The 47177-nt window shown below is 68.0% G+C and carries 48 protein-coding genes (1 of these 48 cut by a window edge); 35 read left to right on the forward strand and 13 right to left on the reverse strand.

Annotation, left to right across the window (positions count from 1 at the left end; genetic code table 11):
- The 3 genes in view from tkt to purT are tightly spaced (at most 25 nt apart) and all read left to right on the forward strand, a layout consistent with a single transcriptional unit that may run on beyond the window.
- Positions 1-1399 carry the 3' portion of a transketolase gene (gene tkt / locus IWC96_RS04135; RefSeq protein ID WP_045319281.1) on the forward strand. Its footprint begins 551 nt before the window's first position, so the window shows 1399 of its 1950 coding nt (coding positions 552-1950); its start codon lies beyond the left edge, outside the window; its stop codon occupies positions 1397-1399.
- A 25-nt stretch (positions 1400-1424) separates the two neighbouring features.
- Positions 1425-2282 (forward strand): alpha/beta hydrolase, encoded by an 858-nt coding sequence (locus IWC96_RS04140; protein ID WP_045319278.1) that lies wholly within the window; start codon positions 1425-1427, stop codon positions 2280-2282.
- Positions 2279-3478, forward strand: a complete 1200-nt coding sequence (gene purT, locus IWC96_RS04145) for a formate-dependent phosphoribosylglycinamide formyltransferase (RefSeq protein ID WP_200865123.1) — start codon at positions 2279-2281, stop codon at positions 3476-3478. The genes IWC96_RS04140 and purT overlap by 4 nt, the downstream gene beginning before the upstream one ends.
- Here purT and IWC96_RS04150 read toward each other — a convergent pair.
- Together IWC96_RS04150 and IWC96_RS04155 are read right to left on the reverse strand one after the other, a co-directional pair.
- Entirely contained in the window at positions 3468-4703 is a 1236-nt protein-coding gene (locus IWC96_RS04150) for a S41 family peptidase (RefSeq protein WP_231378844.1), read from the reverse strand. The genes purT and IWC96_RS04150 overlap by 11 nt on opposite strands.
- A gap of 58 nt (positions 4704-4761) precedes the next feature.
- The gene (locus IWC96_RS04155) at positions 4762-5601 is read right to left on the reverse strand and encodes an AraC family transcriptional regulator (RefSeq protein WP_021698221.1); all 840 of its coding nucleotides are present in this window, start codon (positions 5599-5601) and stop codon (positions 4762-4764) included.
- Positions 5602-5791: 190 nt separating this feature from the next.
- Here IWC96_RS04155 and IWC96_RS04160 point away from each other — a divergent pair, with 190 nt between their 5' ends.
- The gene (locus IWC96_RS04160; protein ID WP_021698220.1) at positions 5792-6526 is read left to right on the forward strand and encodes an SDR family oxidoreductase; all 735 of its coding nucleotides are present in this window, start codon (positions 5792-5794) and stop codon (positions 6524-6526) included.
- 48 nt (positions 6527-6574) lie between these two features.
- Here the strand turns inward: IWC96_RS04160 and IWC96_RS04165 are convergent, their stop codons facing one another.
- Positions 6575-7186, reverse strand: a complete 612-nt coding sequence (locus IWC96_RS04165) for an EF-hand domain-containing protein (RefSeq protein WP_196838393.1) — start codon at positions 7184-7186, stop codon at positions 6575-6577.
- Positions 7187-7330: 144 nt separating this feature from the next.
- Here IWC96_RS04165 and IWC96_RS04170 point away from each other — a divergent pair, with 144 nt between their 5' ends.
- The 20 genes from IWC96_RS04170 (at position 7331) to ftsH (ending at position 25412) form a co-directional block, all read left to right on the forward strand.
- Complete coding sequence (locus tag IWC96_RS04170) at positions 7331-8044, forward strand: response regulator (RefSeq protein WP_081703517.1); 714 nt, start codon at positions 7331-7333, stop codon at positions 8042-8044.
- A complete protein-coding gene (locus IWC96_RS04175; protein WP_196838394.1) occupies positions 8041-9564 on the forward strand; it encodes an ATP-binding protein in 1524 nt (507 codons plus the stop codon). The genes IWC96_RS04170 and IWC96_RS04175 overlap by 4 nt, the downstream gene beginning before the upstream one ends.
- Before the next feature lie 115 nt (positions 9565-9679).
- The gene (gap, locus tag IWC96_RS04180; protein ID WP_196838395.1) at positions 9680-10687 is read left to right on the forward strand and encodes a type I glyceraldehyde-3-phosphate dehydrogenase; all 1008 of its coding nucleotides are present in this window, start codon (positions 9680-9682) and stop codon (positions 10685-10687) included.
- Entirely contained in the window at positions 10687-10986 is a 300-nt protein-coding gene (locus tag IWC96_RS04185) for a hypothetical protein (protein WP_196838396.1), read from the forward strand. Before gap ends, IWC96_RS04185 begins: the two co-directional genes overlap by 1 nt.
- A gap of 2 nt (positions 10987-10988) precedes the next feature.
- A complete protein-coding gene (gene pgk / locus IWC96_RS04190; protein WP_196838409.1) occupies positions 10989-12188 on the forward strand; it encodes a phosphoglycerate kinase in 1200 nt (399 codons plus the stop codon).
- Positions 12189-12259: 71 nt separating this feature from the next.
- Positions 12260-12943, forward strand: coding sequence for an MgtC/SapB family protein (locus tag IWC96_RS04195; protein ID WP_196838397.1), 684 nt, complete (start codon positions 12260-12262; stop codon positions 12941-12943).
- A gap of 65 nt (positions 12944-13008) precedes the next feature.
- Entirely contained in the window at positions 13009-13509 is a 501-nt protein-coding gene (gene ruvC / locus IWC96_RS04200; protein WP_196838398.1) for a crossover junction endodeoxyribonuclease RuvC, read from the forward strand.
- On the forward strand, positions 13506-14123 hold the full coding sequence (ruvA, locus tag IWC96_RS04205; protein ID WP_196838399.1) for a Holliday junction branch migration protein RuvA: 618 nt from the start codon (positions 13506-13508) through the stop codon (positions 14121-14123). Before ruvC ends, ruvA begins: the two co-directional genes overlap by 4 nt.
- Positions 14124-14233: 110 nt before the next feature.
- A complete protein-coding gene (locus tag IWC96_RS04210; RefSeq protein ID WP_196838400.1) occupies positions 14234-14458 on the forward strand; it encodes a hypothetical protein in 225 nt (74 codons plus the stop codon).
- Entirely contained in the window at positions 14455-15495 is a 1041-nt protein-coding gene (gene ruvB / locus IWC96_RS04215) for a Holliday junction branch migration DNA helicase RuvB (RefSeq protein ID WP_196838401.1), read from the forward strand. The genes IWC96_RS04210 and ruvB overlap by 4 nt, the downstream gene beginning before the upstream one ends.
- Positions 15492-16334 carry an FtsW/RodA/SpoVE family cell cycle protein gene (locus tag IWC96_RS04220; protein WP_196838402.1) on the forward strand — a complete coding sequence of 281 codons (843 nt, stop codon included), beginning with the start codon at positions 15492-15494 and terminating at the stop codon, positions 16332-16334. The genes ruvB and IWC96_RS04220 overlap by 4 nt, the downstream gene beginning before the upstream one ends.
- Positions 16331-16774, forward strand: a complete 444-nt coding sequence (locus IWC96_RS04225; RefSeq protein ID WP_304502300.1) for a YbgC/FadM family acyl-CoA thioesterase — start codon at positions 16331-16333, stop codon at positions 16772-16774. Before IWC96_RS04220 ends, IWC96_RS04225 begins: the two co-directional genes overlap by 4 nt.
- Before the next feature lie 138 nt (positions 16775-16912).
- Positions 16913-17662, forward strand: a complete 750-nt coding sequence (tolQ, locus tag IWC96_RS04230) for a protein TolQ (RefSeq protein ID WP_196838403.1) — start codon at positions 16913-16915, stop codon at positions 17660-17662.
- Between the two features lie 3 nt (positions 17663-17665).
- The gene (locus tag IWC96_RS04235) at positions 17666-18160 is read left to right on the forward strand and encodes a biopolymer transporter ExbD (protein WP_196838404.1); all 495 of its coding nucleotides are present in this window, start codon (positions 17666-17668) and stop codon (positions 18158-18160) included.
- Positions 18161-18164: 4 nt separating this feature from the next.
- Complete coding sequence (locus tag IWC96_RS16070; RefSeq protein WP_196838405.1) at positions 18165-18965, forward strand: hypothetical protein; 801 nt, start codon at positions 18165-18167, stop codon at positions 18963-18965.
- A 130-nt stretch (positions 18966-19095) separates the two neighbouring features.
- On the forward strand, positions 19096-20463 hold the full coding sequence (gene tolB / locus IWC96_RS04245; protein WP_021697741.1) for a Tol-Pal system beta propeller repeat protein TolB: 1368 nt from the start codon (positions 19096-19098) through the stop codon (positions 20461-20463).
- Between the two features lie 160 nt (positions 20464-20623).
- The gene (gene pal / locus IWC96_RS04250) at positions 20624-21184 is read left to right on the forward strand and encodes a peptidoglycan-associated lipoprotein Pal (RefSeq protein ID WP_021697742.1); all 561 of its coding nucleotides are present in this window, start codon (positions 20624-20626) and stop codon (positions 21182-21184) included.
- Between the two features lie 119 nt (positions 21185-21303).
- Entirely contained in the window at positions 21304-22179 is an 876-nt protein-coding gene (locus tag IWC96_RS04255) for a hypothetical protein (RefSeq protein ID WP_021697743.1), read from the forward strand.
- Positions 22167-23456, forward strand: a complete 1290-nt coding sequence (tilS, locus tag IWC96_RS04260; protein ID WP_021697744.1) for a tRNA lysidine(34) synthetase TilS — start codon at positions 22167-22169, stop codon at positions 23454-23456. The genes IWC96_RS04255 and tilS overlap by 13 nt, the downstream gene beginning before the upstream one ends.
- A 30-nt stretch (positions 23457-23486) precedes the next feature.
- Positions 23487-25412 (forward strand): ATP-dependent zinc metalloprotease FtsH, encoded by a 1926-nt coding sequence (ftsH, locus tag IWC96_RS04265; protein WP_021697745.1) that lies wholly within the window; start codon positions 23487-23489, stop codon positions 25410-25412.
- A gap of 86 nt (positions 25413-25498) precedes the next feature.
- On the opposite strand, the gene IWC96_RS04270 is transcribed toward ftsH, so the two are convergent.
- Complete coding sequence (locus tag IWC96_RS04270; RefSeq protein ID WP_021697746.1) at positions 25499-26248, reverse strand: alpha/beta fold hydrolase; 750 nt, start codon at positions 26246-26248, stop codon at positions 25499-25501.
- A 151-nt stretch (positions 26249-26399) separates the two neighbouring features.
- On the opposite strand from IWC96_RS04270, the gene infC reads away from it, so the two are divergent.
- Complete coding sequence (infC, locus tag IWC96_RS04275; protein WP_045319145.1) at positions 26400-26921, forward strand: translation initiation factor IF-3; 522 nt, start codon at positions 26400-26402, stop codon at positions 26919-26921.
- A 58-nt stretch (positions 26922-26979) separates the two neighbouring features.
- Here infC and IWC96_RS04280 read toward each other — a convergent pair whose 3' ends face one another.
- Positions 26980-28245: a type VI secretion protein ImpB gene (locus tag IWC96_RS04280; RefSeq protein ID WP_231378846.1), complete on the reverse strand. Its 1266-nt coding sequence runs from the start codon at positions 28243-28245 to the stop codon at positions 26980-26982.
- Between the two features lie 237 nt (positions 28246-28482).
- On the opposite strand from IWC96_RS04280, the gene IWC96_RS04285 reads away from it, so the two are divergent.
- The 4 genes from IWC96_RS04285 to IWC96_RS04300 all read left to right on the forward strand — a co-directional run bounded on the left by IWC96_RS04285 (position 28483) and on the right by IWC96_RS04300 (position 31573).
- A complete protein-coding gene (locus IWC96_RS04285) occupies positions 28483-30438 on the forward strand; it encodes a S9 family peptidase (protein ID WP_231378847.1) in 1956 nt (651 codons plus the stop codon).
- Positions 30439-30612: 174 nt separating this feature from the next.
- Positions 30613-30810 carry a 50S ribosomal protein L35 gene (rpmI, locus tag IWC96_RS04290; RefSeq protein ID WP_021697750.1) on the forward strand — a complete coding sequence of 66 codons (198 nt, stop codon included), beginning with the start codon at positions 30613-30615 and terminating at the stop codon, positions 30808-30810.
- Positions 30811-30924: 114 nt separating this feature from the next.
- The gene (rplT, locus tag IWC96_RS04295) at positions 30925-31278 is read left to right on the forward strand and encodes a 50S ribosomal protein L20 (protein ID WP_021697751.1); all 354 of its coding nucleotides are present in this window, start codon (positions 30925-30927) and stop codon (positions 31276-31278) included.
- A 91-nt stretch (positions 31279-31369) separates the two neighbouring features.
- On the forward strand, positions 31370-31573 hold the full coding sequence (locus tag IWC96_RS04300; protein WP_021697752.1) for a dodecin family protein: 204 nt from the start codon (positions 31370-31372) through the stop codon (positions 31571-31573).
- A 20-nt stretch (positions 31574-31593) separates the two neighbouring features.
- Here IWC96_RS04300 and IWC96_RS04305 read toward each other — a convergent pair whose 3' ends face one another.
- Complete coding sequence (locus IWC96_RS04305) at positions 31594-33192, reverse strand: ATP-binding protein (protein ID WP_196838406.1); 1599 nt, start codon at positions 33190-33192, stop codon at positions 31594-31596.
- A gap of 210 nt (positions 33193-33402) precedes the next feature.
- Between IWC96_RS04305 and pheS the strand changes: the two genes are divergently transcribed.
- The 3 genes from pheS to pheT are packed head-to-tail and all read left to right on the forward strand — an operon-like array spanning position 33403 to position 37342.
- The gene (gene pheS, locus IWC96_RS04310) at positions 33403-34479 is read left to right on the forward strand and encodes a phenylalanine--tRNA ligase subunit alpha (RefSeq protein ID WP_021697754.1); all 1077 of its coding nucleotides are present in this window, start codon (positions 33403-33405) and stop codon (positions 34477-34479) included.
- Between the two features lie 14 nt (positions 34480-34493).
- Positions 34494-34928: a hypothetical protein gene (locus IWC96_RS04315; RefSeq protein ID WP_021697755.1), complete on the forward strand. Its 435-nt coding sequence runs from the start codon at positions 34494-34496 to the stop codon at positions 34926-34928.
- Positions 34925-37342 carry a phenylalanine--tRNA ligase subunit beta gene (gene pheT, locus IWC96_RS04320; RefSeq protein WP_021697756.1) on the forward strand — a complete coding sequence of 806 codons (2418 nt, stop codon included), beginning with the start codon at positions 34925-34927 and terminating at the stop codon, positions 37340-37342. The genes IWC96_RS04315 and pheT overlap by 4 nt, the downstream gene beginning before the upstream one ends.
- 71 nt (positions 37343-37413) lie before the next feature.
- Here the strand turns inward: pheT and IWC96_RS04325 are convergent, their stop codons facing one another.
- Positions 37414-38025: an SCO family protein gene (locus IWC96_RS04325; RefSeq protein WP_021697757.1), complete on the reverse strand. Its 612-nt coding sequence runs from the start codon at positions 38023-38025 to the stop codon at positions 37414-37416.
- Between the two features lie 48 nt (positions 38026-38073).
- Here IWC96_RS04325 and IWC96_RS04330 point away from each other — a divergent pair, with 48 nt between their 5' ends.
- Both IWC96_RS04330 and IWC96_RS04335 read left to right on the forward strand, forming a co-directional pair.
- Complete coding sequence (locus IWC96_RS04330) at positions 38074-39450, forward strand: ActS/PrrB/RegB family redox-sensitive histidine kinase (RefSeq protein ID WP_021697758.1); 1377 nt, start codon at positions 38074-38076, stop codon at positions 39448-39450.
- Between the two features lie 48 nt (positions 39451-39498).
- A complete protein-coding gene (locus IWC96_RS04335; RefSeq protein WP_021697759.1) occupies positions 39499-40056 on the forward strand; it encodes an ActR/PrrA/RegA family redox response regulator transcription factor in 558 nt (185 codons plus the stop codon).
- Positions 40057-40058: 2 nt separating this feature from the next.
- Here IWC96_RS04335 and mmcB read toward each other — a convergent pair whose 3' ends face one another.
- The 6 genes from mmcB to IWC96_RS04365 all read right to left on the reverse strand — a co-directional run bounded on the left by mmcB (position 40059) and on the right by IWC96_RS04365 (position 46086).
- Positions 40059-40505, reverse strand: coding sequence for a DNA repair putative endonuclease MmcB (mmcB, locus tag IWC96_RS04340; protein WP_021697760.1), 447 nt, complete (start codon positions 40503-40505; stop codon positions 40059-40061).
- A gap of 38 nt (positions 40506-40543) precedes the next feature.
- On the reverse strand, positions 40544-41068 hold the full coding sequence (locus IWC96_RS04345; protein WP_021697761.1) for a lipocalin family protein: 525 nt from the start codon (positions 41066-41068) through the stop codon (positions 40544-40546).
- A 67-nt stretch (positions 41069-41135) separates the two neighbouring features.
- The gene (locus tag IWC96_RS04350) at positions 41136-41909 is read right to left on the reverse strand and encodes a sulfite exporter TauE/SafE family protein (RefSeq protein WP_021697762.1); all 774 of its coding nucleotides are present in this window, start codon (positions 41907-41909) and stop codon (positions 41136-41138) included.
- Between the two features lie 27 nt (positions 41910-41936).
- Entirely contained in the window at positions 41937-43859 is a 1923-nt protein-coding gene (gene cysN, locus IWC96_RS04355) for a sulfate adenylyltransferase subunit CysN (RefSeq protein WP_196838407.1), read from the reverse strand.
- Positions 43859-44803: a sulfate adenylyltransferase subunit CysD gene (gene cysD / locus IWC96_RS04360; protein WP_196838412.1), complete on the reverse strand. Its 945-nt coding sequence runs from the start codon at positions 44801-44803 to the stop codon at positions 43859-43861. Before cysD ends, cysN begins: the two co-directional genes overlap by 1 nt.
- A 122-nt stretch (positions 44804-44925) precedes the next feature.
- Positions 44926-46086, reverse strand: a complete 1161-nt coding sequence (locus IWC96_RS04365) for a DegT/DnrJ/EryC1/StrS aminotransferase family protein (protein ID WP_021697765.1) — start codon at positions 46084-46086, stop codon at positions 44926-44928.
- A 272-nt stretch (positions 46087-46358) separates the two neighbouring features.
- Here IWC96_RS04365 and IWC96_RS04370 point away from each other — a divergent pair.
- Positions 46359-47177, forward strand: an 819-nt coding sequence (locus tag IWC96_RS04370; RefSeq protein WP_196838408.1) for an outer membrane protein, incomplete at its 3' end; no start/stop codon positions are given.

A 47177-nucleotide genomic window follows, 5' to 3' on the forward strand; every position in this document is an offset into this window, starting at 1 on the left:
GGTGCGCCTGTCCGACGCCACCGACCAGCTGGCGCGCTTCAAGGCCTCGGGCTGGGCGGTCAAGGCCATCGACGGCCATGACGAGGGCCAGATCCGCCGCGCCCTGCTGTGGGCCACGCGCCAGGATAAGCCGACCCTGATCGCCTGCAAGACCAAGATCGGGCGCGGCTCCGCCACCATGGAAGGCAGCCACAAGACCCACGGCGCGGCCCTTGGCGCCGCCGAGGTGGCCGCCACCCGTCTGGGTCTGAACTGGGATCACGCCCCGTTCGACCTGCCGGACACCATCGAGAAGGCCTGGCGCGCCGTGGGCCGCCGGGGGGGCAAGCTGCGCAAGGCCTGGGAAGGCCGTCTGGCCGCTCACCCACAGGCGGACCACTTCACCCGCGCCATGAAGGGCGATCTGCCCGCCGGCGCCTTCGACGCCCTCGACGCTAAGATCGCCGAACTGGTGGAGACGAAGCCGGCCCAGGCCACACGTCAGTCCTCGGGCGCCGCCTTGACCGAGCTGTTCGGCCGCATCCCCGAGATGATCGGCGGCTCGGCCGACCTGACCGGGTCCAACAACACCTACGTCAAGGACACGCCGATCCTCGACACGCCGGACTATTCCGGCCGCTATGTGAACTGGGGCATCCGCGAGCACGGCATGGCCGCGGCCATGAACGGCATGGCGCTGCACGGCGGCGTGATCCCCTACGGCGGCACCTTCATGGTGTTCTCCGACTATTCGCGCCCGTCCATCCGCCTGGCCGCCCTGATGGGCATCCGGGTGGTGCATGTGCTGACTCACGACTCCATCGGTCTGGGCGAGGACGGCCCCACCCACCAGCCGGTGGAGCATCTGGCCGCCCTGCGCGCCATTCCCAACCTGCTGGTGTTCCGCCCCGCCGACACGGTGGAGGCGTTCGAGTGCTGGAAGCTGGCGCTGGAGCACCGCACCGCCCCGTCGGCCCTGGCCCTGTCGCGCCAGAAGACCGACGCGGTGCGCGTCACCGCGTCAGACGAGAACCTGTGCGCCCGGGGCGCCTATGAGTTGCGCGCCGCTGACGGCGAGGCCAAGGCCACCCTGTTCGCCACCGGCACCGAGGTTCCGCTGGCGCTCAAGGCCCGCGACACCCTGCAGGCCCAGGGCGTGCCGACCCGGGTGGTCTCGGTGCCGTGTTTCGAACTGTTCGAGCAGCAGCCGAAGGCCTATCAGGACGCCGTAATCGGCCGCGGCACGGTCCGCGTCGCCGTCGAGGCCGCCATCAAGCAGGGCTGGGAGCGGTTCATCGGCGAAGACGGTGGCTTTGTGGGCATGTCGTCCTTCGGCGCCTCGGCCCCGGCCCCGCGCCTGTACGAAGGCTTCGGCATCACCGCCGATGCGGTGGTGGAACAGGTGAAGGCGCGGCTGTAAGGCCCGGCTTCAAGGGAGACCGACGATGAGGAGCCTGTTGGGGATGCTTGTCGTCGCCGCCTTCCTGACCGGGGCTGCGCCCGCTGCGCGCGCGCAGGAGACGACCCCTGAGGCGCCCCCCGAGACGCCCATCGTGATCGGGACCTCCTACGCCTTGGCCTCCTCGATCTATGGGACCGCGCGCGAGATCAACGTCTGGCTGCCGCCGGGCTATGACGACAGCGCGACCGCCTATCCCGTCCTCTACCTGCTGGACGGCGGGGTGACGTTTCAGGACTTCCACCACATTTCCGGCATCGCCCAGCTGGGCACCGTCAACGGCACGTCGCGCGATGTGATCGTCGTCGGGATCGCTTCGGCAGACCGGCGCAACGAGCTGGCGCTGCCGACCGAAGACCCGGCGCTGATCTCTCGCTATCCGACGCAGGGGCAGTCCGGTCGCTTCCGCAGGTTCATCGCGGAAGAGGTACAGCCCTTCATCGAGGGTCGCTTCCGGACGAATGGCGAGACCGCGCTCATGGGCGAGTCGCTGGGCGGCCTGTTCGTGGTGGAGACCTTCCTCAAGGAGCCGCAGATGTTCGACGCCTATGTGGCGGTCAGTCCAAGTCTGTGGTGGGACGGCGGGCGGCTGGCGCGGCAGGCGGGCGCGCATCTGAGGGATCACGCCAATGATCCGCGCACCCTGATCCTGACGTTGGGCGACGAGGGTGCTGAAATGCAGGCGCCCATGGACGTTCTACTGGCCAATCTGCGGGACCACGCCATACCCGGTGTGACCTGGGACTTCACGCCGCGCCCGACCGAAAGCCACGCCACCATCTATCACGGGGCCGCGCTGGAGGCGTTCCGACGCCTGTATCCGGCGCCGCAGACTGGAGACTGACCATGCGCATCGGCACCCCTCTATCCGACACCGCCGTGCGCGTGATGCTGCTGGGCGCGGGCGAACTGGGCAAGGAAGTGGCCATCGAGCTGCAGCGTCTGGGCGCCGAGGTGGTGGCGGTTGATCGCTATCCCAACGCCCCGGCCATGCAGGTGGCGCACCGCAGCCACGTCATCCCCATGACCGACCCGCAGGTGCTGAACGGGGTCATCATGGCCGAGGCGCCGCACATCATCGTGCCCGAGATCGAGGCCATCGCCACCGACGTGCTGGCCGCCATCGAGGCGGCGGGCATGGCCACGATCATCCCCACCGCCCGCGCCACGCAACTGACCATGAATCGCGAAGGCATCCGCCGTCTGGTCGCCGAAGAGCTTGGGCTGCTCACCAGCCCCTACGCCTTCGCCGGTTCGGCCATGGAGATTGCGGACGCGGCTCACCGCATCGGCCTGCCGGTCTTCGTGAAGCCGGTCATGTCCTCGTCCGGCAAGGGCCAGAGCTATGTGGAGGCGCTGGAGGACTGCGCCAACGCCTGGGCCTACGCCCAGTCCGGCGGCCGGGTCGAGACGACGCGGGTGATCGTCGAGGGGCGCATCGACTTCGATTTCGAGATCACCCTGCTGACCGTGCGCTCCCTGCGCGACGGACAGGTGGTCACCGATTTCTGCGACCCCATCGGCCATCGTCAGGTCAAGGGCGACTATGTGGAAAGCTGGCAGCCCCAGCCCATGAGCTCCGCCGCCCTGACCGCTGCGCAGGACATAGCCCGCGAGGTCACCGACGCGCTCGGCGGCCTCGGTCTGTTCGGCGTCGAGTTGTTCGTGAAGGACGATCAGGTCTGGTTCTCCGAGGTATCGCCCCGACCGCACGACACGGGGCTGGTGACGCTGGCCAGCCAGCGTTTCAGCGAGTTCGCCATCCACGCCCGCGCCATCCTGGGCCTGCCGGTGGACGTGAGCCGCACCGACATCGCCGCCAGCGCCGTGATTTATGGCGGCATGGACGCGCAGGGCATCGCCTTCGAGGGCGTCGACCACGCCCTGTCCGTGCCCACCGCCGACATCCGCCTGTTCGGCAAGCCCGAGAGCTTCGAGCATCGCCGCATGGGCGTGGCCCTTGCCCGGGGCGACACCACCGATCAGGCTCGCGACCGGGCGCGCGAAGCCGCCTCCAGGGTCAAGCCGGTCAGGGGTTAGCGGCCAGCCGCGCCACAGCCGCCGCAAGGATCACGTCCTCGTCCGCGCGCCGCTGGGCCAGAGTGGGGACGATCTCCACGTCGGGGATCACGCCGCGTCCCTCCAACACCACACGCGACGGCGTGCGCAATTCGTGGACGCCTACGCTGAGCCGCCCGCCGTCGGGCAGGTTCAGGGTGTTGGACAGAACCACAATGCCGGTGGTCTGCTCGCCCATCACCACCGCGCGCCCGGATTCTTGAAGCGCGGCGGCCAAGATCTCGGATGCGCTGGCCGAACCGCCGTCAGCCAGGATCACCAGCGGCCCCAGCCAGGGCGCCTCGGCGGGCTCGGCCTCATAGCGCAAATCGATCAGGCGTCCGGTGCGCAACGCCGCGGTCTGTTTCCGCTCAATCAGCCCGCCCATGATCCGCAGCATGGCGTTGATCTGGCCGCCGTCATTCTCGCGCAGGTCGATAATGACGCCGGACGGGTTCTCGGCCGCCGCCATGGCCAACTGCTCGAGCACCCAGTCGGCGGTGGGGCCGTCGAAATCCTCGAAGGCCACATAGATCACGCCGCCGTCCAGGCGCTCCACGGTGCGTCGCGGCTCGGCGGGCAGGATCTCCCCGGTCAGGGATCTGACCTGGCGTGCGCCATGCTCGTCGGTGAACACCGCCTCGTCCACGCGGCCGTCGGCGGGCGGGGCCGCACCTTCCAGCGGTCGTCCGTTGAGGGTCTCCAGCCGCCAGCCGATCTGGACCCCGGCCTCCACCGCCGAGCCGTCCCCGCGCACTGAATGGACGAACCAGCCGTCCGGCGACCAGCGCAGGGCCATGCCATAACTGGCGTGATGGTCGCCCCGCTCGATGGCTTCGTTTCGTTGGCGGCGGTGGGGCGCCATGGCGTTGGTGTGCCGGTCGTCCAGCACCTCCAGCACCTCGTTGAAGCTGTCATAAAAGGCGAACTCGTCGGCCTGGGCGACCACCGCCTCGCGCCGCTGGGCCGCCACGACGGGCCAGTCCACGCCGTTGAAGTCGGCACGGTAGAACAGCTGTTCCACCCAGGCCGTCGCTGCGTCATAGACCTGTTCGTTCACCGCCCGCCGCTCGGCCGACCCGTCCGCCACCACCACCGGCGCCGGCGTCGGCTCGCCCGACCGCACATAGGGCAGCGCACTCTGGCACGCGGCCAGCACCAGGGCGGTCAGGCCGATCAGGATCGGGGACAGGCGGATGCACGGCATCATGCGGTCAAGCTAGACACATCGTATATGGTCGGGAACTGCAAAGTTGAGGGGCGGATCAGACGACTGCGGCCGGCATCCCTTCCACGCGCAGCCGCGCCGCGTCCCGTGCGGGCGGCGCCCCGAACAGGCGGACGTATTCTCGCGAAAATTGGGAGGGGCTATCGTAACCGACCTGAAAGCCCGCGCCCTGGGCGTCGCAGGCCTCGCTCAGCATGAGGCGGCGGGCTTCCTGGAGACGGATCTGCTTCTGATACTGAAGGGGGCTCATGGCGGTCACCGCCTTGAAATGCTGGTGCAGGGCCGAGGGGCTCATGCCCACCTCGCGGGCCAGGGCCTCGATGCTGAACGGACGATCATAATTGTCGCGGATCCAGGCGATGGCGCGGGTCACATGGGACAGGCGGCTGTCGGGCGCGCCGATCTGACGGACGACGCCCGCCTGATCCCCGGTGAGCAGCCAGTAGTGGATTTCGCGTCGGATCAGGGGCGCCAGCACTGCGGCATGCCCGGGGTTGTCCAGAAGTCGCACCATGCGCACTGCCGCGTCCGCCAGTTCTGGCGTGGTGCGGCTGAGATGCACCCCACGCGAACCTTCGCCGCCCGGCGCGGGTGGGCGGGCCGCCATCAAGTCTATCAAGACCGCCGGCTCCAGGTCGATGCGCAGGCAGAGGTAGGGACGCTCGGTCGAGGCCTCGGTCACCTGGCCGGTCAGTGGAAGGTCGACGGACACCACAAGGTGGGATGCGGCGTCGTAGCGATAGGTCTCCTCGCCCAGCATGACCACCTTGGCGCCCTGGGCGATGATGCATACGGCCGGCTGATGCAGAACGGGAATCCGTTCTGTCGGCTGCCCCTGCCGAATGAGCGCCATGCCGGGAACAGCCGTATCGAACATGCCGTCTCCGGGCGTGTGTCGGGCGATCAGTGAGGCGAGTGGCTCCATGTTCCCTGCATTCCACCGCCAGATGCCGGGTGCAACGGGCCATGCCGCACAGTGGAGGATCGTGCAAGAATCCGAAAGGACCATTCTAACGCGTCCGCATGTCCACGCCCTATCCCGGTCTCGTCAGACCAAGGAGGCAAACATGACGGAAGCAATGAATAAGGTGGTGCTCGTGTCCGGGGCCAGCAGCGGCATCGGCGAAGCGATCGCCCGCGAGTTGGCCGGGGCCGGCGCCCGGTTGGTGATCGGCGCGCGGCGGCTGGACCGGCTCGAAGCCCTGAAGGCCGACATCGAGGCGGCGGGTGGCGAGGCCATGGCCCGCACCCTGGACGTGACCTCGCGCGAGGATGTGCAGGCCTTCGTGGAGGCGGCCCGCGAGCGCTTCGGCCGGGTGGACGTGATCGTCAACAACGCCGGCGTCATGCCGCTGTCGCCGCTGGCCGCCCTGAAGGTCGACGAGTGGGACCGCATGATCGACGTCAACATCCGCGGCGTCTTGCACGGCATCGCGGCGGCGCTGCCGATCATGGAGGCGCAGGGCGAGGGCCAGATCATCAACATCGCCTCGACCGCCGGGCACCAGATCCTGCCGACCGCGTCGGTCTATTGCGCCACCAAGTTCGCGGTGCGGGTGATCTCGGAGTCCCTGCGTCAGGAGACGGACAAGGTGCGGGTGTCGGTGGTGTCGCCGGGCGTGACCGTGTCGGAGCTGGCCGAGACCATCACCCACGCCGACACCGCCGCCTTCATCGACGAATACCGCAAGAAGGCGATCCCGGCTGAGGCCATCGCCCGCGCGGTGCGCTTCGCCATTGAACAGCCGCCCGAGGTGGACGTGAGCGAGATCATCGTCCGCCCGACCGCGACCACGGTCTGATCCCGTCTAGGGCGAGGACGCCATATCCTCGCCCTCGACGTACGTCGCCTAGTCCTCCCTGCGTTCCCGGCGGAGCATCCTGTGCTGCCCGTGTTCCCCGTCTTCCAGATAGCCGGAGCCGTCGGCGTCCATGCGGCGGAAGGTTTCGCCCATGCGGGCCAGGAACTCGGCCTCCGACACGCGGCCGTCGCCATCCGTGTCCATGGCGTCCGACCCCTCGCCCAGCATCATGATGCGCGGGCCGTGCTCGCCGCCGCTCGCGCCGCCGCGTACGATGCGGCGCACCTCCACGCGGGTCTCGCCGTCCGAGCGTTCGATGATCACCGGCCCGCCCTCGCCATGCCACTCCATCGGGCCGTCTTCGCCAGAGCGGAACATGAAGACGTGACGGTCGCCGCCCTCGCCCCCGCGAACGCCCTGCGCCAGGGCCTCGGTGGACACGCGCCCGGCGCCCTCGGCGTCGATGCGCGTCCAGGCGGTCATCATGGGCATGAGGAACTCCTCGCGCGTGACATAGCCGTCGCCGTCGCGGTCCAGCCCGCCTTCACTGCCCGCTCCGTTCAGGACCATGACGCGGGTTTCGGTGCGGTTCTCGGCTTCCTGCGCCCCGGCGGCGGGGGCGATAAGCATGAGGGCGGCGATGGCGGCGGCTGTGCGCATGAGAGGTCTCCCGTTGAATGCGCCTTCGAAAGGGCGCGGATACGACCTGATGAACCACGCGCCTTGCGGGGATATTTCACTCGACCCCGCCTTTGTTTCAGCCTTGAAATACGGTCGCCGCGACCGCCTTTCACAATGAGGGCCATGACTGACACCCAAGCCCGCCCCCGCCTTCTGGTCGTGGATGACGACCCCGGCATCCGCGAGGTGCTGTGCGACTATCTGGACCGACACGGCTATGCGGCCGAGCCCGCCGCCTCGGCGGCCGAGATGGACCGGGCGCTGCAGGCGCGGCCCGCCGACCTGGTGGTGCTGGATGTAATGATGCCCGGCGAGGACGGCCTTTCCGCCTGCCGCCGCCTGGCCTCTCGGGGGCAGGCGGTGGTCATGCTCTCGGCCATGGGCGAGGAGACGGATCGCATCGTGGGGCTGGAGCTGGGCGCCGACGACTACCTGGCCAAGCCTTGCAATCCCCGCGAACTGCTGGCGCGGGTGCGGGCGGTGCTGCGGCGGCGCGACGGCTCGGCCCCCGTGGGCGAAGCGCCGGTGCTGGCCTTCGCGGGCTGGCGGCTGGATCTGACCCGCCATGAACTCACGGCACCGGACGGACGCGCCGTGACCCTGACGGCGGGCGAGTTCGCCCTGCTGCACGCCTTGGTGCGACGGCCCGGCCGGGTCATGAGCCGCGATCAGCTGCTGGACGCCGCCTTCGGCCAGACAACAGACAGCTTTGACCGCGCCGTGGACGTGCAGATCAGCCGCCTGAGGAAAAAGCTGGACGACGGCTCGGGCCGGTCGCTGATCGTCACCCGGCGCGGCGAGGGCTATCTGTTCGACACCCCGGTGACGCAACGATGAGGCGCCGGTTCTCCCGATGGGCCGCGCCGCCGGTGCTTGTCCAGGTGGCGGCTTTGGCGGCGGTGGCGGTGATCGCGGCCCAGGCCGTGACCTTCACTTTGATCGTCCTGGCGCCCGAGCCGCGCCCGGCCGGCTTCGGCGTGCCCGCCGCCGCCGAGGCCCTTAGGGGAGGCGAGAGTGAAACCTCGGACGGCCGCCGCCTGCGCCGTCGCATCGCTGCGGAACCGCCCGCTGCGCCCCAGACCTCGCCCCTCGAAGTCGCGCTGGCCGCGGCCCTCGCCGAACGTCTTGAAGTGGAGCCTGAGGCCGTTCGTGTGCGGCTGGAGCCGCCGCGCCGCGATCGTTTCGCACCGACCTTGCGGGGCCCCGCCCCGGGTGGCCCGGGCCGGCAACGCAGCGAAAGCTTCGTTTTCGTCCAGCGCGACGAGCAAGACAGACCGCCTGTCCCCGCTCCGCCGTCCGCCGTGGCCCAAGGCGAAATCCATACCGAGGTTCGGGTCATTCGTCAGGGAGAAGCGGGGGCGCCGATCCGCATCGAGCGGGGTGGGACCGGGTTCACCTTGCTGGCCGAGCATCTGACCTTCGCGCCCTTCACGGCGGCGCTTCAGCTTGAGGACGGGCGATGGGCCGTGGTGGCGCCGCCGCGCGGCCTGCTCAGCCCGTGGCAGGCGCGCATCCTGATGGGGCTTCTGATCACCCTGGCCCTGCTGGCGCCGCTGGTCTGGATCATGGCCCGGCGTCTGACCCGGCCCATCCGCCTGTTCGCGGAAGCCGCCCAGCGCCTGGGCGCAGATCCCGAGGCCGAGCCCCTGACCCCGTCCGGCCCGCGCGAGGTGCGCACCGCCATGGCCGCCTTCAATGACATGCAGGACCGAATCCGCCGTCACGTGGCCGAGCGGACCCAGACCATCGCCGCCATCGCCCACGACCTGCGCACGCCCCTGACCCGCCTTCGTTTCCGCGCTGAACAGGCCGAGCCCGCTGTACGCGACCGCATGGCCGCCGACATCGAGGAGATGGACGCCCTGATCGCCCACGCCCTGGCCTATGCGCGGGGAGAGGACGGGGGGCAGCTGCGCTCCCGACTGAACCTGACCCGGCTGGCGCGCGAAACCGTCCGCGACTTCGCCGAGACGGGCGCCGGGGTGACCATGACCGGGCGCAAGGCGGTGGCGGTCACGGGCGATCCCGCCGCCTTGCGCCGCGCCTTGGCCAACCTCATCGACAACGCCGTCAAGTTCGCCGGGGCCGCGCGGCTGCGAATGGAGACAGGCGACGGCGTCGTATCTGTCCTGATCGAGGACGATGGCTCCGGTGTGCCGCCGGACCAGGTCGAGGCCCTGTTCGAGCCGTTCAGCCGGGGGGAACGATCCCGCAATCGCCAAACCGGCGGCGCCGGCCTCGGCCTCGCCGTCGCGCGCCAGATCGCCCGGGCCCACGGTGGGGAAGTGATGCTGGAAAACCGCCCCGGCGGCGGCCTGACCGCCCGGCTGACGCTGCCTGCGGCGCGCGAAACCTGACGCCGTAACCCTCGCTTGCCCAGCGTGACCGTACGCGCCCTTGAATCCTCGGCCCGTCGGCGTCACTAAGACGCCAAACAAACATCGCCGTCAGGCCCTTCAGGAGGTTCCACCCATGACCGTTCGCGTCGCCATCAATGGTTTCGGCCGTATCGGCCGTCTGGTCCTGCGCTCCATCGTCGAACACGGGCGCCGCGACATCGAGGTGGTGGCGATCAACGATCTGGGCCCGGTGGCCACCAACGCCCACCTGCTGAAATACGACTCCGTCCACGGCCGCTTCCCCGGCCCGGTGGAGTCCGGCGACGACTGGATCGACGTGGGTCTCGGCAAGATCAAGGTCACGGCCGAGCGCGACCCGGCCAACCTGCCGCACAAGGACCTGAACGTGGACATCGCGTTCGAGTGCACCGGCCTCTTCACCTCCAAGGAAAAGGCCTCGGCCCACCTGAAGGCCGGCGCCAAGCGCGTGCTGATCTCGGCGCCCGGCGACGGCGCGGACAAGACCATCGTCTACGGCGTCAACCACGACACCCTGACGGCGGACGACATCATCGTGTCGAACGCCAGCTGCACCACCAACTGCCTGGCCCCAATCGCCAAGGTTCTGCACGATCTGGTGGGCATCGAGCGCGGCTACATGACCACCATCCACGCCTACACCGGCGACCAGCCGACGCTGGATACCATGCACAAGGACCTGTATCGCGGCCGCGCCGCCAGCCTGTCCATGATCCCCACCTCCACCGGCGCGGCCAAGGCCGTGGGTCTGGTGCTGCCGGAGCTCAAGGGCAAGCTGGACGGCTCGTCCATCCGCGTGCCGACCCCCAACGTCTCGGTGGTGGACCTGAAGGTGGTCGCCGGCCGCGACACCTCGGTGGACGAGGTCAACAAGGCGCTGCAGGCCGCCGCCGACGGCGCCATGAAGGGCGTGCTGTTCACCACCACCGATCCGGTGGTGTCCAGCGACATGAACCACATCGCCGCGTCCTCCACCGCCGCCCTGCCGCAGACCCAGGTCATCGACGGCTCGCTGGTGCGCGTCCTCAGCTGGTATGACAACGAATGGGGCTTCGCGACGCGGATGTCTGACACGGCGCTGGCGATGAGCAAGCTGATCTGATGGAGCCGGGGGCGGATATCCTCCTCCGGCTGTCCGCCCAGCGTGCCCTGCTCGGCGCCGTCACCCCGAATCTGAGATCGTTCTCGGTCGAGATGAATGGTGGAACAGTCGCCTGTCAGGCTGTCTTTGAAGAAGCGCCTGCGGCCGAAGAGATCGATCTGATCCAGTCTGCGGGCGCTGAAATCATCGCTGATTTCGTGGACGCGACGATCGACGAGCGATTTATCGTCAGCGCCGATCAGGCGACGCCCAAGGCTCTCATCTATCTGATTTATCAGCGGCATGAGCCGCAGGAATGACCATGACATCCTTCCGCACCCTCTCCGACCTCACCGATCTGTCCGGCAAGACCGCCCTGGTCCGCGTGGACTTCAATGTGCCCATGGAGGGCGGCAAGGTCAGCGATGACACCCGCCTGCGCGCCGCCCTGCCCACCATCAATGCGCTGCGGGATCTGGGCGCGAAGGTGGTGCTGATGGCGCACTTCGGGCGGCCCAAGGGCCAGCCGGTCCCCGAGATGAGCCTGAGGCCGGTGGTGGAGCCGCTGGAACTGTTGCTGAGCGCCCCGGTCTGGTTCGCCGAGGACTGCATCGGCGAGGCGCCCCGCGCGGTGATCGCCGACGACCTGGCGCCCGGCGGCGTGGCCCTGCTGGAGAACGTGCGCTTCCACGCGGGCGAGGAGGCCAACGATCCCGCCTTCGCCGCCGAGCTGGCGAAGCTGGGCGATATCTATGTGAACGACGCCTTCTCGGCCGCGCACCGCGCTCACGCCTCCACCGAAGGCCTCGCGCGCCTGCTGCCCGCCTACGCCGGCGAGTCCATGCGCCGCGAGCTGGACGCGCTGGACAAGGCGCTGGGCACGCCCGTCAAGCCGGTGCTGGGCATCGTCGGCGGGGCCAAGGTCTCGTCCAAGCTGGACCTGCTGAAGAATCTGGTGGCTCAGCTGGACCACCTGGCCATCGGCGGCGGCATGGCCAACACCTTCCTGTTCGCGCAGGGCGTCGATATCGGCGGCTCCCTCTGTGAAAAGGAGATGGCCGACACCGCCCGCGAGATCACCGAGGAGGCCCGCCGTCAGGGCTGCGAACTGCTGCTGCCCGTGGACGTGGTGGTGGCCAAGGCGGTCAAGCCGGGCGTGGAGTCCGGCGTCCGCGCGCTGGACCGCATCGCCGCCGACGACCTGATTCTTGACGCCGGACCCGAGACCGTCGCGCGGCTCAAGCGCGCCATGGATCTGTCGAAGACCCTGATCTGGAACGGACCGCTGGGCGTGTTCGAGGTGCCGCCCTTCGACAAGGCCACGGTGGACGCCGCGCGCCACGCCGCGGGGCTGGCCAAGGCCGGAAAGATCACCGCCGTCGCAGGCGGCGGCGACACGGTCTCAGCCCTGAACCACGCGGGGGTTGTGGACGACATGACCTTCGTCTCCACCGCCGGCGGCGCCTTCCTGGAATGGATGGAGGGCAAGCCCCTGCCGGGCGTCGAGGCGCTGCGCGTCTAGATATTCCCTTTCCGCTCATCCCCGGATGGTGGCAAACCGAACCGTTCCGCTTCCCCCGGCGTTGAGCCCTCATGCTCGATGACCTGACGCAATACGCCGGCCCCATCCTCGGCGCCCTGATCGCCGGGGCCATGATCGGGTTCGAGCGGGAATATCGCGGCCGGCCGGCGGGTTTCCGCACCCACATCCTCGTCAGCCTGTCCTCGGCCCTGCTGATGCTGGCCGCCGTGCATCAGGCCCAGTGGACCTTTGACCTGAGGGATGACGTCAATCTGGTCATGGACCCGACGCGGATGGCCCACGGCATCCTGACGGGCATCGGCTTCCTGTGCGCCGGGGTGATCTTCCGCACCGGCTTCTCCATCCACGGCCTGACCACGGCGGCGTCCCTGTGGATCACCTCCGCCATCGGCATTCTGTTCGGCGTCGGCATGTTCACCCTCGGCGGTCTGGCCACGGTGGTCACCGCCATCATCCTGATCGTGCTGCGGGTGGTGTCCAAGGGGTTGCCCCAGAACACGGTGGTGGATGTGGAGGTCTGCTGGAGCGTCGGCGCCGCGCCCTCCGGGGCGGTGGAGGCTATCCTGTCGGAGCACGGCGGCGCCCTGAAGCGCACTGGCTACACCCGCGACGGCGATCAGGTGCGCCGCCTCTATCGGCTGCGGGCCAGCGACGCACACCTGGCCGAGCTGGGCGACCGGCTGGGCGCCTTGCCCGGCGTCACCGGCTTTCGTCTTGACCCCAGAGACGACTGACCAGAGACGACTGACCGGGCGCTGGTCATTGTTCGCTAACCCTCTTTGGGGCATGACTGGAACGAATGACGAACAGCGCGATTCGAGTCCTCGGCCTGGATCCGGGCCTGCGACGCACCGGATGGGGCGTCATCGCCTGCGAGGGCGCGCGCCTGTCGTGGGTGGCCCACGGCGTGGTGGCCCCGCCCGAGACGGCGCCCTTCTCCGAACGCTTGCTGCATCTGCTGGAGGCCGTCGGCGCCGTGTGCGCCGAGCACCGCTGCGACGAGGCGGCCATCGAGGAGGTGTTCGTCAATATGAACCCGTCCTCGACCCTGAAGCTGGGCCACGCCCGCGCCGCGGTCATGCTGGCCCCGGCCCGCTGCGGCCTTTCGGTGGCTGAATACGCACCGAACCAGATCAAGAAGGCCGTGGTCGGCGCCGGCCACGCCGACAAGGCCCAGATCGCCTTCATGATCCGCCGCCTGCTGCCCACCGCCGGGGACGTGAAGGCCGACGCCGCCGACGCGCTGGCCGTCGCCATCACCCACGCCCACCTGCGCCGCGTCCGGACGCTGGCCGCATGATCGGGCGGCTGCGGGGAACCCTGGTCGAGACGGGCGAGCACGACTGCCTGATCGACTGCGCCGGGGTCGGCTATGTGGCTGCTTGCGGCGCGCGCACCCTGCAGCGCCTGCCCGCGCCCGGCGCCGAAGCCATCCTGCATGTGGAGACCCAGTGGAGTCAGGAGAACGGCCCGCGCCTGTATGGCTTCCTGACCCGGGACGAGCGCCGCGCCTTCACCACCCTGCTGGCCATCCAGGGCGTGGGCCCCAAGGCGGCGCTGGCCGTGCTGGACGTGCTGCCGCCGGGCGAGCTGGCCGCCGCCGTGGCCCGCGAGGACAAGGCCGCCGTCGCCCGCGCCAACGGGGTCGGGCCGAAACTGGCCCTGCGCATCGTCACCGAGCTGAAGGGCAAGCCGCTGGGCGACGTCACCTTCGCTCCGTCCGCGCCCGGCGTTCACAGCGCGCCGTCCGCGCCTGTCCCCTCCATAACCGGCGAGGCCGTCTCGGCCCTGCTGGGTCTCGGCGTGGCCGAGGTCAACGCCCGCCGCGCCGTGGATCACGCGATCATCAAGCTGGGTGAGGGCACCGACCTCTCCGCCGTCATCCGCGCCGCCCTGCAGGAGCTGGGGCGGTGAGGCGGCGTCTGGTCGCAGCGGGTTTGGCAATGCTTTGCAGCGGGGTTTCCGGATGCACGTCCGGGGCATTTCAGGTCCGAAATCAGACAGGTGAATCGCTCTGGATCACGATGCACCTCTCCAACGACATGGTGGAAGAGACAGGCATGATCGGCGATGGCGAGACGATCTTGATGCGACCTCCGTTCGTCGACCTCGACCGAATCGAGTATCGCTCGGGCGGCGTCGATTGCCGCCTGGACCGCGAAGCCATTCAGGACGTTCTGGGAGCTCATGGGAGCCGGAGGCGAACCGTCGTGCTGAGGCCGTGCGGATCGACGGCGGGCCCAGAATGACCGACGATCGCATCATTTCCGCTGATCCGGCCCCCGGCGAAACCCACGACCGCGCCCTGCGGCCCCAGACCCTGTCCGAATTCGTCGGTCAGGAGCAGGCCAAGGGCAATCTGAAGGTTTTCATCGACGCCGCGCGGGGCCGGGCCGAGTCCCTGGATCACGTCCTGCTGTTCGGGCCGCCGGGGCTGGGCAAGACCACACTAGCCCAGATCGTCGCGCGCGAGCTGGGCGTCGGGTTTCGCGCCACCTCCGGCCCCATCCTGGCCAAGGCCGGCGATCTGGCGGCGATCCTGACGAACCTCGAGCCCCGCGACGTCCTGTTCATCGACGAGATCCACCGCCTCAATCCGGCGGTGGAGGAGATCCTCTATCCCGCCATGGAGGATCATGTGCTGGACCTGATCATCGGCGAGGGCCCCTCGGCGCGCAGCGTGCGCATCGATCTGGCGCCCTTCACCCTGGTCGGCGCCACCACCCGCGCGGGCCTGCTGGCCACGCCGCTGCGGGACCGGTTCGGCATTCCGCTGCGGCTCGAGTTCTACACCCCGGCCGAACTGGTCCGGGTCATCACCGGCGCGGCCCGCAAGATGGGCGCGCCCATCGACGACGAGGGCGCGCTGGAAATCGCCAGCCGCGCGCGCGGCACCCCCCGCGTCGCCGGCCGCCTGCTGCGCCGGGTGCGGGACTTCGCCGACGCCGAGGGTTCGCCCGTCATCGACCGTCTCGCCGCCGCGCGCGCGCTTGCACGACTGGAAGTGGACGAGGCCGGGCTGGATTCCCTGGACCGTCGCTTCCTGAAGGCCCTGATCGAGAACTACGGCGGTGGCCCGGTCGGCATGGACACCCTGGCCGCCGCCCTGGCCGAGGCCCGCGACGCGGTGGAGGACGTGATCGAGCCCTATCTGCTGCAACAGGGCTTCATTCAGCGCACGCCGCGCGGGCGCATGGCCTGCGCGAAAGCCTACGCCCACCTTGGCCTGACCGAGCCCCCGAAGCCGGCAGGTGCGCCGGAACAGGGCGGTCTGTTCGGGAAATGACCCTCAAGCGCGGCGGGTGGGTCTGGATTGCGACGAGCGTCGCCGTCTCGCTCGGCCTGGCGGTGCAGCATCTGTTGGGCGCGCCGGCGTCCGGGCTGATGGTTCAGGCTGCGGGGGCCTGCTTGGGCGCTGTCCTGTTTTTCCTGCTGTCGCACGCTAATCCACCGCAACGCGCGGCCGTCGCTGTGATCGGACTGGTCATCTTGCTGATGGTCGTCGCGGCGCCTTTGGCGATGGGGCCCGAACTGGCCGGCGCCCGGCGCTGGTTGCTGCTCGGGCCTTTAAGCGTCCAGCCGTCCATGGTTCTGCTGCCGCTGGTGATCTGGCTTGCGGCCGCACGACATTCCGGTTGGGCGATAAGCCTGCTGATCGTCGCAACAGGGGGAATTCTGGCGCTCCAGTTTGACGCCGCGGCGCTCACCGGCCTGACGCTGGCGTGGCTGGCGGGACATTTGCCTTCTGCGCGTCGGGACGAGGCTCACGTCTGGGGCGTCGCCCTGGGTCTCATCGTCCTGACCGTCTGGGCGTGGACGCGGCCCGACGCCCTGCCGTCGGTGGCCTGGGTGGAGCAGGTCTTGCCCAATGCTTGGGGACTTGGCCTCTGGACCGGCGTCATGGCCACCCTCGGAGCCCTTCTGGTCATCACCCCTCTGATCCTGCTGGCGCGCGGCTCGCAGGCGGCGTTGAGCCTTGCCGCCTTCTACGCCGGCCTTGTGGGCGCGGCTCTGGTCGGCAACTATCCCTTGCCGGTCGTCGGCCTGGGCGCCTCGCTTGTCGTGGGATGGCTCATCGCCCTCGGCCTGGCCCGCGCCCCGTACCGGAGTCGTCCGCCCGCATGACCGACCTCCCTTCTGCCGGCCGTTTCGAGGGCCGCGAGCATATCCTGCCCGTGCGGGTCTATTACGAGGACACCGATTTCACCGGGCTCGTCTATCACGCCAACTATGTGCGCTATTTCGAGCGGGGCCGGTCCGACTTCCTGCGCCTGGCGGGGGTGGGCCACGCCGACCTGCTGGCGGGCGAGACGCCGCTGGCCTTCGTCATCACCGCCCTGGACCTGCAATTCCTGAAGGCCGCCCGCATCGACGACGCCCTGATCGTGCGCACCACCTATGACGCCCTGCGCGGCCCTCGCCTGACCATCCGCCAGACCATTGAGCGGGGCGGCGAGGTCCTGTGCCGCGCCGAGGTGGAGGCCGCAGTCATCGACCTGACCGGCCGCCCGCGCCGCGCGCCCGCCACCCTCATCGCCGCCGTCACCCCCTGGCTGAAACACTGACGAAACCAGTTTTTCAGTCCGTCACACACGCCCGTTAAGCCTTAAGCCTTGAAATCGTCACGCCATCCGGATGGATAGGCCCGATGCTTGCAAGGCGCGTGGCGATTCTCCGCCTCCGCCCACCAGGGACTGAATTCTATGGTCGACGCCGCTCCTCACGCCTCCATGCTCGATCCCATCGCGCTTTTCCTCATGGCCGACTGGGTCGTGAAGACCGTGATGATCGGTCTGGTTATCGCCTCGCTCTGGTCCTGGGCCGTCATTCTGGACAAGGCGTTCAAGTTCGCCGCCCTGAACCGCCAGGCCAACGCCTTCGAGAATGACCTGAACTCGGGTCGGTCGCTTGAGGACATGGCCAGTCAGGCCGGCCCGAACCCCACCCATCCCCTGCCGCGCATGCTGGTTCTGGCCATGACCGAATGGCGCACCTCGCGGGGGCAGGCCTTGACGGACCATCAGGGCGCCATGCTGGTGTCCCGCATCGACCGCAGCCTGGACTCGGTCATCGCCCGCGAGAGCCAGAAGGTGGAGGAAGGCCTGGGCGTGCTGTCAGTGGTGGCCACCTCGTCGCCCTTCATCGGCCTGTTCGGCACGGTGTGGGGCATCATGAACGCCTTCGGGGCCATCGCTCAGGCGGGCAACACCAACCTGACCACGGTAGCCCCGGCCATCGCCGAGGCCCTGTTCGCCACCGCCATCGGCCTGGCCGCCGCCATCCCCGCCTACATGGCCTACAACAAGTTCTCCATCGACGCGGGCAAGTTCACCGGGCGTCTGGAAAGCTTCGCCGACGACCTTCAGGCCGCCGTGGCCCGCCGTCTGGGCGGAGCGCCGGTCGCGCCCCCGCCGCCTCCGCCCTCTGATTTCACCCTGAACCGGGGGCGTTGAGCCATGGCCCTGGGTTCCGGTCCCGGCGCGAGCGGCCATGTGCGGGGCCGCCGTCGCGCCAAGAAGCGCCCGCTCAGCGAGATCAACGTCACGCCGCTGGTGGACGTGATGCTGGTGCTGCTGATCATCTTCATGATCTCGGCGCCTTTGCTGACCGTCGGCGTGCCGCTGGAGTTGCCGCGCACAGACGCCTCGGCGGTGTCGGCGGACAATGAGCCGATCAGCGTCTCGGTCGACCGCGCGGGCGGCATCTATGTGGATCAGGATCCCGCCACCCTGGACCAAGTGGGTCCGCGCGTGGCCGCCATCGCCGGTGCGGGCGTGACGGACCGGCCCATCTTCGTGCGCGCCGACGGCGCCGCCCCCTATGAAGCGGTGGCGCGGGTCATGGCGCGGCTGTCGGCCAGCGGTTTCTCAAGCATCAATCTGATCACTGATACGGCGCCGGCCGTCTCCGCCGCCTCGACCACGGTCGCCACGCCCGAAAGCGAAGGCTGAGCCCATGCGCCGTCCGGGCATCGCCACGATCGGCTCGATCGGGCTGCATGCGGCCGTGGTGGCGCTCGCCCTGATTCCGTGGCCGCGCAAGGACCCGCCGGTGATCGTGTCCTCGGTGCCGGTGTCCATCATCTCCAGCGAAGTGGCCGCCGCCGCGCCAGCCGATAATCCTTCTGATGAACTGGTGGACGCCGAAGCGCTGGAGGCGCTTCAGGAACTGCTGGAGACCGAAGCCGAGCTGGAGGAAATCCCCGAGGTCCCGACCCCGCCGCAGCCGCGCCCGCCCGAGCCCTCGCCCGAGCGCGCCGAAACCCGGCGTCCGGATCCAGCGCCCTCGCCGCGTCCCAGCCCGACCCCGCCTGAAAAGGCTCGCCCCACCCCCGCGCCCCGCCCCAGCCAGAACCGCCCGGATCCGGGCCTCGATCTGGACGCCCTGGCCGAGCCTCGCCCCCGCACCCAGCAACAGCGCCCCACCGGCCAGTCCGGCGCCGGTCAGGCGCCCCGCGCCACCGGCTCCCAGATCGCCAATCTGGGCGGTCAGGTGACCCGGCACTGGATCCTGAACTGCGACCTGGAGGGCATGCGCGATCTGTCCATTCCCGTGCGCGTCACCATTACCTCGGGGGGGCGCATCAGTTCCGGGCCGACCGTGACCGACCAACGCTCCGGCGCCACCTGGCGCACGGCGTCCGAGGCCATGCTGCGCGCGGTCCGCGCCGCCGAACCCTTCGATGTGCCCGACGGCTTCGAGACCCAGGAGATCAATTTCCGCTTCCGCGCCGATCAGGCCTGCGCCAATCGGTAGGGAAGGGGAGCCGCCCCACGCCCCGCGCGTTTGTGACTTGCGCGCGCAAGGCCAAGCCCGAAAGTCGCCGCAATGCTCCGGCGCCATGCCGAAGCGTCAACCAACCGCCTGCCCGGGGAGATTCCACCTCATGCGACCGAACAAACGCCTCAACGCGCTGATCGCCGGCGTCGCCGCCATCGCCTTGGCGCCCGCCGCCGTCACGCCGGTGATGGCCCAGTCCGGCTCTCCCGAGGTGGAGATCACCGAAGGCGTCCTGCGCCCGCTCCAGATCGCCGTGGCCCCGTTCAGCGGCCCCAACGGCGCGGACATCTCCGGCGTCATCTCGAGCAACCTGCAGCGCTCTGGCTTCTTCGATCCCATCGATCCGAACGCCTTCATCCAGCAGGATCTCAATCTGTCCAACCAGCCGGACTTTCCGCAATGGACCCGCATCGGCGCCCAGGCGGTTCTGTACGGCTCGGCCACGCCCCAGCCGGACGGTCGGGTGCAGGTGGGTTTCCGCCTCTATGATCCTTACCGCGAATGCCAGCTGGTGGGCTTCGCCTTCACCGCCACGCCGGACAATTGGCGCCGCCTGGCCCACAAGGTGTCCGATGTGGTCTATCAGCGCCTGACCGGCGAGCAGGGCTATTTCGACACCCGCGTAGTGTTCGTCTCCGAAAGCGGCACGGGCCTGAACCGCTTCAGCCGCCTGGCGGTGATGGATCAGGACGGCTTCAACCCCTTCTTCCTGACCAGCGGCGAAGAGATCATCCTGACCCCGCGCTTTTCAAATAATCCCAACGAAATCGCATACATGGCGCTGGGTGAGGATTATTCCCGCATCTACATCATGAACCTGCAGACAGGCCGCCGGGAAAGCATCGGTGAGTTCCCAGGCCAGGTGTTCGCCCCGCGCTTCTCGCCTGACGGGACCCAGATCGCCTTCTCCATCAGCGTCGGCGGCAACTCCGACATCCACATCATGAACCTGCGAACTCGCCAGACGCGCCGCCTGACCAATGATCCCGGCATCGACACCTCCCCGTCGTTCAGCCCGGATGGAAACCAGCTGGTCTTCGTCTCGGACCGCTCCGGCTCGGCGCGGCTCTACACCATGCGCACCGACGGGTCGGGCCAGCGGCCTATCTCGCGTGGTGGCGGCGCTTACACCGCCCCGTCCTGGAGCCCGCGCGGAGACCTGATCGCCTTCACCAAACAGCAGGGTGGCCGTTTCCACATCGGCGTCATGGACGCCTCGGGCGGCGGCGAGCGCCTCCTCTCGTCCAGCTATTTCGAGGAAGGGCCCTCCTGGGCGCCCAATGGTCGTTACATCATGTTCGCGCGTCAGGCCCCGGGGGGCGGTTCGCGCCTGTGGACCGTGGACGTCACCGGCCGCGTGGTAGGCCAGGCGTCCTATTCCGGTATGGCGGGCGACCCCGCCTGGTCGCCGCTTCTGGATCCTCCGCCCGCCAATCTGGGCGTCGGGCAAGCTTCGGACAGCTGTCCGGGCTGATCCGGAAGGCCATGTCGTGAAGTGACACGGTTATGTGATCCTCGGACCCATTCGCTCAACTGTGCGTTATCGCCGCTGGCGCCATATTGCAGCCAAGGCTAGGGCCTTACGGCAAAGGTTCAATCGGCCGTCGCTGCGGCCCAAAAAGGAGACGACCCTGATGTATTCCACCCGTTCGATCATCCGTCTGTCCGCCGTCGGCGTCATGGTCGCCGCCATGGCCGCCTGCGCCCCGCGCCAGCAGCCCGAACCCATGCCGCAGCCTGGCCCTTCGCAGCCGTCGCAGCCTAGCCAGCCCGGCGCCCCCACCGGTCCCGTGAACCCGGGAACGCTTCCTGGAACCGCCGCGCCCGGCTCGGTCGGCGATTTCCGCCAGAACATCGGCGACCGCGTCTATTTCGATCTGGACAGCTACTCGGTTCGCGCCGACGCCCAGCCGCGCCTGGACGCTCAGGCTCAGTGGCTCAATCGTTACCCGAACGTGCGCGTGCGCATCGAGGGCAACGCCGATGAGCGCGGCACCCGTGAATACAACCTGGCTCTGGGCGCTCGGCGCGCCGAGGCCGTGCGCAGCCACCTGGTCAATCGCGGCGTCGCCGCCAACCGCATCGACACCATCTCTTACGGCAAGGAGCGTCCGATCGCGCAGGGCTCCAACGAGGAAGCCTGGGCCCAGAACCGAAACGCCCACACCGCCATCGTCTCCGGCGCGCCCCAGTAAGCGCTCCAGATGGAGAATGGGGGGACCGGCGTTCGCGTCGGTCCCCCTTTTCGTTACGCCTTTCGCCCGCCCGGCGCGCGGCCTTGCGTCCGCCGCAAACCGATGGAACCTATGCAGGCATGACCCAACTTCGTCCGTTCACCGTTTCCGCCCTGATCGCCGGAACTGCCCTGGCCCCCCTGATGGCCGTTGTGCTCGTCGCCGCGCCCGCCACGCCCGTCCAGGCGCAGCAGGTTCCCGACCAGCCTGTCGAATGGACCCCGCGGCGCCTCAACCAGCTTGACCGCAACGTCCGCCGGCTGGAACGCGCCGTGACCCAGCGCAACGCCGCCGGTGATCCTGTCCTGATCGAGACCGACCCCGAGGTCGTGGTGCTCCAGGGCGTGATGGACAACATGCAGCGCCGCCTCGCGGATCTGGAGGCTACGGTCCAGCGCATGAACGGCGACATCGAACGCCTGACCTTCGCCAATGATGAGGCCCAGCGGGACAACGCGGCCATGCGCCGCCTGCTGACCGACTCCAACAACCGCATCACCGCGCTGGAAGGCCAACTCGAGGCGGTGGCCGAGGCCAACGCCCCCATCGTGGCGGATTCGCCCACAGGCGATGCGCGTCAGGACTTCGACCGCGCCATCCGTCTGGCCAACGCCCAGGATGTGCGGGCCCTGCGCGCCCTGGAAGTCTTCGTCATCACCTGGCCGGACGAGCCCCAGGCGCGGGAGGCCAACTATCGCCTGGGCGATCTGCGCGCCCAGGCGGGCGACCAGACCGGCGCCGTGCAGGCCTACGCCTCGTCCCTGTCAGGCTGGCCGCGCACCTCCTGGGCGCCTGACGCCACCATCAAGCTGGCCTCGGGTCTGGACGCCACGGATCGCAACACCCAGGCCTGCGCCGCTGTGCGCGAGTTCTTCCAGCGCTACGGCGAGGGCGCGCCGACCACCCTGATCAACCGCGCCCGCCAGATTCGGGAACGGGCGGAGTGCCCGGCCTGATCGACTGCGTCACCGCCGCGCTCGACGCGCGGTTGTCTCTGGACGCGGATCGTCCCGTCGCCCTGGCCCTGTCCGGCGGCGGGGACTCCATGGCCTTGCTGCATCTGGCCGCCGACTGGTGCGCGCGGCGAGGCCGCCGCCTTCTGACCCTGACCGTCGATCACCGCCTGCATCGCGACAGCGCCGTCTGGACCGCCTTCGCCGGAGAGGCAGCCCGAGACCTCGGCGCCGACTGGCGCACCCTGTCGTGGGACGGCCCCAAGCCCGCCACAGGCCTGCCGGCCGCCGCCCGCGCGGCCCGCCACGCCCTTCTGGCCGATACGGCGCGTCAGGCCGGCGCCCGCGTCATCCTGATGGCCCACACCGCCGACGACATAGCCGAGTCCGACTGGATGCGGGATCAGGGGGCCACGCTTGGGGCCTTGCGCGACTGGTCCCCGTCCCCCGCATGGCCGCAGGGCAGGGGCCTCATGCTGCTGCGTCCTTTGCTGACTGCGTCACGCGCCGATCTGCGGGCCTTGCTGCGTGCCCGCAACGCCCTCTGGCTCGAAGATCCCGCCAACGCCGACCCCCGCTTCCTGCGCAGCCAGGCGCGCATGGCGCTGCAAAGTGAAACTCCGTCATTCTCGAGCTCGTCCCGGGGACCAACGGCGACCGCGAGCACGATCGTTGAGGCCATGAAGTCGTCGCCGATGATCTGGTCCGGACTCGTCACCCTCCCACGCGCCGTCCCCGCCCGGACCCTCGCCGCCGCCCTGCTCAGCGTTTCGGGACAGGCCGCGCCCCCGCGCAGTCCCCGCCTGACGGCCCTGCACGCCCGCCTGGCCTCCGACAGCGAAGTAACCGCCACGCTCAGCGGCGCCCGCATCCAGGCATCCGGCCAGACGCTGTTGATCACCCGTGAACCCGGCCGCACCGGCCTGCCTGCCGCTGCCTTGCCGCCGAACGCCCCCGCCGTCTGGGACGGACGCTTCGAAATCACCGCCCCGGAGCCCGGCTGGAGCGTCGGCGCGCTCAAGGGCCGCATGGCGTCTCTGGCCCCCGTCGATCAGGCGATCGTGAAGCGCCTGCCCGCATCCGCCCGACCCGCTCTGCCCGTACTGTTCCGGGACGCTGACCCCCGCCCGCTTCTTGCATGGCGCGTGGCCGAGACGCGCTGTCTGGTCGCAGGCCGCCTCATCGCCGCCGCCGGCGGGATCGGGCATGAGGACCAGTTGACGCATTCAAGTGGCGAAACGCCGCCCGCTGACCTATTTCTGAACCGTAGCGGCGGCTGAACGTCGCCGCACCGAGTTTTGAGGACCCTTATGAACCTTCGCACCCTGGCCATCGTCGGCGTCATCATGATGGCTGTTCTGGCCGCCTACGCCATGGTCGGCCCGTCCGGCCCCGGAACCGCCGGCAAGGCAGGCGCGGGCTCGCGTCCAGCCGAAATCACCTATTCGGAGCTTCTCGCCCGCATCCAGGCAGGCGACATCGCCTCGGCGACCCTGAAGGGCGACACCATTCGCGGGGTCTATGAGGACGAAACCGCCTTTACGGCCACTATCCCCTATCCCAGCGAAAGCGTGGTCGAGCGGCTCGAGGCGGCCGAGGTCCCCATCGATTTCGAGACCACCCGCTCGCCGTGGTGGATGAGCATGCTGGGTCTGGTCCTGCCCGTGCTGCTGCTGATCGGCTTCTGGTTCTGGATGATGAACCGCATGCAGGGCGGGGCGCGCGGCGCCATGGGCTTCGGAAAGTCCAAGGCCAAGCTGCTGACCGAGCACAAGGGCCGCAAGACCTTTGACGATGTGGCGGGCGTGGATGAGGCCAAGGAAGAGCTGCAGGAGGTCGTCGACTTCCTCAAGGATCCGGGCAAATTTCAGAAACTGGGCGGCAAAATCCCAAAGGGCGCTCTGCTGGTGGGCCCTCCGGGCACCGGCAAGACCCTGCTGGCCCGCGCCGTGGCCGGGGAGGCGGGCGTGCCGTTCTTCTCCATCTCCGGTTCGGACTTCGTCGAGATGTTCGTGGGCGTCGGCGCCAGTCGCGTGCGCGACATGTTCGAACAGGCCAAGAAGAACGCTCCCTGCATCATCTTCATCGACGAGATCGACGCCGTCGGCCGTCATCGCGGCGCCGGACTTGGCGGCGGCAATGACGAGCGCGAGCAGACCCTGAACCAGCTGCTCGTGGAGATGGACGGCTTCGAATCCAATGAGGGCATCATCCTGATCGCGGCCACCAACCGGCCCGACGTGCTGGACCCCGCCCTGCTGCGTCCCGGCCGCTTCGACCGCCAGGTGGTGGTGCCGAATCCCGACGTGAACGGCCGCGAGAAGATCCTGCGTGTGCACATGAAGGACGTGCCCCTGGGCGCCGACGTCAATGTAAAGACCATCGCGCGCGGCACGCCCGGCTTCTCGGGCGCCGACCTGGCCAATCTGGTCAATGAGGCGGCCCTGACGGCGGCCCGCAAGGACCGTCGCATGGTCACCCACCGCGACTTCGAGGACGCCAAGGACAAGGTCATGATGGGCGCCGAGCGCAAGTCCATGGCCATGAACGAGGAAGAGAAGAAGCTGACCGCCTATCACGAGGCCGGCCACGCCATCGTCGCCATGAACGTCAAGATGGCCGACCCGGTGCACAAGGCCACCATCGTGCCCCGCGGCCGCGCGCTCGGCATGGTCATGCAGCTGCCCGAGGGCGACCGCTACTCGATGAAGTACCGCCAGATGGTGGACCGCATCGCCATCATGGCCGGCGGCCGCGTGGCTGAGGAGCTGATCTTCGGTAAGGACAACATCACTTCGGGCGCCTCGTCCGACATCGAACAGGCCTCGAAGCTGGCCCGCGCCATGGTCACCCGCTGGGGCTTCTCCGAGAAGCTGGGCACCGTGGCTTACGGCGAGAACCAGGAAGAGGTGTTCCTGGGCCACTCCGTCGCCCGCAGTCAGAACGTGTCCGAGGAGACCGCCCGTCTCATCGACGAGGAGGTCAAGCGCCTGGTCACCGAGGGCTGGGACGACGCCCGTCGCATCCTGACAGAAAAGGCCGAGGACCACGAAAAGCTGTCCCAGGCCCTGCTGGAGTACGAGACCCTCTCGGGCGACGAGATCAAGGACCTGCTGGAGAAGGGCCTGGCTCCCAACCGCGACGAGAACAACTTCCCCAACGCCGGCCCCTCCGTCGCCGTCCCGGTGACCCCCGTCTCGGACGGCGTCGAGGTCGAGCAGGCCACGGTGCACTGAGGTGTAAACGTCCTTCCCATCGGCGATGGCCGACTGGGAAGGACAGACCTCGCCAGCGGTAGGGCTGGGGAGCGGTGCAGAGCGGTCTATTCGGAACCGTCGCCCCGCAGTTGCGCCACCGCCGCGATCAGCCGCTCGAGATCCGCGGGCGTCGACAGCCGGTGATCGCCGTCGTGGATCAGGTCCAGCCGGACGTCCGGCCCTTCGATCCGCTCGGCCAGGGTCAGGGCGTGACGCCACGGCACCGGCTCGTCCTGCTTGCCCTGGAGGATGTGCACCGGCGCATTCAACCGGATGGGCCCGTCCAGCAGCAGCCAGTTCCGCGCCTCCTCGAACATGGCGCGGGTCAGCACATAGGGACCGAGGCCCTCGTCGGGCATCTCGGCCTCGCCGTCGCGCAGGATCGCCTGACGAATATGGTCGGGCAGGGACGGCCACATCAGCCGCTCGGTGAAATCCGGCGCCGGGGCGGTCAGCACCAGCCCCGCCAGCTTTTCAGGCCGCGCCAGGGCCGCCAGCAGCGCCACCCAGCCGCCCATGGACGAGCCCACCGGCAATACCGGCCCCTCGATGGAATCGATCATGGCTATGGCGTCCTCGCGCCAGCGGCCGACCGTCGCCGCCTTCCAGTCGCCGGACGAGGCGCCGTGGGCGAAATGGTCATAGCGCACACAGGCCCAGCCCCGCTCGCGCGCCGCCTGGTCCAGCGCCACGGCCTTTGTGCCCTCCATGTCGGAACGAAAACCGCCCACCCACAGCACTGTCGGCCCTGTCCCGTCGACGTGCCGGAAAGCGATCCGCTCGCCGTCCGGGCGGTGCAGATTGTCGTGGCTCATGGGTTCTCCGCAGGCTTGAAAGGCTTGTCCCGCTTGATTCTGCGGGGGTTCGAGGTCATATATCCGGCGCGGAGGGAACGCGACCACGCGGTCGTGCGCTCACCCGTGCATCTATTGACCACATAAGGAAACGACGCCCATTCGCCGTCCCATGCAAGCGCCGCCCGTGAAAGACGGGCCCCGTATGAACCAGGACATCCGCGCCCCGCGGGTGCTGCTGATCGACCAGAGCGGTGAGAAACAGGGCGTCATGCCGACGTCTTCCGCCATGGAGGCCGCCGAGGAGGCGGGCCTGGATCTGGTGGAGATCGTGCCGAACGCTGATCCCCCCGTCTGCAAGATCATGGACTACGGCAAATTCCGTTTCCAGGAACAGAAGAAGAAAGCCGAGGCGCGCAAGCGCCAGAAGGTCGTCGAGCTCAAGGAAATCAAGCTTCGGCCCAACATCGACACCCACGACTATGAGGTGAAGACCAAGGCCATGCATCGCTTCTTCGGTGAAGGCGACAAGGTCAAGGTGACCCTGCGCTTCCGCGGCCGCGAGATGGCCCACCCCGAGCTCGGCATGAAGCTGCTGCAAAAGGTGCAGGAGGACTTCGACGAGATCGCCAAGGTGGAGTACGCCCCCCGTATGGAGGGCCGCCAGATGATCATGATCCTGGCGCCCCGCTGATCCGGCCCCACAAGACATCCAGACGCCCCGGTTCACGCCGGGGCGTTTTTGTTTGCGCCTATTCGCAGAACTCCTCGTCCTCGGGGATGCGGTTGAAGGCGATCTTGGCGCCCACATAGTCGGGCAGGTTCGCGCGCGGGCCGATGCTGACCGTGTCCTTGCCGAAGCGGGTGTTGAGCTGGTCCAGGGCCTTGGACAGGCGCAGCGACCGGGCCTGGCCGCCCCCATCCGGCGACCAGCCGAACAGGTCAGGCGTGAAGGCGTCCAGCGGCTTGAGGTCATGCACCGCCACCCCGACGTAGTTCGGCGCGCGCCGTCGCGTGTCCGCCTCCACCTCGCGCCACAGACCGTCCAGCATCTTCAGAAGAATGAAGCTGTCGCAGGTGGGTGCGAAGGCGCAACTGACCGAGGCCGCGCCGCGCCGGCGCGCCGTGGCGGCCGGGCCGTCCGGCATGTCCACAATCAGGGTGAGGGCGGCGCCGGTCAGCTTCATCCGCCGCAGCCGCGCACCGCTTTTGACGGTCAGCCGCCGCGCCACCGCCCGGGCGCCGTCCGACGTCCGCATGGCCTGGGCCAGGACGTGGCTGTGGCTGATGGAGGCGCGGGGCCGGTCGGGCGGCTCCATGCTGTCCAGGCCGTGCAGGCCGCGCCACAGTCGCTCGCCCTCTATGCTGTTCCAGATGCGCCGCGCCTGGGCCGGGGTCAGGGCCCACAGCCCCGCCGTGTCGGTGATCCCCGCCGCCTCCAGCCGCGCCAGCATGCGCCGCCCGATGCCCGGGTACCGGTCCAGCGGCAGGTCCAGAAGCGGGCCCGGCAGCCGGTCCGCCCGCAGCACCGTCAGGCCGGCTGGTTTCTTCATGCCGCACGCCGTCTTGGCCAGGAATCGGCTGGGCGCCAGGCCCACGGACGAGCGCAGACATTCGCCCACCTGTTCCAGAACACCCGCCTGAATCCGCCTGGCCAGCGCTGTGGCGTTCGCCTCCAGACGCTGCGGCCCGGCCAGTTCGCAGGCCGCCTCGTCGATGGAGCACACTTTCCAGATGGGCAGATGGCGATCGACCTCGGCCATGATCGCCTTGTGCACGGTGACATAGACGTCCGGCCGGGCCTCGACCACGTGCAGGCCCGGGCACATGAGTCGGGCTTCAGACACCCGTGTCCCGGTCCGAATCCCGAAGGCCTTGGCCTCATAGCTGGCGGCGATGGCGCAGGTGTGCTCGCTGGGGGCCGGCCGCACGATTATCGGCCGCCCGCGCAGTTCGGGTCGAAGCTGCTGTTCGACGCTGGCGAAGTAGCTGTTCAGGTCGATGAACAGCCAGCGCAATCCCGCGCCATCCTCCCATGCTTCGCGGCCTTCATCCATTCTCGGAACATAGCATGAACATAAAGTCGGGCGCGAGGGCGCGCGCACTCCCGCTCAGGGGATCGATTCTGTCGAAGCCGGCTGTCCAGAGGATTGGAAGTTTCCAGTGAGACGTCGCCCGTATCCGGCTTCCTGATCTGATGCCGCTTGCCTCCTTGGCGGTCCGGGTTAGTCTGTATCGATTGTTTGGGGGCATTCATGAAATCTGTTCTGGTCGCGGCCGTCATGGCTGTTTGCGCCTGCTTGGCGGCGCAGGATGTGGTCGCTCAGGAAGCGACGCCTTCGTCGGGTCCGGCGCTTGAGATCTATGGCCGCATGCCGGCGCTGGAGTCGGTTCGTCTTTCACCCGACGGAACCCGGTTGGCGCACATAGCCGTCGTGGGGGAAGATCGCAGTCTGATCATCCACGACCTCGCCGACATGAGTCTGATCGGCGGCGTCCGGGCAGGCGACACAAAGGTGCGCGATCTGGACTGGATCGGAAACGAGCGGGTGCTGATCACCACCACGGCGACCCAGTCCGGCGCCGCGCTCGGCATACGACGGCAGGAACTGTCGGACGGACAGATCTATGATATTTCCACCCGGAGGGTGCGCAATCTGCTGGACGGCCTTGACGGCTTCTTCCCCAAGCTGACGGACGCCGTGGCCATTCGCGGTTCCGGCGAGGACGCCGTGGTCTACACGCGCGTGCTGCCGCTTCAGCCTCCGGCCCGTTCCTACCTTTACCGGATTGATCCCTCCAACGGCCGAGGTCAGCGCGTCGAAACGGGCGAGCCGGATATGGGCGGCTACGTCCTCAACGCTGCGGGCGAAGCCGTGGCGCGCACCCGCTATCAGGTGCGTACGTCCACCTGGAGCCTTCACACCAAGCGAAATGGCTTCTGGCGAACGGTCTGGCAGACCGACGCTCCCATCGACACGCCGTCCCTGCTGGGGCTGGGACGCAGCGAGGACGCCGTACTGGTCTATGGCCAGCCCGAGGATGGTGAGGCGGGCTACTATGAGATCGGCATCGAGGACGGCGTATGGTCGCCTTTGTCCTTTGATTTCGAGCCGGACTTCATCATCCGTCATCCGATCACGCGGTTGGTGGCCGGCGCCGGGGTGAACACCGACCAAGGCGCGGACTATGTTTTTCTGGATCAGCGGATGGGCGCCATCTGGCGCGCTGTCCGCAATGCCTATCCGGGTCTCGTCATCAGACTTGAGTCCTGGTCAGAGGATCTGAACAACGTCGTCATCCACACCACCGGCGGCGGCGATTCCGGGACCTATCACCTGATCGATCTGGAGGCGGGTTCCGCCCAGGTGATCGGATATGCCTACCCGGACCTGAACGCAGATCTGGTGGGCGAGATGCGCGCCATCCGCTACGCCGCCGGTGACGGCATGGAGATTCCCGGATACCTGACTCTCCCGCCGGGCGTCACTGAGCCCCGCGACCTGCCGTTGGTGGTGCTGCCTCACGGCGGGCCTGCGGCGCGGGACACGATGGGCTTCGACTGGTGGGCGCAGGGGCTGGCGTCGCGAGGCTACGCGGTGCTGCAGCCGAATTTCCGCGGCTCCGCCGGACTTGGCGACGAACACCTCGAGGCGGGCTATGGGGAGTGGGGCCTCAAGATGCAGACGGACCTGTCTGACGGCGTGCGTTACCTGGCCGCCGAGGGCATCATCGATCCGCAGCGCGTGTGCATCGTGGGCGCCAGCTACGGCGGGTACGCCGCCCTGGCGGGTCCCACGCTCGACCCGGGCGTTTATCGCTGTGCAGTGTCTGTGGCAGGCGTCTCTGATCTGAGAACCATGGTCCAGTGGTCAGCGGCCCAGGCCGGTCGTCGCGACAGCCCGGTGGTGCGTTACTGGAACCGCTTCATGGGTGCTGAACGTCTTGGCGACCGCTCCCTGGATGACCGCTCGCCGGCCTTCCGGGCGGCCGAGGCCGATGCGCCGATCCTGCTGTTGCACGGATGGGATGACACGGTCGTCCCCTATGACCAGAGCCGCATCATGGCGGAGGCCCTTGAACGGGCCGGGCGGCCCTACGAACTGGTGCGCCTGGACGGCGAGGATCACTGGCTGTCACGCGAAGCGACCCGTCAGCGCATGCTCAACGAGACGGTGCGGTTTCTGGAGACGCACAACCCGCCACGCTAGAGGCAGAGTGCGCCCGCGCCCTTGCCATTCCGGGCGCCATGACGTATGAGCCCCGCCTTCGCGTACCGGACCGCCGGGCGAACAGGCATGCCTGGGCGGTTCTCAACGGTCTGTCGTTTTTATGGGCTCCAGCAGCCCATGGATGGCAGCCCACTCAAAATAGAGAGAGTGAAAATGCCGAAACTGAAGACGAAGTCGGGCGCCAAGAAGCGCTTCAAACTGACGGCGACGGGCAAGGTCAAAGCAGGCGTGGCAGGCAAGCGCCACCGTCTGATCAGCCACAACTCGAAGTACATCCGCCAGAACCGCGGCACCAAGGTCATGGCCGACGCGGACGCCAAGAAGATCAAGTCCTACATGCCCTACGCCTGATCGGCGTCGGCACGAACCCTCGATCTCCAACCGCATCAGTTTGAAACCACAAGCCCCTCATGCAGTGAGCCGCCGCGCGGCGAATGGTAGGGGCTTCCCGAAGGAAATATTAGAATGGCTCGCGTCAAAAGGGGCGTAACGTCCCACGCCAAGCACAAGAAGGTCCTGAAGCAGGCCAAGGGCTTCTACGGCCGCCGCAAGAATACGATCCGCACGGCCAAGGCCGCCGTGGATCGCGCCGGTCAGTACGCCTACCGCGACCGTCGCACCAAGAAGCGCTCGTTCCGCGCCCTGTGGATCCAGCGCATCAACGCCGCGGCCCGCGCCGAAGGCTTCACCTACTCGCAGTTCATGCACGGACTGGGCAAGGCGGGCATCGAGCTGGACCGCAAGGTTCTGGCCGCCATCGCCGCCGACGAAGCCGGCTTCAAGGCCGTGGCGGAAAAGGTTCGCGCCGCCCTGGCCTGACGCCAGTGCGCCGCACGGAGACTATCGACGCCCGCTCGCAACCCGAGCGGGCGTTGTCCGTTGGATCGAAGCACCTTGAAAGGAGCTTCCAATGTCCATCGCCCGCGTCACCGAAGTCACTGCATCCTCGTCCGTCAGTTTCGAGGACGCCATCAAGAAGGCCGTCGCCCGCGCCGACCAGACCCTCAAGAACGTCGAAGGGGCCTGGGTCCAGGAACAGAAGGTCGTGGTCAGGAACGGCGAAGTGACCGAATATCGCGTCAATCTGAAGATCACTTTCGTGCTTGAGGACTGAGCCGTCTTCGGGCCGCCCCTTCAGGCGGCCTGTCTGACCTGGCCTCCCACCGCCCGGCGGATAGCGTTCAGCAACACGTCCGGCTGGATGGGCTTTTGCACCACGCCGTTCATGCCGGCGGCCATATAGCCGACGGCGTCACGGTCATCCGCATTGGCCGTCAGGGCGAGGATGGGCAGGGTCGCTCGAGCATCCCCCATGGCCCGGATGGCGCGGGTGGCGGAAACGCCGTCCATAACCGGCATCTTGATGTCCATCAGGATCAGGTCATAGGCGACTGTCCGCGCGGCCTCGACCGCCTCCGCGCCGTTGGCGACCGCGTCATGGGTGCAGCCGAACATCTCCAGTAGCTTGCCCGCAAGGAAACGGTTGGCGGTGTTATCGTCCGCGACCAGCACATGCAGGGTTTCATGCGAGGTTGGTTCGGCGATGGCCAGGCGTGCGTTCTGGTCCTCCGCTGTCGCCCTGGTGAGCTTCAGGTCGAAACGGAACCGCGCGCCGCCCAGAGGCGAAGTCTCGGCGAGGATGCGTCCGTCCATGCGCTCGACGATCTGACGACAGATGGCCAGGCCCAGGCCGGCGCCGGCGCCCGGCCGGTTCGCATCGCCGGTGTTGAAGGGTTGAAACACCGTCTCCAGCCGATCAGGCGGCACACCGGGGCCGCTATCGTCGACCTGGGCTGAAAGGACCACCTTGTCGCCGTCGCGCCGCGTGGTGATCCGGGCCTCCACACGGCCATGAGGGGTGAACTTGATCGCGTTGCCGATCAGGTTGTTCAGCAGTTGCTTCAGCCGCGTCTCGTCCGCCTCGACCCATTCCGCCCCGTCGGCCTCACAGGCGACGGTCAAGGCCAGGCCCTTCTCTTCGGCCCGCGCCCGCCACAAGGCCTCAAGGTCATCGGCCAGGTTCGTGAGCCGTACTGGCCCTGGCTCGAGGCCAAGCATGCCCGCCTCGGCGCGGGACATGTCCAGGGCGTCGGTGAGCAGGCGAAGAAGACTGTTTCCCGAATCCAGAATGGTGCGCAGGTGCGGACGCAGCGATTCCTGTTCCAATTGGCGCTCCATCAGGGCGGCCACACCGAGCACGCCGTTCAGGGGCGTGCGGATTTCGTGGCTCATGACGGCCAGGAACTCCGATTTGGCGCGGCTGGAGGCGCGCGCTTCAGCTTCGGCCTTGGCCAGGTCGTGGGCGAGGGCGGCCATTTCGTCGGCCCGGCGCCGCGCCAGGGTTCCGGCCGCCTGAAGCACCTGAACCCCCGAGCCCACGCCCAGGTAGCGTCCCCGATCCGTCACGATGAAACCGGCCAACAGCCCGCTGAGGCCGGTGGCGTCCACGGTGCGGAACAGGTCTTCGGCCTCGGTGTCGCCCTCCAGGATGAGCGGTGAGGCGTCCATCAGGGCTGATATGGGCCGACGGGCGTAGAGCGCGCGACCGAATTCAGCCGCCATCTTCAGGGTGAAGGCGTTGCGCTCCACCAAGCCCAGGGGGCGAAGATCGGCGTCCACAACTGCTATGGCCAGGGTGTTCGGCTCATTCTGAAACCGGTCGAACACGACCGAGCCGCTGACGTCCGGCCCCACCGGGGCGGCGCTCACCACGAAATCCCTGATCCGGGCCATCACCCTACTCCTACTTCCGGGAGAGGGCTTAGGCGGCGAGCGATTAATGACAGCTTTGCCGTTTTAGAAGATTTTGCAACATCTTCATGCAGTTACTTCCGCTCCCGGAGCATTTTTCGAGCCGGCCTGCGATGACGCTCGCGGAAATGCCCGCGGGCCGTGGGTCATGGGGTTTCCGGCCGCGTCCTCAAAGGCTAGAGGGTCGCGGTCATGACCGACCTGAACCAATTGGAACTGGACCTGATCAACGCCATCGGCGCAGCCGAGAGCGTGGCGGGTCTCGAGGACATCCGCGTCGCCGCCCTGGGCAAATCCGGCTCCATCTCCGGCTTGCTCAAAGGCCTGGGCGCCATGAGCCCCGACGAGCGGCGCGAGCAGGGGCCGCTGATCAACGGCCTGCGCGACCGCGTGGGCGCCGCCATCACCGCCAGGAAGGCCGAGCTGGAGGCCGCCGAGCTGGATGCACGCCTTCTGGCCGAGCGCATTGATCTGACGTTGCCATCCCGTCCGCGCCGCAAGGGCGGTGTGCACCCTACCATGCAGGCCATGGACGAGATCATCGCCATCTTCGCCGAGATGGGCTTCGCGGTGGCCGAAGGTCCCGACATCGAGGACGATTTCCACAACTTCACCGCCCTGAACTTCCCGCCCAAGCATCCGGCGCGGGAGCTGCACGACACCTTCTTCCTCAAGGCTGATCCGGAAACGGGAGAGCGCAAGGTGCTGCGTACGCACACCAGCCCGGTTCAGGTGCGAACCATGATGAGTGAAAAGCCGCCCATCCGCATCATCGCCCCGGGCCGCACCTTCCGGAAAGACTCCGACGCCACCCACACCCCCATGTTTCATCAGGTGGAGGGGCTGGTGATCGACCGGGCTATCCACATGGGCCACCTGAAGTGGACGCTGGAAACCTTCGTGGCGCGCTATTTCGAGCTTCAGGGTGTCCATGCCCGGTTCCGTCCACACCACTTCCCGTTCACCGAGCCGTCGGCGGAAATGGACATCCGCTGCGACCGTTCAGGCGGTTCGCTGAAGCTGAACGAGGGCGACGACTGGATGGAGATCCTGGGCTGCGGGATGGTGCATCCCAATGTCCTGCGGAATTGCGGCCTCGATCCCGACGAGTGGCAGGGCTTCGCCTTCGGCATGGGCGTCGATCGCCTCGCCATGCTGAAGTACGGCATCACCGACCTGCGCCCCATGTTCGAGGCCGACAGCCGGTGGCTGTCCCACTATGGCTTCTCGCCCTTCGCAACGCCAAACCCCGCCTCGGGCCTGAGCTGACTCCAGGACACGACATGACCGACAAGACTGACACCCCGACCATGAGCGCCGAAGAAGCTGCGGGCCGCGCCCTTGTCGCGCGCAAGACCTTCGAGGGGGAGGCCGTCTGGCTGCCCATGCTGGCGGTTCAGCACTGGAACGCGGGCGAGATGGTGGTGGACGGCAAGACCTTCACAGACTGCCTGATCGAAGGCCCGGCCGTCATGGCCGTGATGACCGGCACCCAGTTCGACAGCTGTCACATGGGTGTCGCCGAGAATCCCCGCACGCTTCTGCTCAAGCCGGTTGGGGAAAAGATCGCCGGGGTCGTCGGCATGTCGAACTGTCGCTTCGTTCGCTGCCGTTTCGCCCAGGTGGGCTTCACGGGGACGTCCGAAATGCTGGAAGGCATGGAGCGCGACCTGTTGAGCGCCCGGAAGGAATCCGAGGCGAAAGGAGCCAAGGCGTGAAATTCACCCTCTCCTGGCTGAAGGAGCATCTGGAGACTGACGCCTCCCTCGGCGCCGTGGCCGACGCCATGACCATGGCGGGGCTGGAGGTGGAGGATGTCCTGGATTCCGCCGCCGCCCTGGCGCCGTTCAGCGTTGCCCGTATCGTTTCAGCGGAGCGTCACCCCAACGCCGACCGGCTGCAGGTCTGCCAGGTCGAGACCGTCGACGGGGTCAAGGAGATCGTCTGCGGCGCGCCCAATGCGCGGGCGGGCCTGGTGACCATCTATGCGCCCATCGGCGCTTACGTGCCCGGTCTGGACATGACCCTGGTGGAGAAGCCGGTGCGCGGCGTGGTCTCCAACGGCATGTTGTGTTCCGCCGCCGAACTGGAGCAGGCAGACGATAGCGACGGCATTCTGGACCTGCCCGAACACTGGGCCGTGGGCACGCCCGCCGCCGAGGTCTTCGCGGCCGAGCCGGTGATCGATTTCGAGGTGACCCCGAACCGCCCTGACTGGCTGGGTGTGTCCGGCATCGCCCGCGACTTGGCCGCCACCGGCATCGGCCGCTTCATTGACCGGACGCCGGAGCCTGTGAAGGGCGCCTTCCCATGCCCCGTTTCGATCCGCCTTGAGGCGCCCGAGCTGTGCCCCGTCTTCGCCGGCCGCGTGATCCGGGGCGTCAAGAACGGCCCGTCGCCCCAGTGGCTGCAGGATCGGCTCAAGGCCATCGGCCTGCGCCCGATCAACGCTCTGGTGGATGTCACCAACCTGATCTCCTACGACCGGGCGCGGCCGCTGCACGTCTATGATGTGGCCAAGCTGTCGGGCGATGTGATCGTGGCCCGGCACGGCCAGGCGGCGAAGGACTCGGGTGAGCCCGAGCATCTGATCGCACTGGACGGCAAGACCTATGCGGCGTCGCACGGCATGTGCGTCATCGCCGACGCGGGCGGCGAACGCCCCATCGGCCTGGGCGGCGTCATGGGCGGGGAGTCCACCGGCTGCGACGAGGCCACCACCGACGTCTTCATCGAAAGCGCCTGGTTTGATCCGCTCGTGACGGCCCAGACCGGTCGGACGCTGACCATCAGCTCTGACGCCCAGTACCGCTTCGCGCGCGGTGTGGACCCGGCCTTCGTGGTTCCGGGGCTGGAGCTGGCCACCGCCCTGATCCTGGACATGTGTGGCGGCGAGGCTTCGGACATCACCGTGGCGGGTGAGGCCCCCGCCGGGCCCGCCGCCTTCGACTTCGATCCGGAGCAGGTCTGCCGCCTGTCGGGCCTGGCCATCGGCCGCGAGGGCGTGGTTGAGGTGCTGTGCCGACTGGGCTTCACCGTTGAGGGCCACGGCGTCACCGTGCGCGTCACGCCGCCCTCCTGGCGTCGTGACGTGGAAGGCCCCGCCGATCTGGTGGAGGAAGTGGCCCGCATCGTCGGCTATGACCAGCTGCCCACCACCCCTCTGCCCGAAGTAGCCCGGGCCGCCTCCGGCGTGCTGGACCCTCGCCAGAAGCGGGTGCGCGTCGCCCGTCGGGCGCTGGCCGCCATGGGCTATGCGGAGGCCCTGACCTGGTCCTTCACGCGCCGGGACAAGGCCGCCCTGTTCGGCGGTGGTGACGAGCGGCTGGTGTTGGAGAACCCCATCGCCTCGGACCTGGACTGCATGCGGCCCGCCGTCCTGCCCAACCTGATCGAGGCGGCGGCGCGCAACGCCGCGCGCGGCCATCCGGACGCGGCCCTGTTCGAGATCGGCCCGATCTATCTGGGCGACGGACCGAACGATCAGCGCACGGTGATCGCCGGCCTGATTGCGCCTCACGGCCCCCGCCACTGGTCCGGCGCCGGCGAGGACGCCCTGCTGGCGCTCAAGGGAGACCTTCTGGCCGTGCTGGAAGAACTGGGCGCGCCGGTGGCCTCCATGCAGCTGGTGCAAGGTCAGAACCCGGAGTGGTGGCACCCCGGCCGCTCGGCCCGCCTGCAGCTTGGCCCCAAGGCCGTGATCGCCCATTTCGGCGCCCTACACCCCCGGGTGCTCAAGGCGCTGGACGCCGACGGCCCCATGCTGGGCTTCGAGATCGTGCTGGACTCCATGCCCGAGCCGCGCGCCGCGAAGACGGCCGGCAAGTCGCGCGGTCCAGCGGACCTGCCGGCCCTGATGCCCCTGACCCGCGACTTCGCCTTCGTGGTGGACGAGGCCGTGGCGGCGGGCGATCTGATCCGGGCCGTGGCCGGCGCCGACAAGGCCCTTATCCAGGACGTGCGCGTGTTCGACGTCTATCGCGGCCAGGGCGTGGGTGAGGGGCGCAAGTCCGTGGCCATCGAGGTTGTCATCCAGCCCCGCGAAACGACCCTGACCGACAAGGACATCGACGCCCTGTCGGCCAAGGTGGTGGCGGCCGCAGGGAAGGCCGGGGCGACCCTGAGGAGTTGATGCGCTTCAGGCCAGAAGTGCACTAATTGCACCAATTGCACCGTGCACACGGCCTCGCCCCGAACGGCAGATCAGCCCCGCTCCATGGCGTTCAGGATGACGCGGGCCGCGTCGTCGGGCGCTAGGTCGTGGGTCAGGGCGCTGCGGAACTCTCCATCAGGCCCCATCAGATAGACGGTCAGGGTGTGGTTCATGGTGTAACCCGGGCCCTCGCCCACCTTCTCGAAGAAGACGCGATAGGCGCGGGCCGCCTGGGCCACCTGTTCCGGCGTCCCGGTCAGGCCGATGACGCCTTCGGGAAAGCTGCTGGTCTGAAGGTAGTCGCCCAGGAACTCTGGCGTGTCGCGCTCGGGGTCCACCGAGATGAAGACGATCTCCAGATCTTCGCCCCGCTCGCCCATGGCGGCGCGTGTGGCCTTCAACGACTGGAGCGTGGTGGGGCAGTAGTCCGGACAGTGGGTGAAGCCGAAGAAGACGGCGGTCCATTGGCCTTCGAGAATGGACTCGTCCACCGCCTGACCGGTTTGATCCACCAGTTGGAACGGCCCGCCCACCTCCGCCGTGCCTGTGGAGACCGCCTCTGACTGCTGGCGGCCGTTCACCGCCACGACTGTGACCACGGCCAGCGCGGCCGCGATGGCGATGCAGGCGCCGGCGAACAGAAGAATGGACTTGCGCGGCATGGGGGCTCCTGGCGAGACGAAGGCTTCGCCCCGGTCTATAGAGGGGGCGTGAACCAGTCCCAAGCCGACCTGTCGCCGCAGCCTGATCCGCCGGACGCCGCCGCCCTGCCGCGTCTGGTGCGCGGGCTGGAGCTGCGCACCCTGATCGTTCTGCGCTGGCTTGCCGTGGCGGGCCAGACTGTGGCGGTTCTGACCGCGTCTCTGGTTCTGGACCTGGGCCTGCCCATCGGCGCCTGCCTGGTGGTGATCCTGGCCAGCGCCCTGATGAACATGACCGCCATGGCGCGGCTCCAGACCATTGAGGGGCGCCGTTCCGCCGGGCGCGAAACCACGGTCCAGCTGGGCTTCGACATTGTGCAGCTGACGGTATTGCTGGGCCTGACTGGCGGGCTGGAGAATCCCTTCTGTCTGCTGCTCGTCGCGCCGGTGACGGTGGCGGCGGCGGCCCTGCCCGCTCGCAAGGCCATGATGCTGGGCGGGCTGGCCCTGCTTTGCACCATGGCCCTGTTTGTGTGGTCCATGCCATTGCCCTGGAGCGAGGGGACGACGCTGAGCCTGCCGCCCCTCTACAAGGTGGGCATGGGGCTGGCGGTGGGGGTGGGGGTGATCTTCACCGCCGGCTACGCCTGGCGCGTGGCCGAGGACGCCGACCGTCTGGCCCTGGCGCTGGCGGCGACCCAGCAGGTGCTGGAGCGCGAGCAGCGGCTGGCGGCCCTGGGCGGACTGGCCGCCGCCGCCGCCCATGAGCTGGGCACCCCGTTGGCCACCATTCAGGTCGTGGCCAAGGAGATGCTGCGCGCCGCCAACCGCAAAAGCGGGGACCCGGCCGTCGCCGAGGATGCTCGCCTGCTTATCCAGCAGGCCGACCGCTGCCGAGAAATCCTCAAGCGCCTGTCCCAGCGCCCCGAGGATGGGGACGCCATCTACGCCGAGCTGGGCCTGAAGGCTCTTCTGGAAGAGGTTGTCCAGCCGCACCGGGGCATCGATCTCGACATGGACTGCCGCATCGAGGGGGTGAATGAGACCGACGCGCCCCACGTGCGCCGTCTGCCCGAAATCGTCCACGGCCTGTCGGCCATCGTCGAGAACGCCGCCGATTTCGCGGCCGAGCGGGTCGAGATTGTCGCGCGCGTTGATGCACGCCACGTGGAGGTGATCGTCTCCGACGACGGCCCGGGCTTCGCGCCGGAAATTCTGGCCCGTCTGGGCGAGCCCTATGTGACCAGCCGGCCGCTGGGTCGGTCGCGAAAGGGCAAGAAGGCGGCCGGGGCGGGCGTGGGCGGCGGCATGGGGCTGGGCTTCTTCATCGCCCGCACCCTGCTGGAGCGCACCGGCGCGCGGGTGTCGGCCGGAACCGGAGAAACCGGCGGCGCCCGGGTCACGGTGCGCTGGCCCCGCGCGGCTCTGGAAGCTGATCCATCTTGACCTTGGCCGAACCGCATCCGACTTGAAGATCAGGGAGTATTTAGAACCATGGCCAGTCTGGAAGACCGCATCGCCGCCCTCGAGGACAAGTCCCTGCTGCTGCTGGACGACGATCAGGCGCTGAGAACGCGTCTGGGTCGGGCGCTGGAATCGCGCGGCTTTCAGGTCACGACCGCCAGCTCCATCGCCGAGGCGCAGGACGCCCTGCGCGCAGGCCTGCCGGCCTTCGCGGTGCTGGACATGCGGCTGGAGGACGGCAACGGCCTCAAGATCGTCGAGGCCATCCGCGCCCGCCGTGATGACGCCCGCATGGTCATGCTGACCGGCTACGGCGCCATCGCCACCGCCGTGGCGGCGGTCAAGGCCGGGGCCGTGGACTATCTCTCCAAGCCCGCCGACGCCGATGACGTGGTCAAGGCCCTGATGAGCGAGGAAGGCGACGCCCCCGAGCCGCCCGACAATCCCATGTCCGCCGACCGCGTGCGCTGGGAGCACATCCAGCGGGTCTATGAACTGTGCGACCACAATGTCTCGGAAACCGCTCGCCGCCTGGGCATGCACCGCCGCACGCTGCAGCGGATCCTGGCCAAGCGCGCGCCCCGGTAGGGCTACTCCCTCAGACTCCTCATCGCCCCCAGCCGCGCGAACGCCAGCGTCAGGGCCTTGCGCCGCGCTGGAGCAAGCATCTGGTTCGGCGCCTCGCGCACGACCGCCCCGCCGAAGCCGTCAGCGACGATCAGACCCGGCTCGTCGGGCAGGATTCCCTCGGGAAACTCCGGGGTCACAGCGAAATAGAAGGCGTCGCAGAAGGGCGCGTACTCATGCCATTTGCGGTCGACGCGGTAGTCCTCGACCCCCGACTTCACCTCGCAGATGGCGATCTCGCCGCGCGGGCCCAGCGCCATGACGTCGGCGCGACGGCCGTTGGGCAGACAGACCTCCAGAAGTGGCGCATATCCCATGTCCGCCATTAGCCGGGCGGCGCCGCGCGTGACTGATCGGGTGGTCTCGGGCCGACTGAAGACCAGCTCGATATGGACGGCGGCGGCAGGCATGCAGCCATATGTTCCGTATGTGTTCCGATCGTCAAGATTCAGCCGGGCGTGCTGATCACCTCGGAGGTGTCAAAGCCCAGGGCGCGAGCGCGGGACAGGGCTGCGCGGCGGACGTCGGCCGAGGGGTTTTCCCGCCGCGACCAGATCCAGAAGTGGCTCTTGTCCGGCAGGCCCATGATCGCCCAGCTATAGTCGGGCGCGCGGTGCCAGACCCAGTAACTCTGGCTGGCTAGGCCGCCGAAAGACAGCAGTCCCGCCAGAGACATGCGGAACTTGGCATTGGAATCCGTGACCCGTGCATTGGCGTTCAGGGTCTCGATCTCGCCATCCGACCGGCGCGTGCAGGTATGGACTACCCGGTAGCGGTCGGAGTCCCGAGCCGTGAAATCGACCGCCAGACGGGTGCAGTCGCGCTGAAACCGGTTGGGATTGCGCGCGATCTCGTACCAGCGGCCAGAGAACCTGTTCAGGTCCAGATCCGAGACCTGTGCCGAGGCGGGGGTGGAGACAGTGGCCATGGCCGCCATGCAAGCGCCGATCACGAGGCGTGTGGAACTCTTCATGCTCAAACTCCGTGCGGGCGTGATGGCTCAGATACGGTAGAAAGAGCGACAGGGTTGCGCGCCCTGATCAGCCGCGCAGTATCTGAACCAATTGAAACAACGCCAGCCCCACGATCAGAAGGCCAATCACCCAGGTGAGGCCGCGCATGGGCAGGATGCGGGTGATCCATCCGGCGAGAGGCGCGGCGACCACCCCGCCGGTCATCAGGCCCGCTACCGCCCAAATGTGCGTATCCATGCGCGGGGTCTCGATCCAGTGTCCGGTGAGCAGGGCCGTGACGAAGGCGATGGTGACGGTGACCGCGACGAAAAATTCGGCCGTGTTGGCGGTGCCCACGGCATAACGGGGCGGCACGCCGGATCCCACCAGGGTCGTGGTCACCGTGGGGCCCCAGCCGCCGCCGCCGATGGCGTCCAGGAATCCGCCCGCCAGTCCCAGCACGCCGCGGCGCCGGAACGGCCGCACCGGGGGCGGCGCGCCACGCCAGGCCCGCCACAGGATGAGCAGACCCATGAACAACAGCCATCCGATCACCCACGGCTTGATGGCCGCGCCGGGGATGGCGGTCACCAGGAACGTTCCCGCAACCCCCCCCACGGCGCCTGCCAGGGCCAGGCGCCACAGGATGTCTTTGTCCACATTGCGGTGCATGAGATGCGACAGTCCGGAGGCGGCGCCGGTCGCAATCTTGGATGCATGGATGCTGGCCGAGGCGGTAGCGGGAGGCACGCCCATGCTCAGGAGCACGGTCGCACTGATCACGCCGTAGGCCATGCCCAGGGCGCCATCGACCAGTTGGGCCAGAAAGCCCACGGCCGCGAACAGGAAGAACTCCTCCATGGGCTCTCCAATACAGCCGCGAGCGCCTCAGGCGCTCAGCCGGCCGGTCTCCCGCAGGGACGAGACGATGAGGTCGCAAGCCTCTTCAGGGCTCAGCATTGCGGTCCGGACATGGATATCCGCATTTTCCGGCGACTCATATGGGCTGTCGATGCCTGTGAAGTTCTTCAGTTCACCGCGCCGCGCCTTGGCGTAGAGGCCTTTGGGATCTCGCGCCTCGACTTCTTCCAGCGCGGTGTCCACGAACACCTCGATGAACTCGCCATCCGGCATCATCTCACGCGCCATGCGTCGTTCGGCCCGGAAGGGCGAGATGAAGGACACCAGAACGATCAGCCCCGCATGGGCCATCAGCCGCGCCACCTCCGCCACCCGGCGGATGTTCTCGACCCGGTCCGCCTCCGTGAAACCCAGGTCGCGGTTCAGGCCGTGGCGGACATTGTCGCCGTCCAGGATGTACGCGTGCCGCCCCTCGGCGTGCAGACGCTTCTCGACCAGATTGGCGATTGTCGACTTCCCCGAGCCGGACAGCCCCGTGAACCACACCACCGCCGGCTTCTGGCCCTTAGCGGCGGCCCTGGCCTCGCGGGTCACGTCCAGCGCCTGCCAGTGGATGTTGTGCGACCGGCGCAGCGCGAACCGGATCATGCCCGCGCCCACAGTGGCGTTGGTGATGCGGTCCATCAGTATGAAGCCCCCCAGACCCCGGTCGATCCCGTAGGGCTCGAAGGCCACCGGCTGGGTCAGGGACAGGTTGCAGACCGCGATCTCGTTCAGGCCCACGGTCTTGGCGGCGCTCTCCTGCAGGCTGTTCACGTCCACGCGGTGCTTGATCTCGGTGATCTGGGCGGAGACGGTGCGCGCGCCGATCTTCAGCCAGTAGGAGCGTCCGGCCAGCAGTTCGTCCTCACCCATCCACACGATGGTGGTCTCGAATTGGTCGGCGACCTCGCATGGCTGGTCCGCCGCCGCGATCACGTCCCCGCGCGAAATGTCCACTTCGTCCGTGAGGGTCAGGGTGACGGACTGGCCCGCCTGGGCGTCGTCCAGGTCCCCGTCCAGGGTGACGATGCGTGCGACGCGGCTGGTGCGGCCCGACGGTAGGATCCGCACGGGATCGCCGGGCTTCACCACGCCCGAAGCGATCTGGCCGGCGAAGCCGCGGAAGTTCAGGTCCGGTCGGTTTACCCACTGCACCGGCATGCGGAAGGGACGACGCGCCAGGCGTTCATCGTCCACCTCCACCGTCTCCAGATGGTCGATAAGGGAGGTGCCGTCGTACCAGGGCGTGTTCGTGCTGGCGGCCGTGATGTTGTCCCCCATCAGGCCCGAGATCGGAATGCACAGAACATCCTCGATCCCCAGTTCGGCGGCGAAAGCGCGGTAGTCGACGACGATTTTGTCGAACACATCGCGGGACCAGTCGACGAGATCCATCTTGTTGACCGCCAGCACCACGTGCCGGATGCCCAGCAGCGAGACCAGATAGCTGTGCCGCCGGGTCTGGGTCAGCACGCCCTTGCGCGCGTCGATCAGAACGATCGCAAGGTCTGCGGTCGAGGCGCCTGTGACCATGTTGCGGGTGTACTGCTCGTGGCCCGGAGTGTCGGCGACGATGAACTTCCGCTTCGCCGTGGAGAAGAAGCGGTAGGCCACATCGATAGTGATGCCCTGTTCGCGCTCTGCGGCCAGACCATCCACCAGCAGAGCGAAGTCCAGGGCGCCGCCCTGGGTGCCCACCTTTTTCGAATCCGCTTCAAGCGCCGCCATCTGGTCGTCGAAGACCATGCGGGAATCATAAAGCAGCCGGCCTATCAGGGTCGACTTTCCGTCGTCCACCGAGCCGCAGGTTATGAACCGCAGCAGGCCCTTGGATTCGTGATCCGCCAGGAAGGCGTCGATGTCCTCGGCCGCCAGCTCGGCGGGCCGGTATCCCGTGTCCCGGGCCATCAGAAGTAGCCCTCCTGCTTCTTTTTCTCCATGGAGGCGGCCTGATCGTGGTCGATGGCCCGCCCCTGACGTTCCGACGTGGTGGTCAACAGCATCTCCTGAACCACTTCAGCCAGGGTCGAGGCTTCGGAGCGGACCGCGCCCGTCAGGGGGTAGCAGCCCAGGGTGCGGAAGCGGACCTTGGCCATTTCCGGGGTCTCGCCGGGCCGTAGCGGCATGCGGTCGTCATCCACCATGATGAGAATGCCGTCGCGCTCCACAACGGGCCGCTCGGCGGCGAAATACAGCGGCACGATGGGGATGCCCTCGCGCATGATGTATTGCCAGACGTCCAGCTCGGTCCAGTTGGAGATTGGGAAAATCCGGATGGATTCTCCCCTGTTTACGCGCGTGTTGTAGAGGCTCCAGAGCTCCGGCCGCTGCGCCTTGGGGTCCCACCGGTGGTCTGCGGTGCGGAACGAGAACACCCGCTCCTTGGCCCGGCTCTTCTCCTCGTCGCGCCGGGCGCCGCCGAAGGCCGCGTTGAAGCCGTACTGGTCCAGGGCCATCTTCAGGCCCTCGGTCTTCCAGAGATCGGTGTGGAGGGTCGCGCCGTGGTCGAACGGGTTGATGCCTCGGGCCTCGGCCTCCGGATTCTTGAAGACCAGCAGGTCCATGCCGGACTCCGCCGCCATGCGGTTGCGCAATTCGTACATCGCCCGGAACTTCCAGGTCGTGTCTACATGCAGCAGGGGGAAGGGCGGGGGCGCCGGATAGAACGCCTTGCGCGCCAGATGCAGCATCACCGCGGAATCCTTGCCGACGGAATAGAGCATCACCGGCCGTTCGATTTCGGCCGCCACCTCGCGGATGATGTGGATGCTCTCGGCCTCCAGACGGTCCAGGTGGGTGAGGTGAGGGGATGACGGGCCGGTGGTCAGGGTCGCCTCCTGGCGAAATCGTATCGGCGGGGTTCACATACATATCGCCCGGACGGACGAACGGAACCGCGACTTAGCCCCGGAAGCCTCCGGATGCGGCTGATATTTTCTGTTCCTGGCCTATAGCGCAGCCACAAGGGACCGATTCAGCGACCGAAACCCGCCACAGCCTCCACGATCCGGTCCTGTGTCTCTTCGTCCAGCCAGGCGTGCATGGGCAGGCTGATGACGCGCTCCGCCTTGGCTTCGGTCACGGGCAGGCCGCCGGGACCGGTCGGATAATGAGCGTAAGCCGGCTGGCGGTGCATCGGGATCGGATAATAGACCGCCGTGGGCACGCCCTGCGTCTTCAGGTGTGCGGCTAGGCCGTCGCGGTTCTCATGTTCGATGGTGTACTGGGCCCAGACCGAGACGCCGCCTTCGATCACGCCAGGGACCGAGGCCACATGGGGCTCGAGCAGGCGATTGTAGCGTTCGGCGACGCGGTTTCGCCGTTCGATCTCATCCGCGAAGATGGCCAGCTTTTCGATCAGGATGGCCGCCTGGATAGTGTCCAGGCGCGAGTTCATCCCTACGCGCATGTTGAGGTACTTGGGATCGTGCTCGAAGGAGCGGCCCTCCAGATCACGCGCCACTGCCTTTCCATGCACACGCAGGGAATCCAGCAACTGGGCCAGGTCGTCATCGTTCGTCAGCACCGCACCGCCGTCGCCATAGCAACCCAGGGGTTTGGCCGGAAAAAAGCTGGTTGTGGCCACATCCGCCCACGAAACCGGATGCTTGTCGTTCAGGGTGCAGCCGAAACCCTGCGCGGTGTCTGCGATCAGCTTCAGTCCGTGCCTGTTGGCGATCTCCGCGATACGCGGATAGTCGGCAGGCTGGCCGAACAGGTCCACGGCGATCACCACCTTGGGCGTCAGCCTGCCTTCGGCCTTCACGGCCTTGATGGCGGCTTCAAGGTGGTCCGGGTTCATGTTGTAGGTGACGGGATCGATATCGACGAACACGGGGGTGGCGTCGAACCAGGGAATGATCTCGGCCGTGGCGGCGAAGGTGAAGGAGGGGCAGAAGACCGCATCACCCGGCCCGACCCCCCACGCCATCAGGGGCAGGGCCAGTGCGTCCGTGCCGTTGGCGCAGGATACGGCATGCCCGGCCTGGCCGAATTCGGCCATCTGCTGCTCGAAGGCGCGAACTTCGGGCCCCATGACATAGGCGCCGCCGGCGATGACGCGGAGCACGGCAGCGTCGATTCGCTCGGCGATCCGCGCTCGCTGGGCCTGAAGGTCGATGAAGGCGATGCTCATGGAAGGGTCCTGTTGTCCGTATCCGTCGGCTTCGTCATAAGGCCGTCGGCTCTCGGGCGTAAAGCGGTGCGATTGTCACCATTGGTGTCGGTTCTTAACGCTTGAGGCGAGGCCTCCGCCCCGCTTGCGCAACCTGCTGTCGCATAACGGCCACGGTTTCGACCTACCCGACCCAATCCTGCCCCTGTCGTATCGACCTGCTGAAACAAGGCTGTTATGAGGATTGCGGGGCGGCAGGACCGCCGAGGAAACTGCGGAGAGGGCTAGCACCCATGCGCTTCAAGAATTTTGTGATGGCCACGGGCGCCGCCGCTGCGCTCGCTTTTGCGGCGACCAGCGTGTCGGCTGAGCCGGATGGCTGGTATGTCGCCGGCGATATCGGCGGTCATTTCCTGGAAAACGACATCAACACCCGTTCGGACCTGGGTCCGGCGTGGAACTGGGAAGTCAACCAGAGCTGGGCCGCTTTCGCCCGTCTCGGCTACCGCCTGAATCCCAGCTGGCGTGTCGAAATGGAGCTCGGCTATCGTCCGGGCGACATCGGCCGCGTGCGTCGTCCCAGCGACATGGCGCCGTCGGGGCTGTGCAACTTCCAGCCGGCCACCGGGCCCTGCCATTCGCCTGAAGGCGACATCAACTCCCGGACCCTGTTCCTGAACGCCATCTACGATTTCGGCGACTCGGACTGGCGTGCTCGTCCCTTCCTGGGCCTGGGCGTCGGCGCCAACTGGGTTGAGACCGAGACCACCGGCTCGCTGCGCAACAACCGCACCGCCAGCCTGGCTGTCAGCGACGACAGCGTCGAGATGGCCTTCCAGGCTCTGGCCGGCGTGGCCTGGGCGATGGGTGAGCGCACCAATATCGACCTGACCTACCGTTACCTGACCGGCGGCACCAGCTGGGACAGCACGACGGTCGGCGCTCCGGCCCTGGGTACGTTCGACGGCGACTACGACTTCAGCCACACCCTGACCGTGGGTCTGCGTTATGCGTTCGGTCCGGTCGCGGCGCCTCCGCCGCCTCCCCCGCCGCCTGCTCAGCCGGCGCCGGCTGCCGAACAGTTCGTGGTCTACTTCGACTGGGATCGCTCG

The organism is Brevundimonas sp. BAL450, assembly GCF_015767455.1.
GTDB lineage: Bacteria > Pseudomonadota > Alphaproteobacteria > Caulobacterales > Caulobacteraceae > Brevundimonas > Brevundimonas abyssalis.

What these genes read in the sequence shown, in the direction of transcription:
- tolB (WP_021697741.1), top strand. Translation starts at nt 19,096, where the DNA reads ATGCGACCGAACAAACGCCTCAACGCGCTGATCGCCGGCGTCGCCGCC.
- ruvC (WP_196838398.1), top strand. Translation starts at nt 13,009, where the DNA reads ATGACGAACAGCGCGATTCGAGTCCTCGGCCTGGATCCGGGCCTGCGA.
- tolQ (WP_196838403.1), top strand. Translation starts at nt 16,913, where the DNA reads ATGGTCGACGCCGCTCCTCACGCCTCCATGCTCGATCCCATCGCGCTT.
- IWC96_RS04315 (WP_021697755.1), top strand. Translation starts at nt 34,494, where the DNA reads ATGACCGACAAGACTGACACCCCGACCATGAGCGCCGAAGAAGCTGCG.
- IWC96_RS04285 (WP_231378847.1), top strand. Translation starts at nt 28,483, where the DNA reads ATGAAATCTGTTCTGGTCGCGGCCGTCATGGCTGTTTGCGCCTGCTTG.
- IWC96_RS04195 (WP_196838397.1), top strand. Translation starts at nt 12,260, where the DNA reads ATGCTCGATGACCTGACGCAATACGCCGGCCCCATCCTCGGCGCCCTG.
- IWC96_RS04165 (WP_196838393.1), bottom strand. Translation starts at nt 7,186, where the DNA reads ATGCGCACAGCCGCCGCCATCGCCGCCCTCATGCTTATCGCCCCCGCC.
- mmcB (WP_021697760.1), bottom strand. Translation starts at nt 40,505, where the DNA reads ATGCCTGCCGCCGCCGTCCATATCGAGCTGGTCTTCAGTCGGCCCGAG.
- ftsH (WP_021697745.1), top strand. Translation starts at nt 23,487, where the DNA reads ATGAACCTTCGCACCCTGGCCATCGTCGGCGTCATCATGATGGCTGTT.
- ruvB (WP_196838401.1), top strand. Translation starts at nt 14,455, where the DNA reads ATGACCGACGATCGCATCATTTCCGCTGATCCGGCCCCCGGCGAAACC.
- IWC96_RS04160 (WP_021698220.1), top strand. Translation starts at nt 5,792, where the DNA reads ATGACGGAAGCAATGAATAAGGTGGTGCTCGTGTCCGGGGCCAGCAGC.
- IWC96_RS04210 (WP_196838400.1), top strand. Translation starts at nt 14,234, where the DNA reads ATGCACCTCTCCAACGACATGGTGGAAGAGACAGGCATGATCGGCGAT.
- IWC96_RS04335 (WP_021697759.1), top strand. Translation starts at nt 39,499, where the DNA reads ATGGCCAGTCTGGAAGACCGCATCGCCGCCCTCGAGGACAAGTCCCTG.
- IWC96_RS04270 (WP_021697746.1), bottom strand. Translation starts at nt 26,248, where the DNA reads ATGAGCCACGACAATCTGCACCGCCCGGACGGCGAGCGGATCGCTTTC.
- IWC96_RS04185 (WP_196838396.1), top strand. Translation starts at nt 10,687, where the DNA reads ATGGAGCCGGGGGCGGATATCCTCCTCCGGCTGTCCGCCCAGCGTGCC.
- IWC96_RS04150 (WP_231378844.1), bottom strand. Translation starts at nt 4,703, where the DNA reads ATGCCGTGCATCCGCCTGTCCCCGATCCTGATCGGCCTGACCGCCCTG.
- ruvA (WP_196838399.1), top strand. Translation starts at nt 13,506, where the DNA reads ATGATCGGGCGGCTGCGGGGAACCCTGGTCGAGACGGGCGAGCACGAC.
- IWC96_RS16070 (WP_196838405.1), top strand. Translation starts at nt 18,165, where the DNA reads ATGCGCCGTCCGGGCATCGCCACGATCGGCTCGATCGGGCTGCATGCG.
- IWC96_RS04255 (WP_021697743.1), top strand. Translation starts at nt 21,304, where the DNA reads ATGACCCAACTTCGTCCGTTCACCGTTTCCGCCCTGATCGCCGGAACT.
- IWC96_RS04225 (WP_304502300.1), top strand. Translation starts at nt 16,331, where the DNA reads ATGACCGACCTCCCTTCTGCCGGCCGTTTCGAGGGCCGCGAGCATATC.
- cysN (WP_196838407.1), bottom strand. Translation starts at nt 43,859, where the DNA reads ATGGCCCGGGACACGGGATACCGGCCCGCCGAGCTGGCGGCCGAGGAC.
- rpmI (WP_021697750.1), top strand. Translation starts at nt 30,613, where the DNA reads ATGCCGAAACTGAAGACGAAGTCGGGCGCCAAGAAGCGCTTCAAACTG.
- IWC96_RS04140 (WP_045319278.1), top strand. Translation starts at nt 1,425, where the DNA reads ATGAGGAGCCTGTTGGGGATGCTTGTCGTCGCCGCCTTCCTGACCGGG.
- IWC96_RS04365 (WP_021697765.1), bottom strand. Translation starts at nt 46,086, where the DNA reads ATGAGCATCGCCTTCATCGACCTTCAGGCCCAGCGAGCGCGGATCGCC.
- gap (WP_196838395.1), top strand. Translation starts at nt 9,680, where the DNA reads ATGACCGTTCGCGTCGCCATCAATGGTTTCGGCCGTATCGGCCGTCTG.
- IWC96_RS04170 (WP_081703517.1), top strand. Translation starts at nt 7,331, where the DNA reads ATGACTGACACCCAAGCCCGCCCCCGCCTTCTGGTCGTGGATGACGAC.
- IWC96_RS04305 (WP_196838406.1), bottom strand. Translation starts at nt 33,192, where the DNA reads ATGGCCCGGATCAGGGATTTCGTGGTGAGCGCCGCCCCGGTGGGGCCG.
- rplT (WP_021697751.1), top strand. Translation starts at nt 30,925, where the DNA reads ATGGCTCGCGTCAAAAGGGGCGTAACGTCCCACGCCAAGCACAAGAAG.
- IWC96_RS04220 (WP_196838402.1), top strand. Translation starts at nt 15,492, where the DNA reads ATGACCCTCAAGCGCGGCGGGTGGGTCTGGATTGCGACGAGCGTCGCC.
- IWC96_RS04235 (WP_196838404.1), top strand. Translation starts at nt 17,666, where the DNA reads ATGGCCCTGGGTTCCGGTCCCGGCGCGAGCGGCCATGTGCGGGGCCGC.
- pal (WP_021697742.1), top strand. Translation starts at nt 20,624, where the DNA reads ATGTATTCCACCCGTTCGATCATCCGTCTGTCCGCCGTCGGCGTCATG.
- pgk (WP_196838409.1), top strand. Translation starts at nt 10,989, where the DNA reads ATGACATCCTTCCGCACCCTCTCCGACCTCACCGATCTGTCCGGCAAG.
- IWC96_RS04155 (WP_021698221.1), bottom strand. Translation starts at nt 5,601, where the DNA reads ATGTTCGATACGGCTGTTCCCGGCATGGCGCTCATTCGGCAGGGGCAG.
- IWC96_RS04175 (WP_196838394.1), top strand. Translation starts at nt 8,041, where the DNA reads ATGAGGCGCCGGTTCTCCCGATGGGCCGCGCCGCCGGTGCTTGTCCAG.
- IWC96_RS04345 (WP_021697761.1), bottom strand. Translation starts at nt 41,068, where the DNA reads ATGAAGAGTTCCACACGCCTCGTGATCGGCGCTTGCATGGCGGCCATG.
- IWC96_RS04300 (WP_021697752.1), top strand. Translation starts at nt 31,370, where the DNA reads ATGTCCATCGCCCGCGTCACCGAAGTCACTGCATCCTCGTCCGTCAGT.
- IWC96_RS04325 (WP_021697757.1), bottom strand. Translation starts at nt 38,025, where the DNA reads ATGCCGCGCAAGTCCATTCTTCTGTTCGCCGGCGCCTGCATCGCCATC.
- IWC96_RS04350 (WP_021697762.1), bottom strand. Translation starts at nt 41,909, where the DNA reads ATGGAGGAGTTCTTCCTGTTCGCGGCCGTGGGCTTTCTGGCCCAACTG.
- infC (WP_045319145.1), top strand. Translation starts at nt 26,400, where the DNA reads ATGCAAGCGCCGCCCGTGAAAGACGGGCCCCGTATGAACCAGGACATC.
- pheS (WP_021697754.1), top strand. Translation starts at nt 33,403, where the DNA reads ATGACCGACCTGAACCAATTGGAACTGGACCTGATCAACGCCATCGGC.